The sequence below is a fragment of the Parafrankia elaeagni genome (genome assembly GCF_000374165.1).
GTDB lineage: Bacteria > Actinomycetota > Actinomycetes > Frankiales > Frankiaceae > Parafrankia > Parafrankia elaeagni.
This window is the reverse complement of record NZ_KB893783.1, coordinates 1-56,427: the sequence shown is the minus strand read 5'-3', so window position 1 is coordinate 56,427 and position 56,427 is coordinate 1. Positions and strand designations below refer to the sequence as shown.

The 56,427-nt window shown below is 72.8% G+C and carries 50 protein-coding genes, 1 tRNA gene and 1 pseudogene (1 of these 52 only partly in view); 27 read left to right on the top strand and 25 right to left on the bottom strand.

Going from position 1 to position 56,427, the window contains the following annotated elements:
• The 3 genes from B207_RS0129680 to B207_RS0129670 form a co-directional block, all read right to left on the bottom strand.
• Positions 1–914, bottom strand: the 5' portion of a protein-coding gene (locus tag B207_RS0129680) for a branched-chain amino acid ABC transporter substrate-binding protein (protein WP_018640331.1). It extends 226 nt beyond the left edge of the window; 914 of the gene's 1,140 nt are visible here — the first part of the coding sequence; the start codon lies at positions 912–914; its stop codon lies off the left edge, out of view.
• Between the two features lie 219 nt (positions 915–1,133).
• Positions 1,134–2,804 (bottom strand): branched-chain amino acid ABC transporter substrate-binding protein, encoded by a 1,671-nt coding sequence (locus tag B207_RS0129675; RefSeq protein WP_018640330.1) that lies wholly within the window; start codon positions 2,802–2,804, stop codon positions 1,134–1,136.
• A complete protein-coding gene (locus tag B207_RS0129670) occupies positions 2,801–3,400 on the bottom strand; it encodes an ANTAR domain-containing response regulator (RefSeq protein ID WP_026311575.1) in 600 nt (199 codons plus the stop codon). The genes B207_RS0129675 and B207_RS0129670 overlap by 4 nt, the downstream gene beginning before the upstream one ends.
• Before the next feature lie 166 nt (positions 3,401–3,566).
• Here B207_RS0129670 and B207_RS0129665 point away from each other — a divergent pair.
• Positions 3,567–3,639 (top strand) — tRNA-Leu (locus tag B207_RS0129665).
• A gap of 147 nt (positions 3,640–3,786) precedes the next feature.
• Here B207_RS0129665 and B207_RS0129660 read toward each other — a convergent pair.
• The 6 genes and pseudogenes from B207_RS0129660 to B207_RS0129635 all read right to left on the bottom strand — a co-directional run bounded on the left by B207_RS0129660 (position 3,787) and on the right by B207_RS0129635 (position 9,205).
• On the bottom strand, positions 3,787–4,671 hold the full coding sequence (locus B207_RS0129660) for a universal stress protein (protein WP_018640328.1): 885 nt from the start codon (positions 4,669–4,671) through the stop codon (positions 3,787–3,789).
• A gap of 180 nt (positions 4,672–4,851) precedes the next feature.
• Complete coding sequence (locus B207_RS0129655) at positions 4,852–5,763, bottom strand: L,D-transpeptidase (protein ID WP_018640327.1); 912 nt, start codon at positions 5,761–5,763, stop codon at positions 4,852–4,854.
• A 341-nt stretch (positions 5,764–6,104) separates the two neighbouring features.
• Positions 6,105–7,154 carry a CobW family GTP-binding protein gene (locus B207_RS0129650; protein WP_018640326.1) on the bottom strand — a complete coding sequence of 350 codons (1,050 nt, stop codon included), beginning with the start codon at positions 7,152–7,154 and terminating at the stop codon, positions 6,105–6,107.
• A gap of 199 nt (positions 7,155–7,353) precedes the next feature.
• A pseudogene (locus B207_RS0129645) lies at positions 7,354–7,614 on the bottom strand (protein kinase domain-containing protein); the annotation flags it as partial.
• Positions 7,614–8,780 carry an SDR family NAD(P)-dependent oxidoreductase gene (locus B207_RS0129640; protein ID WP_018640324.1) on the bottom strand — a complete coding sequence of 389 codons (1,167 nt, stop codon included), beginning with the start codon at positions 8,778–8,780 and terminating at the stop codon, positions 7,614–7,616. The gene B207_RS0129640 and the pseudogene B207_RS0129645, both read right to left, overlap by 1 nt.
• On the bottom strand, positions 8,780–9,205 hold the full coding sequence (locus B207_RS0129635) for a nitroreductase/quinone reductase family protein (protein ID WP_018640323.1): 426 nt from the start codon (positions 9,203–9,205) through the stop codon (positions 8,780–8,782). Before B207_RS0129635 ends, B207_RS0129640 begins: the two co-directional genes overlap by 1 nt.
• A 203-nt stretch (positions 9,206–9,408) precedes the next feature.
• On the opposite strand from B207_RS0129635, the gene B207_RS0129630 reads away from it, so the two are divergent.
• The 3 genes from B207_RS0129630 (at position 9,409) to B207_RS0129620 (ending at position 14,287) form a co-directional block, all read left to right on the top strand.
• Positions 9,409–10,938 (top strand): Kelch repeat-containing protein, encoded by a 1,530-nt coding sequence (locus B207_RS0129630; protein WP_026311573.1) that lies wholly within the window; start codon positions 9,409–9,411, stop codon positions 10,936–10,938.
• Between the two features lie 155 nt (positions 10,939–11,093).
• Positions 11,094–11,771, top strand: a complete 678-nt coding sequence (locus B207_RS36315; protein ID WP_018640321.1) for a DUF6629 family protein — start codon at positions 11,094–11,096, stop codon at positions 11,769–11,771.
• 14 nt (positions 11,772–11,785) lie between these two features.
• Positions 11,786–14,287, top strand: coding sequence for an alpha-amylase family glycosyl hydrolase (locus B207_RS0129620; RefSeq protein WP_018640320.1), 2,502 nt, complete (start codon positions 11,786–11,788; stop codon positions 14,285–14,287).
• A gap of 124 nt (positions 14,288–14,411) precedes the next feature.
• Here B207_RS0129620 and B207_RS0129615 read toward each other — a convergent pair whose 3' ends face one another.
• Positions 14,412–15,668 (bottom strand): ABC transporter substrate-binding protein, encoded by a 1,257-nt coding sequence (locus B207_RS0129615; protein ID WP_018640319.1) that lies wholly within the window; start codon positions 15,666–15,668, stop codon positions 14,412–14,414.
• 527 nt (positions 15,669–16,195) lie between these two features.
• On the opposite strand from B207_RS0129615, the gene B207_RS0129610 reads away from it, so the two are divergent.
• Positions 16,196–16,639 carry a nitroreductase family deazaflavin-dependent oxidoreductase gene (locus B207_RS0129610; RefSeq protein ID WP_026311572.1) on the top strand — a complete coding sequence of 148 codons (444 nt, stop codon included), beginning with the start codon at positions 16,196–16,198 and terminating at the stop codon, positions 16,637–16,639.
• Positions 16,640–16,655: 16 nt separating this feature from the next.
• Here the strand turns inward: B207_RS0129610 and B207_RS0129605 are convergent, their stop codons facing one another.
• Positions 16,656–17,537 carry a LysR family transcriptional regulator gene (locus tag B207_RS0129605; protein WP_018640317.1) on the bottom strand — a complete coding sequence of 294 codons (882 nt, stop codon included), beginning with the start codon at positions 17,535–17,537 and terminating at the stop codon, positions 16,656–16,658.
• A 355-nt stretch (positions 17,538–17,892) separates the two neighbouring features.
• Here B207_RS0129605 and B207_RS0129600 point away from each other — a divergent pair, with 355 nt between their 5' ends.
• Genes B207_RS0129600 through B207_RS0129590 form a run of 3 tightly spaced genes read left to right on the top strand, consistent with a single transcriptional unit; the run spans position 17,893 to position 21,958 of the window.
• On the top strand, positions 17,893–18,723 hold the full coding sequence (locus tag B207_RS0129600) for an alpha/beta hydrolase (RefSeq protein WP_018640316.1): 831 nt from the start codon (positions 17,893–17,895) through the stop codon (positions 18,721–18,723).
• The gene (locus B207_RS0129595) at positions 18,720–20,585 is read left to right on the top strand and encodes a rhodanese-like domain-containing protein (protein WP_018640315.1); all 1,866 of its coding nucleotides are present in this window, start codon (positions 18,720–18,722) and stop codon (positions 20,583–20,585) included. Before B207_RS0129600 ends, B207_RS0129595 begins: the two co-directional genes overlap by 4 nt.
• Positions 20,582–21,958, top strand: coding sequence for an FAD-binding oxidoreductase (locus B207_RS0129590; protein ID WP_051102720.1), 1,377 nt, complete (start codon positions 20,582–20,584; stop codon positions 21,956–21,958). The genes B207_RS0129595 and B207_RS0129590 overlap by 4 nt, the downstream gene beginning before the upstream one ends.
• 102 nt (positions 21,959–22,060) lie before the next feature.
• On the opposite strand, the gene B207_RS0129585 is transcribed toward B207_RS0129590, so the two are convergent.
• The 3 genes from B207_RS0129585 to B207_RS40350 all read right to left on the bottom strand — a co-directional run bounded on the left by B207_RS0129585 (position 22,061) and on the right by B207_RS40350 (position 23,297).
• Positions 22,061–22,366 (bottom strand): hypothetical protein, encoded by a 306-nt coding sequence (locus tag B207_RS0129585; protein ID WP_018640313.1) that lies wholly within the window; start codon positions 22,364–22,366, stop codon positions 22,061–22,063.
• Positions 22,367–22,684: 318 nt separating this feature from the next.
• The gene (locus B207_RS40895; RefSeq protein WP_018640312.1) at positions 22,685–22,846 is read right to left on the bottom strand and encodes a hypothetical protein; all 162 of its coding nucleotides are present in this window, start codon (positions 22,844–22,846) and stop codon (positions 22,685–22,687) included.
• A gap of 271 nt (positions 22,847–23,117) precedes the next feature.
• Positions 23,118–23,297, bottom strand: coding sequence for a hypothetical protein (locus B207_RS40350; protein ID WP_018640311.1), 180 nt, complete (start codon positions 23,295–23,297; stop codon positions 23,118–23,120).
• A 514-nt stretch (positions 23,298–23,811) separates the two neighbouring features.
• Here B207_RS40350 and B207_RS0129570 point away from each other — a divergent pair.
• Positions 23,812–24,681: an alpha/beta fold hydrolase gene (locus B207_RS0129570; RefSeq protein ID WP_018640310.1), complete on the top strand. Its 870-nt coding sequence runs from the start codon at positions 23,812–23,814 to the stop codon at positions 24,679–24,681.
• Positions 24,682–24,691: 10 nt separating this feature from the next.
• The gene (locus tag B207_RS36310; protein ID WP_018640309.1) at positions 24,692–26,008 is read left to right on the top strand and encodes a DUF427 domain-containing protein; all 1,317 of its coding nucleotides are present in this window, start codon (positions 24,692–24,694) and stop codon (positions 26,006–26,008) included.
• Positions 26,009–26,435: 427 nt separating this feature from the next.
• Here B207_RS36310 and B207_RS0129560 read toward each other — a convergent pair whose 3' ends face one another.
• From B207_RS0129560 to B207_RS0129550, 3 genes are read right to left on the bottom strand one after another with little or no spacing between them, the layout of a single operon-like run.
• Entirely contained in the window at positions 26,436–27,269 is an 834-nt protein-coding gene (locus tag B207_RS0129560; RefSeq protein WP_018640308.1) for a crotonase/enoyl-CoA hydratase family protein, read from the bottom strand.
• 50 nt (positions 27,270–27,319) lie between these two features.
• The gene (locus B207_RS0129555) at positions 27,320–28,378 is read right to left on the bottom strand and encodes a DUF2889 domain-containing protein (RefSeq protein WP_018640307.1); all 1,059 of its coding nucleotides are present in this window, start codon (positions 28,376–28,378) and stop codon (positions 27,320–27,322) included.
• A 2-nt stretch (positions 28,379–28,380) separates the two neighbouring features.
• Positions 28,381–29,388: an LLM class F420-dependent oxidoreductase gene (locus B207_RS0129550; RefSeq protein ID WP_018640306.1), complete on the bottom strand. Its 1,008-nt coding sequence runs from the start codon at positions 29,386–29,388 to the stop codon at positions 28,381–28,383.
• Positions 29,389–29,584: 196 nt separating this feature from the next.
• Here B207_RS0129550 and B207_RS0129545 point away from each other — a divergent pair, with 196 nt between their 5' ends.
• The 3 genes from B207_RS0129545 (at position 29,585) to B207_RS0129535 (ending at position 31,771) form a co-directional block, all read left to right on the top strand.
• A complete protein-coding gene (locus B207_RS0129545; protein ID WP_018640305.1) occupies positions 29,585–30,262 on the top strand; it encodes a DUF308 domain-containing protein in 678 nt (225 codons plus the stop codon).
• A 119-nt stretch (positions 30,263–30,381) separates the two neighbouring features.
• Positions 30,382–31,212, top strand: a complete 831-nt coding sequence (locus tag B207_RS0129540) for an enoyl-CoA hydratase-related protein (RefSeq protein ID WP_018640304.1) — start codon at positions 30,382–30,384, stop codon at positions 31,210–31,212.
• Positions 31,213–31,312: 100 nt separating this feature from the next.
• Positions 31,313–31,771, top strand: coding sequence for a hypothetical protein (locus tag B207_RS0129535; RefSeq protein ID WP_018640303.1), 459 nt, complete (start codon positions 31,313–31,315; stop codon positions 31,769–31,771).
• A gap of 10 nt (positions 31,772–31,781) precedes the next feature.
• On the opposite strand, the gene B207_RS0129530 is transcribed toward B207_RS0129535, so the two are convergent.
• Positions 31,782–32,297 (bottom strand): MarR family winged helix-turn-helix transcriptional regulator, encoded by a 516-nt coding sequence (locus B207_RS0129530; protein WP_018640302.1) that lies wholly within the window; start codon positions 32,295–32,297, stop codon positions 31,782–31,784.
• 94 nt (positions 32,298–32,391) lie between these two features.
• On the opposite strand from B207_RS0129530, the gene B207_RS0129525 reads away from it, so the two are divergent.
• The 10 genes from B207_RS0129525 (at position 32,392) to B207_RS40345 (ending at position 45,623) form a co-directional block, all read left to right on the top strand.
• Entirely contained in the window at positions 32,392–33,978 is a 1,587-nt protein-coding gene (locus tag B207_RS0129525; protein ID WP_018640301.1) for a serine/threonine-protein kinase, read from the top strand.
• Positions 33,979–34,010: 32 nt separating this feature from the next.
• The gene (locus B207_RS0129520) at positions 34,011–36,650 is read left to right on the top strand and encodes a bifunctional acetate--CoA ligase family protein/GNAT family N-acetyltransferase (RefSeq protein ID WP_018640300.1); all 2,640 of its coding nucleotides are present in this window, start codon (positions 34,011–34,013) and stop codon (positions 36,648–36,650) included.
• Positions 36,651–36,736: 86 nt separating this feature from the next.
• Positions 36,737–37,525, top strand: a complete 789-nt coding sequence (locus B207_RS0129515; RefSeq protein WP_018640299.1) for an SDR family oxidoreductase — start codon at positions 36,737–36,739, stop codon at positions 37,523–37,525.
• Between the two features lie 189 nt (positions 37,526–37,714).
• Complete coding sequence (locus B207_RS0129510) at positions 37,715–37,900, top strand: hypothetical protein (RefSeq protein ID WP_018640298.1); 186 nt, start codon at positions 37,715–37,717, stop codon at positions 37,898–37,900.
• A 257-nt stretch (positions 37,901–38,157) separates the two neighbouring features.
• The gene (locus tag B207_RS0129505) at positions 38,158–39,390 is read left to right on the top strand and encodes a metallophosphoesterase family protein (protein WP_018640297.1); all 1,233 of its coding nucleotides are present in this window, start codon (positions 38,158–38,160) and stop codon (positions 39,388–39,390) included.
• Positions 39,390–43,244 (top strand): AAA family ATPase, encoded by a 3,855-nt coding sequence (locus tag B207_RS42465; protein WP_018640296.1) that lies wholly within the window; start codon positions 39,390–39,392, stop codon positions 43,242–43,244. Before B207_RS0129505 ends, B207_RS42465 begins: the two co-directional genes overlap by 1 nt.
• A gap of 132 nt (positions 43,245–43,376) precedes the next feature.
• Entirely contained in the window at positions 43,377–44,240 is an 864-nt protein-coding gene (locus B207_RS0129495) for a prephenate dehydratase (protein WP_018640295.1), read from the top strand.
• A gap of 6 nt (positions 44,241–44,246) precedes the next feature.
• On the top strand, positions 44,247–45,077 hold the full coding sequence (locus tag B207_RS0129490) for a PhzF family phenazine biosynthesis protein (protein WP_018640294.1): 831 nt from the start codon (positions 44,247–44,249) through the stop codon (positions 45,075–45,077).
• Between the two features lie 85 nt (positions 45,078–45,162).
• On the top strand, positions 45,163–45,444 hold the full coding sequence (locus B207_RS0129485) for a DUF2277 domain-containing protein (protein WP_018640293.1): 282 nt from the start codon (positions 45,163–45,165) through the stop codon (positions 45,442–45,444).
• Entirely contained in the window at positions 45,441–45,623 is a 183-nt protein-coding gene (locus tag B207_RS40345) for a hypothetical protein (protein ID WP_154675713.1), read from the top strand. Before B207_RS0129485 ends, B207_RS40345 begins: the two co-directional genes overlap by 4 nt.
• A 98-nt stretch (positions 45,624–45,721) precedes the next feature.
• Here B207_RS40345 and B207_RS0129480 read toward each other — a convergent pair whose 3' ends face one another.
• Positions 45,722–46,933 carry a metal-dependent hydrolase family protein gene (locus B207_RS0129480; RefSeq protein WP_018640292.1) on the bottom strand — a complete coding sequence of 404 codons (1,212 nt, stop codon included), beginning with the start codon at positions 46,931–46,933 and terminating at the stop codon, positions 45,722–45,724.
• A gap of 281 nt (positions 46,934–47,214) precedes the next feature.
• On the opposite strand from B207_RS0129480, the gene B207_RS0129475 reads away from it, so the two are divergent.
• Together B207_RS0129475 and B207_RS36305 are read left to right on the top strand one after the other, a co-directional pair.
• Positions 47,215–48,627: an aldehyde dehydrogenase family protein gene (locus tag B207_RS0129475; protein ID WP_018640291.1), complete on the top strand. Its 1,413-nt coding sequence runs from the start codon at positions 47,215–47,217 to the stop codon at positions 48,625–48,627.
• A 64-nt stretch (positions 48,628–48,691) separates the two neighbouring features.
• A complete protein-coding gene (locus B207_RS36305; RefSeq protein ID WP_018640290.1) occupies positions 48,692–49,999 on the top strand; it encodes an FAD-dependent oxidoreductase in 1,308 nt (435 codons plus the stop codon).
• A 1,177-nt stretch (positions 50,000–51,176) separates the two neighbouring features.
• Here the strand turns inward: B207_RS36305 and map are convergent.
• Positions 51,177–51,959 carry a type I methionyl aminopeptidase gene (gene map, locus B207_RS0129460; protein WP_018640288.1) on the bottom strand — a complete coding sequence of 261 codons (783 nt, stop codon included), beginning with the start codon at positions 51,957–51,959 and terminating at the stop codon, positions 51,177–51,179.
• 66 nt (positions 51,960–52,025) lie between these two features.
• On the opposite strand from map, the gene B207_RS0129455 reads away from it, so the two are divergent.
• A complete protein-coding gene (locus B207_RS0129455; RefSeq protein ID WP_018640287.1) occupies positions 52,026–52,328 on the top strand; it encodes a helix-turn-helix domain-containing protein in 303 nt (100 codons plus the stop codon).
• Positions 52,329–52,331: 3 nt separating this feature from the next.
• On the opposite strand, the gene B207_RS0129450 is transcribed toward B207_RS0129455, so the two are convergent.
• Positions 52,332–52,871 (bottom strand): MarR family winged helix-turn-helix transcriptional regulator, encoded by a 540-nt coding sequence (locus B207_RS0129450; protein WP_018640286.1) that lies wholly within the window; start codon positions 52,869–52,871, stop codon positions 52,332–52,334.
• Between the two features lie 37 nt (positions 52,872–52,908).
• Here B207_RS0129450 and B207_RS0129445 point away from each other — a divergent pair, with 37 nt between their 5' ends.
• Entirely contained in the window at positions 52,909–53,688 is a 780-nt protein-coding gene (locus B207_RS0129445; protein ID WP_018640285.1) for a pirin family protein, read from the top strand.
• A gap of 137 nt (positions 53,689–53,825) precedes the next feature.
• Here B207_RS0129445 and B207_RS0129440 read toward each other — a convergent pair whose 3' ends face one another.
• The 4 genes from B207_RS0129440 to B207_RS39280 form a co-directional block, all read right to left on the bottom strand.
• A complete protein-coding gene (locus B207_RS0129440) occupies positions 53,826–54,122 on the bottom strand; it encodes a hypothetical protein (protein ID WP_018640284.1) in 297 nt (98 codons plus the stop codon).
• Between the two features lie 614 nt (positions 54,123–54,736).
• A complete protein-coding gene (locus B207_RS0129435) occupies positions 54,737–55,021 on the bottom strand; it encodes a GNAT family N-acetyltransferase (protein WP_018640283.1) in 285 nt (94 codons plus the stop codon).
• A gap of 28 nt (positions 55,022–55,049) precedes the next feature.
• Positions 55,050–56,108 (bottom strand): Acg family FMN-binding oxidoreductase, encoded by a 1,059-nt coding sequence (locus B207_RS0129430; RefSeq protein ID WP_018640282.1) that lies wholly within the window; start codon positions 56,106–56,108, stop codon positions 55,050–55,052.
• Positions 56,109–56,202: 94 nt separating this feature from the next.
• On the bottom strand, positions 56,203–56,427 hold a 225-nt coding region (locus B207_RS39280; RefSeq protein ID WP_154675712.1), incomplete at its 5' end, for a zinc ribbon domain-containing protein.

Sequence of the window (56,427 nt, the reverse complement as noted above, 5' to 3'; positions counted from 1 at the left end):
GCCTCGCCGGAGTAGGTGCCGGGCTTCAGGCCGCTGTTGACCTTCTTGTAGTCCGCGACGAAGCCGGCGGCGGCCGGGTCGGAGTTGGCGTCCGAGCAGGGGCAGGTGATGAGCGCGCCCTCGGCGTTCGCCGCGCCGGCCTGGCGGATGAACTGGTCGTCGTTCGAGCCGTCGCCGCTGAGGATCACCCCGTCGTAGCCCTTGCCGCGCAGCGCCTTGGTGAGCAGCGCGAACTCGGGGTAGTAGCCCGAGTAGTAGACGGCGTCGGCACCGTCCGCCATGATCTTGGTGGCCTGCGAGGTGTAGTCCTTGGTCGGGTTGATCCCGTCGTGCGTGAACGGCACCCCGGCTCGCTCCAGGCCGCGCTCGATCGCGCCGGACAGGCCCGTCCCGTACTCGCTGCGGTCGTCGAGCGAGTAGACCCGCTTGGCCCTGACCGCCTTCGCCAGGTACTCGGCCGCGCCGGCGCCCTGCACCGTGTCCGGGGCGATCACCCGGTAGAAGCTGGTGAAGTTGAGATCGGTCAGGGTCGGGTTCGTCGCGGACGGGCTCACCGACAGCAGCCCGGCCTGGCTGTAGAGCGGTTCGCTGGCCTTCGTCGCCCCGGAGAAGACCGGGCCGACGACCGCCATCAGGTCGGAGTTGTCGATCAGCTTCTGCGCGGCGGTCGGCCCCTGCTCGGGCTGTCCCTGGTCGTCGGAGGCAACGATGCGAAGGGTGAACGGCAGGCTGCTGTCCTGGTTGGCGAGCTCGACGGCGGTCAGCACGCCGTTGTAGGCGTTGATGCCGAGCTGCTGGCTCTCGCCGGAGAGCGGCCCCTGGAAGCCGATCAGGTACTCCTTCTTGCCGCCGTCGTCCGAGTCGCCTCCGCAGGCGGCGAGCAGCCCGCCGACCATCGCGAGACCGGCGACCATCGCGGCGACGGGACGCCACGCAGACGTCCGCGTCGATCGGGGCCGAAGGGTCCGTGGGGTGGCCGTCATGCAACGTCCTTCCGCTGCCTCACCGGCGCGCGGGCGCGCTCCGCGGAGCGGAAACTAGTCGCTCCTCCCCAGCTATGAAAGCTCAAAGTGAGCGTGTCACGACTTCCCGTGGCACTTGAGTGCTTTGGGAATCCATCTGGGGGCGGAGCGTTAGCGCGTCGACTCGACCCGCAACGGGACGAACCGGCCACTCAGGACCGAGTACAACGTGACCCGAGGGTCACGGAGATCGCCCTTCGGATCGAAGGCGATCTGACCGGTGACACCGACGAACTCCCCGGCCCCGACGGCGCGGACCATCGCCGCGCGCAGGTCCGCGTCCACCGCCGAACGCCCCGGCAGGGTGGCCGACGCCGCCCGGATCAGGGCCCGCGCCGCGTCGTGGGCCGACGCCGCCACCGGCGGGATCGCGTCCGCCCACAGGGCGGCCAGCTCCGTGGACTGGGCCAGCTCCAGCTCCCGCTTCCGGGCGTCCTCCTCGTCGACGCCTGCCCCTGTGACGCCCGAGGTGCCGGCGGCGTTGTCACCGCCGGCACCGCCGTCACCGCCATCACCGGGGTCGCCGAGGCGCGCGGCGGCTCCCCCGTCGGGCCGCGTCGTGTCCGGTGAACCCGACCGGGCCGCGGATGTGTCCGCGATGGCGGACTCGGCGGCGGACTCGGCGGCGGGCACGTCCCCGCGCCCCTCCGGGAGCAGGCTGGCGACGGTCTCGAGCTCACCGAACCGCTTGGCGTAGGCGGTGACGAACGCGCCGGCCGACGGCAGCCGGGACAGCGGAACCGACAGATCCGTGACCAGATCACCCTCGGTGAGAGCACCCGCGCGGTCGAGGTAGTCACGGTCGAGGAGCCCGTCCGCGCCGAGCACCTGCACCGTGACACCCTCGTCGACGAGCGCCTGGCGCAGCTTCCCCGCGACGTCGGCGCCGGTCGCCAGGTAGACCAGGTCCGGAGCCTCGTCCCGGACGGCCCTCGCCGTCTCCTCGATCTGCTCGTCGTCGATCGCGCCGCCGTCCACCCGGTGCACCGTCGGCACGGTGGCGCCGGCGTCGCGGACATCCCGGGCGAAGCGCTCGGCGAGCGTGATCGTGCCGTAGTCCGGACCGCCGTCGATCACGCTGATGCGCGACCGGCCGAGAGTGTCGAGCGCGTAGTCGGCCGCGACCCCGGCGAGCTGTGCGTCCGTCCCGGAGAGCCGGAAGTAGGTGGGGAAGGGGCGGACGTCCGGCGAGGCCGGCGCCGAGGTCAGCGTCGGCTCGGCGTTGGACGGCGAGACCACGGGAAGCCCGGCCTCGCTCAGCCGGCCCAGCGACACCATCGCCACGCTGGAGCTGAGGGGGCCGACGACCCCGATCATCCGGTCGTCGTCGGCGAACAGGTCCGCGCCGGCCGCGCCGCCGTCCGGCCGGGACAGGTCGTCGTGTGCCACGACCTGCAGCTTCCAGCCAGGGATCATCCCCTGCCGGTTCGCCTCCTCGACGGCGAGCGTGACCGCGTTGCGCACGCTCACACCCGCGTCCGCGGACGCCCCGGAGAGGGGCGCCAGCACCCCGATCGTCGCGATCCTGTCCTCGCCCGGGCCACCGCCGTCACCGCCGAGCTCGGAGGCGAGGAGCAGGCCCAGCCCACCGGGCAGAGCCAGCGCCACCACGAGGACCGCCGCGAGCAGCACCCGGCCGCGGGTCGTCAGGACGGACCGGCCGACCCAGCCCCGCACCGCGCGGGCCGCGCGCGCGGCACCGCCGACGAGGCGCGACACCGCCCGCGCACGAACCGGGCCGGTGGCCGGGCCGGAGGCCGCGCCAGGGTCCTGCCCGGTCACGAGCCTGGCAGCGCCTCGCCCGACAGCACAGCCTCGGCGACAGCCCGCATGGTCCGGCGCTGGTTCATCGACGTCCGCTGGATCCAGCGGAAGGCATCAGGCTCGGTCATCGCGTGCTCGGTCTGCAGCACACCCTTCGCCCGCTCGATGATCTTACGGGCCTCCAGGCGACCCTGCAGGTCCTCGACCTCGGCCTCAAGACTCACGATCTCGGTGAACCGGCTCATCGCCATCTCGATGGTCGGCAGCAGGTCCTTCTTCTGGAACGGCTTGACCACGTAGGCCATCGCCCCCGCCTCGCGGGCCCGCTCGACGAGCTCCCGCTGGCTGAAGGCGGTGAGGATCACGACCGGCGCGATCCGCTCCTTGGCAATCTTGGCTCCGGCGTCGATACCGTCCATCTTCGGCATCTTGACGTCCAGGATCACCAGGTCGGGGCGCAGCTTCCCGGCGAGTGCGACCGCCGTCTCGCCGTCGCCGGCCTCGCCGACGACCTCGTAGCCCTCCTCCTGGAGCATCTCCCTGAGATCCAGCCGGATCAACGCTTCGTCCTCAGCGATCAACACCCGACGCGGCGTCGAAGAAGGCTGGCTCATCGAGGTGAACTCCTGGTTGTGCGGTCGTCACGATCGGGCGGCGGGCGTGGGGTGCGGCCCGCTCGCCCGTAATCTGTCCGGGTCGAGCGGTCGAATCGCACCCTACCCGGCTAGAGTCGTGCACGAGACGTTCCGCGACGTTCAGCGCCGCGGACCTCGCCGACCCGCCCCGGTACTCCAACGGCAGAGAGACGGTGCTCAAACCACCGACAGTGTGGGTTCGAATCCCACCCGGGGTACGTTGTGACGTCTCGGGGCCTCGACCTGGCCCCGAATTCTCGATCCTGGGTGCGCGAGCTCCGTGGGTTCTCGACTCGAGGGCCGCGCGACCCGAGGACGGCGCGACCCGAGGACCGTGCGGCCCGGGTCGAGGCCGTCGGCGCATGTCACGCTCGGCCGTGGATGACGGCGACGGGGCAGGCCGCGTGCAGCACGCACTGGTGCGCCGTCGAGCCGAGCAGCAGTTCCGCGAAACCACCGCGCCCCCGCGTGCCCACCACCAGAAGCTGCGCGTCCTGCGAAGCGTGCAGCAACGCGCGGCTCGCCGAGTCGTCAACGGCGGCCTGGCGGACGTCGATGTCGGCCTCGTCGTCGATCTCGGCGGTCACGACGTCGGCCAGCAGCCGTTCCGCGTCTCTGCGCAGCGTCGGGTAGAAGTAGTCGTCGAGAGGGACGCCGGACGGAGCGAGGTTGATCCGATAGGCGTGGACCAGGTGCAGCGGGGCGCTGCGTGCCGCGGCCTGTGCCGCCGCCCAGCGCACGGCCGCCTGCGAGGGCCCGGAGCCGTCGACACCGACGACTATGGGCCGTCGGTCGGGCCGGACGGAGCTCGCGGCGCCGCGGATCACGACAACCGGGCCTGTGCAGTGGTGCAGGAGCCGTTGCGCGACGGATCCGGCCAGGACACGGTGTGCCAGGCCCGGCCCGCGGGCGCCGACCACCGTCACGGCGGCGTTCTTGGCCTCGGCGAGGAGGGCCTCGACCGGGTCGTGGTCGACGACGACCCGGTGAAGCTCGACCGGAGGATCCGGCATCGGGACCCGGGCGATGGTCTGGTCCAGCAGCTGCGCGGCGGCGGTCGCCAGCCCGTGTCGGTCGGCGGCGAGCGCGGCCTCGTAGACCGGCCGGGGCAACCCGTCCGCCGTCCAGCCCAGCAACGCGGTGACGGGGCGGTCCTCCACCTGAGCCGCTGCATAGGCCCAGCTCAGGGCGGCCTCGGATCCCACCGAACCGTCGATACCGACAAGAATCGCCCGTCTGTCCTCGGTCATCACCTTCGGGACCTCCAGTCCGCGTCACTCGCCTGCTCGCCCACCCGCCCATCGGAAGAACCCGATGTGGCCAGTCTCATCGTCCGTCGTGACCAGCGGTTTCTCGAACGGCGAAGGGCACCGCCGAGGCGGGACGTTCGACCTGGGTCCACCCGTCACTCGTCGGTAGCAGCGTGCCGGTCAGATGGTTGACCCGGAGCGGATCTTGATGGGGGATCCGGCCGGGACGACGCGCAGGCGGGCGAGGTCGGCGCGCTGCAGGCGGACGCAGCCGTGGGAGACCTGGGCACCGTCCCGGCCGATCGCCACCTCGCTGCCGAGCGGGCCGTGAATGCCGACGATGGCGTCGCCGGACGAGTCCCAGTCGGTGATCGTGGTCGAGTGGGCCGAGGTGACCAGGACGAAGTCGCCGTAGCCGGGGTCGGGCGGCGGGGCGAAGAGCGCGACGAAGTACTCGCCGGCCGGGGTCGGATGGTCGTCGACCCCGATCCCGGCCGGTGCGTCGAGCACCTGTACCTCGCGGTCGTAGAGCCGCAGACGACGCTCGGTGAGGTCGATCTCGATGCGGTGGGAGCTGGTGACGAGCGCGGCGTCGGTGGAGCGGATCCAGGCCGCCGACTCGTTGGGCCGCTGTGCCAGCCGCACCCGCAGCCAGCCGGGCTGGCTCTCCAGCACCGGCAGCGCGGACGGTGCGCCGCGCCAGCGTCCGGGCACCGTCCCGCGGCGCGGCCCGCCGGGGACATCGAACGCGGCGCTGTCCCCACGCAGCTGCGCGATGGGGGTCAGCCCGGCCGCCAGCCCGACACCGCCGGTCGCCTGGCCAGGCCCGCCGGTGGGGACGGCTGCGCCGCCGCGCGGTGACGCGGGGCCGTCCGCCCCGCCCCTGGTCACGGCGAGGACGAGCGCGGCCACGCCGGATCCCAGTGTCACCGCGGCCGCGCCGCCGAGCACGACCACCCGACGGGTCACCGCCGGGCCCCGCGGCCGCGCCGGGTTGGACGGTCCCGCCGGGCCGAGGGACTCCGCGGAGCCGGACTCGGGACCGGAGCCGGACTCGGGACCGGAGCCGGACTCGGCACCTGCGTCATGCACGGCTGGTCCGCCGGTTTCAGTCGAACTGCACGTTGGGGAGGCCGGCGGGGCCTGCCGCCACCACGGTGACGGTGAGTACCGAGGACCGCGGTCGACGGCGCCGCGCCGATGTCCCGCTCATCCAGTGCTCCTTAGGATCCGCTGGTGGCGCACCTGCGCCGGGACGTCCTTCGGAGAAGTCCCGGGACGGGCATTATCAGGCCACAGGCATTACTTAGGGTGACGACTCGCCGAGCGGTCGGCCACACCGACCAGTTCGCTGCCGACCGGGCTGGTCCGACCGGGCCGGACGGTCTGTGTTCACGAACCGCCGGCAATACCCGGCCCGACGCTCTGGGCGCTCAGACGCTCAGACGCCGGTGCCGGGCGAGCCGGCGGACGCCCTCCGTCGCGGGGCGGTCGGCGCAGGGATGCAGGGCCGTCTCGAGGCGGGCACGGACAGCGGTCTGGTCGAGATGCATGCCGATCGCGACCAGGCCCTCGGAACCGGTCGCCGCGGCGCCGGACCGCATGGTCGCGGCCATGACGTGGACCTGCCGCCCGACGATGTTGACCACATGGCCGCGCAGGCTCCGCCCGGTGTTCACGATCACGGTGCCCTTGAGCCGGTAGACGCCCGCGGGCGGGTCCTCGATCAGATCGGCGAGCCGACCGGGATCGACCGGCCCCGTGGCCGGCACTGTCACGGCGTCGACACGCGGATGCGGCCCGTGGTCGTGGTCGTCGTTGTGATCGTGGTCCTCGCGGGCCAGCGCGGCGAGCGGCAGCTCGTCGACCGGGTCGTGCGGGGTGGCGGCGTCGAAGACGAGCTGCGGGTCGACGCGGCCGTGCGCGGTGTCGACCACGTGCACGTGCGGGTTGCTCTCGCGCACCCGGGCGGTGATCCGCGCGACCATGGTGGTGCGATCCGCCGCCGGGAGCCGGTCGGTCTTGTTGATCACAACGAGCGAGGCGGAGGCGAACCGGGCGGGCGGCAGGCCGCCGGTGTCGACCGTCTCGAAGTAGTGGGCGGCGTCGACCACGTCGACGAGACCACCGGGACGCACCCGGCTCACACCGCTGTAGCCGATGAGTCTGGCCAGCGCCGGCGGGTCGGCCACGCCGCTGGCCTCCACGATCACCGCGTCCAGCCGCAGCCGCGGGTGGGTCAGTTTCTCCAGCGCCGCGTCCAGGCCGTCCGTGTCCGTCAGACAGCACAGGCAGCCACCCGCGATCGAGGCCGGCTCGTCCACCTGGCCGCTGACCAGCAGGGCGTCGACGTTGATCGCCCCGAAATCGTTGATGACCACCCCGAGGCGTGCTCCGGGTGCCTGGAGCAGCCGGTTGAGCACCGTCGTCTTGCCCGCGCCCAGGTACCCGGTAAGCGCGATCACCGGAACCCGCACCGCCATCCCCGCCCTCCCGGCCTTCCTCGTCGTCACGGACCGGCGGCCCAGTGGACGGGCCCGCTGGCAGGTCCCTGGTCGAGTTCGCGTTCGCCCGTGCGGTCCGGGTTCATCACCCAGACCGGGCCGGACGCCGCGTAGAAGTCGGCGTGCCCGGTGTCCCGGACGAGGACAGCAGGATGTTGCCCGGTTTGAGATCCCGGTCGACGTCGAGCACCTCGGCGGTGCAGAACCGGGTGACCCGCCGCGCCGCCTGCGCCTCGCGCAGGAACCGGGCACGGAACTCCGGATCCCGGGCGAACTCCGGCCGGATGGTCTTCACCGCGACCTGGCGCCCGTCGCCGCCGCGGCCGAGGTAGACCGTGCCCATCCCGCCGGTGCCGAGGCGGCCCACGAGCTCGTATCCGCCGATCCGGGCCGGGTCGGCGGCCTCCAGCGGCGCCGTCTGGGCAGGGACATCCGCCATCAACGCTCCCCACCTTGTCCGCCGGAGTCAGATCCGCCGTGGTCAGCCATTTCCCAGTATGCCGGCCGGGCGTCGGGCTCGGCGGGCCGGTTTCTCGCCGGAGGCCGGATGCCGGGTGCCGTGACCGGCGCCGGAGCCTGGGCTCCCTCCGCGGCCGGGCCGACGCCGAAGTCGTAGGTCACGCCGCTGAGGCGCTCGGACTCCCGCCACAGCCGGCGCTGCTGCTCGGCGTCGCGGGCCCGGGGGCTGGTCCGCGCGGCGGCGGGCAGGCCGGTGCTCCCGAACCAGCCGGACGGGCCGTAGTAGTCCCCGCCGCGGGCCGCGGTGTCGGTGGCGGCGCGAAGCGTGGCCAGCGCCCCCATCTGGGGACTCTGGATCAGCCACGACATCACGGGCGCGGCGCGGACACCGAGGAACACGCGGGCCGGCGGGGTGAGGTTGCGGGTGAGATCCGTCCGGGCGATGCCGGGATGGGCTGCCACCGCGAGGGTCGGGGCACCGGCGGCGGCCAGCCGGCGGTGCAGCTCGAAGGTGAACATGAGATTCGCCAGCTTCGACCACGGATAGTGCAGCCGCGGCCGCGACGGGAGCCGGCCACCCGGCGCCGCGGGCCGGAGCGCCTCCGGGGAGACCCGCGGAGCCGGCAGGCGGGCCAGCCCCTCCACATCGGCCCGGCCGACGAGGTGGACCAGGCTGCTCACCGTGATGATCCGGGACCCCGGACTGGCCAGCAGCCGGTCGAGCAGGAGACCGGTCAGCGCGAAATGCCCCAGGTGGTTGACGTAGAACGTCGGCTCGATGCCGGCGGCGACAGCGGCAGCCGCTGAGAGATCCCGCGGCGGCCGCATCAGTCCGGCGTTGTTGATCAGCAGGTCGAGGCGGGGGTGGGCCGCGCGGAGCCGCCCGGCGGCGGCCCGCACCGACGCCGGCGAGAGGAGGTCCAGCTCCTCGAGCCGGACGTCGGCATCCGGCGCGCCCTTCCTGATCCGTGCGGCTGCCTGCTCGGCCTTCGCCAGGTCACGGCAGGCCAACACGACCGTCGCGCCGCGCTCGGCGAGGACCGCCGCCGTCTCGTAGCCGAGGCCGGAGTTCCCGCCGGTGATGACGGCCGTGCGCCCCCGCTGGTCCGGCACGTCGGCGAGTCCCCAGCCGGCCTGGGCACGCATCAACGCGGCTCGACCAGAACCAGCGGGATCACCCGCTTGGACCTGGCCTGATAGTTCTCGTACCAGCGGGTGTCGGCCACCCGCGGCCAGAGCCGCTCCCGCTCCGCCGGCGTGGCGACCCGGGCGTGCATCGGCTGCCACGCACCACCCCGGAGCCGGACGTCGACGTCCGGATGGGCGCAGACGTTGTGGTACCAGTCAGGGTGCCGGTCATCACCGGCACGCGACGCGACGAGAACGATCGCTCCGCCATCCCGCAACGGCGAGGTGAGCATGATCGTGTGCCGGTTGCCGCTGCGGCGCCCGGTCGTCGTGAGCTCCAGGACGGGCATGCCGCCGGCGCGCCAGCCGAGCCGGCCCCGGGTCGCCTTCGTCAGGAGTCTGTGCGTCGCGTTGAGGGCCTTGAACCCGCGCTCGCTCACCATGCCTGGAGCCTACGGCGCAGGTGGGAGCACCGATTGTCGCCTGGCCGTCGCTGGCACCCGCCTCGGGTGACCCACCGAAGTCACGCACAGATATGACTACTCTCCGGAGTACCGGGAAGACCGTGCGTGCCCGTCACGAGTGCCATCGCGACAACGTCCACCCAACGGTCCGGTCCCGCTCGGGGCCTCGGAGGGGGAAACCCATGAGCTGGTCACGAACGTCCCAGCGCTGTGCCTCACGCGCGTTCGTGCTGACCGCCACACTGACAGCAGCCCTGGCGACGCCGGCGCTGCTCGCCCCGGGCGCGGGCGCCGCCCCAGACGCCACACCCACCCGGTCGGCGACCCCGACGGCATCGCCGACCACCAGCCCGACCGGCAGCCCGACACAGTCGGGAACTCCCGCCCCCGGCGGCGCCGCCGGCAGCACTCCTGGCGGCGCGGCCGGCAAGTGCCCCACGCTGCCGGACGTCTCCGGGCCGCTACGCAGCTGGGAGGCTGTCGCAGACCTCCCGGAGGCGCGCACGCACCTGGCAACGACCACCGCCTGCGACGGCCGCATCTTCGCCCTCGGCGGCGAGACCGCCGCCGGTGCCGGCGGCGCGGGTGGCGGTGCCGGCACGACGGCGACACCATCGGCCACTCCGTCGGGGAGCCCGACCGCGACCTCCTCCACCGCGACCCCCACGGCCACCTATACCCCGACGGCCACCCCCATGACGCCCACCGGCTCCGCCAGCCCGGACGAAACCCCCGGCGTGCGTCTGACGCCGGCCGCGTACAACGGCGGCCTGCCGACCGAGACGCCCGACGACCTCTCCCCCGGCCTGCCGGGCGGGACCTCCCCCACCAGCACCGCCAGCCCCACCAGCACCGCCAGTCCCACCAGCTCAGCCAGCCCGACCAGCTCCGCGTCGGCGAGTCCGAACGGCGGCGCGGGCGCACCGGTGAGCACCGTCCAGGTCTTCGACCCGAAGGCCGGCACCTGGTCGGACGCACCGGACCTGCCGACGGCACGCAGCCACCTGGCCGCCGCGACCGACCCGGACGGCCGGATCTACGCCATCGGTGGCCGTACCGCCGGTAACGGCGGAAACAGTGGCGGCGCGACGGACACCGTCGAGGTCTACACGCCGTCGACCGGCGACTGGACGACCGCTCCGTCGCTGCCGAAGCCGATGGCCGACCCCAGCGCCACCCGCGGCACCGACGGGAAGATCTACGTGCTGGACGCCACGACGCTGGCGATCTACGACCCCGACAGCAGGGACTGGTCGACGGCCGCCGCCCCGCCGTCGGCGAACGCCGCTCCCGTCCTGGCCGGCCTGCCGGACGGGCGGATCCTCGCCGCGGGCGGCCTGGAGGCCGGTAACGGCTCCGGCAAGGAGGCCTCCTCCGACGCCTACGCCTACACGCCGGGCTCCGGTGGGTCGGGCGGCGGCTCCTGGGCGGAGGTCGCCAGCCTGCCGACCGCTGTCGCCGACGCCGCCGGCGCGACCGGTCCTGACGGTCGTGTCTACATCGTCGGCGGTCAGGACGGTGACGGGGACGCTGTCGGCAACACCCAGGTGTTCACCCCGGACGACGACAGGTGGTCCGCCGGCCCGAGCAGCGCGCTGGCGACCCGGACCGGTCATGGTGCCGCCACCGGTGGCGACGGCCACGTCTACGTGGCCGGAGGCTCCTCCGGTTCCGGCGCACCGCTGGACACCACCGCGTCGCTGAGCGAGTGACCGAACGACCGACCAGCGAGTGACCGACCAGAAATGAACATCGCATGAAATAAGATCGTCTGTCGGCGTCGTTCCCTGTGGATGTCCACGGGGGACGGCGCCGACACGCATGCCGCCCGCCGCCCCGCCGCCGCCTGCTGCTGCCCGGAGGGACGATGTGCTTCGCACCCGAGGTGGATGTCGTCGCGGCCGTCGCGATCGGCGCGGTGGGGGTGGACGCGCTGCGCCACGTCCACGACCGCGCCTCCCTGCCGCTCGCGGCGCTCCCGGTCCTGTTCGCGGCGCACTCACTGACCGAGGCGTTCGTCTGGTGGGGCGTGCGCGGGGACTTCGTTGATCCCGGGGCCAGCGCGGCGGCGAGATCCGCTGCCACCGCGGTCTACCTGACCTTCGCCCTCGTGATCCTCCCGGTGTACGTACCGGTGGTAATGCTGGCGCTGGAGCGCTCCCCGTCCAGGCGGCGGGCCGGGGCGGCGCTGCTGGCCGCGGGCGCGGTGTGCGCCGCCTGGCTCGCGGCCGCGCTGGTGACCGGGCCGGTGCGGGCCCGTGCCGACGAGCACCACATCACCTACACGGTGGATCTGTGGGCGGGCGCCGTCCCGATCGCGCTGTACCTGGTGAGCACCTGCGGGGTGCTCCTGCTCTCCAGCCAGCTGTTCCTGCGCCGGTTCGGCGCGGTGAACCTGGTCGCGGTCGCCGCCCTCGCCTGGGTGTCGACGGCCGCCGTGACCTCGCTGTGGTGCCTGTGGGCCGCGGCGACCAGCGTGTCGATCGCCTGGCACCTGCGTGCCCGGGCTGGCGCTCCCGCGCGTCCCAACCTCGCGGAGAGGTGACATCCTGGACAAAGATGACGACAGAGCACAGTACCGACCCGCACGCGTCGGCCTCCCACACACCGGGCACCGTCCGCGTCGACTTCGTCTACCTGACGGGAACCGGGCGGCCGATCGCGGCCGAGGCGGAGCTGGTCGGCAGCTGGGACCAGGCCGGCCGCCCCGCCGCCGACTGGTCGTCCACCCCGATGGAGCGCTTCACCGCCGAGGACGGCTGCGCCGCCTTCCGTGCCTCGGTCACCCTCGACGCCACCACCGCGTGGACGGCCGACTGGGGTGTGTCGCTGCACCGTCCCGACGGCTCGCGGGTGTGGGGTGTCCCCGCCGAGGTCGCGGACCCGCAGGCCACCGCCCAGGTCCGCCAGATCATGATCGCGCCGGACGGCGGGCCGGTGGCGCGGGCCGAGTTCCGGCTGGCGAGCCACCGGCACAACGGGGCGCGCCGCGTCGTTCAGGGGCCCGGCGCCGAGGAACGGATCCGCTTCCGGATGTGGGCGCCGCATGCCCGCTCCGTGGAGGTGGCCTTCGCCGGGCCGGGCGGCTACATCGCCGACGACGGCCACGGCGAGGACGAGCTCCTCACCCGGCTGCCGATGCGCCGGCTGCCGGACGGCTGGTGGGAGGCCGCCGCCCCCGGCTTCGCCGACTGGGTCGGGCGCTGCTACGCCTACCGGGTCGTACGTGACGACGGGTCGGTGGCCTGGCGGTCCGACATGTACTCGCTGCGCCAGCGCGGCACCGGCGACGTCGACCCGTGCGGTGCCCGCTACGGCGGACTGGCAGCGGACCTCGACGGGGCCGTGAGCTGCTCGGTCGTCGTCGACAACCGTGAGGACGCGCGGTTCTGGGCGGACGAGTTCGACCCGGCCCGGCCTGTCCCACGCCGGGTCGAGGACCTGGTCGTCTACGAGCTGCACGTGGGCGCGCTCGGCTTCGGGCACACCGGTGCCGGCACCTTCGCCGATGCGCTGGCGTTCCTGGACCACCTCACCGAGCTGGGTGTCAACGCCGTCGAACTGCTCCCGATGGCCGAGTTCAGCGGGACGCGGTCCTGGGGCTACGGCAGCTCGCACCTGCTGGCCGTCAAGCAGAGCGCCGGGGGGCGCGAGGCCCTGCGCGGATTCGTCCGGGCCTGCCACCAGCGCGGCATCGCCGTCCTGATGGACGTCGTCTACAACCACTACAGCCCGAACGCGCAGCGCAGCGCCTGGCAGGTCGACAGCGTGGCGCCGAGCCGCAACATCTACTACTGGTACGAGGGCACCGAGGCCGACCATCCACACCCGGACGGCGGCTATCTGGACAACATCTCCTCCGGCTGGGCGCCGCGTTACCACGACGAGAACGTCCGGGCGCTGTTCATCGCGAGCGCGGCGGCGCTGCTCGACGAGTTCCACATCGACGGGCTGCGGGTGGACCAGACCACCTCGATCCACGCCTACAACAGTCTGCATGCGGACGGCACCACCGTTCCGGCGGCGAACATCGCCGGCCGCAAGTTCCTGCGCGAGCTGTGCCAGACGCTGCGCATCATCGACCCGCGGGTGATCCTCGTCGCCGAGGACCACTCCGGCTGGGCGGAGGTGACCAGGCCCGCCGAGGCTGGCGGGCTCGGCTTCGACGCCCGCTGGTACGCCGGCTTCTACCATCACCTGATCGGCGACGGCAGGAACGGGCACGGCCACGCCCGGCTGTTGCACACCGCCGGCCGCGGCCAGGGCGGCCCGCTGGCGATGGGCCAGTTCGCCACCGCACTCACCGCAGCGGCAGACCACACGGTGGTCTACACGGAGAGCCACGACGAGGCCGGGAACGCCGAGCAGTCGGCCCGCAACATCCTCGTCGCCGTCGACCACGCTCCCCTGCACGGCGAGACCGCCTGGTACGCGTACGCCCGCCTGCGCTGCGTCGCCGCACTGGCCCTGCTCTCCCCCGGGACCCCGATGTTCCTGATGGGCGACGAGCTGGGCGCGGCCAAGCCCTACCTGCATGACCGGTTCACCGAGGCCAAGGAGGATCTCGCCGGGCTGCGGGCCGGCCCCGGCGCCGGGCTGTTCGCCTGCTACCAGGCCCTGGTCACGCTGCGACTGTGTCAGCCGGCGCTGCGCTCCCGGGCCGTGCAGATCGTCGGCACCGACGACGCGGCCCGGGTCGTGGCGTTCCGGCGCTGGGCCGGGGACGAGGAGTTCCTCGTGGTGGCGAGCCTGCGGGACGAGCCGACCCCTGGGTTCGTCCTGTCCCACCCGGCACTGTCCGGCCCGCGCTGGCGCCCGGTGCTGACCACCGACGCCGCGCCGTTCGGCGGGCGGGCCGCCGTCACAGGCAGGCGGGCACTGTCACCCCGCGGGGACACCGTCCGACTCGACCTGCCCACCCTCGCCGTCCAGGTGTTCCACCGGCGCGAGCGGCGCGGCCTTCTCGGCCGGTTCGGCCGGCGCGGCCGGTTCGGCCGGCGCGGCCGGTTCGGCCGGCGCGGCCGGTTCGGCCGGCGCGGCCGGCGCGGCCTCCACCGATGACGGCCACCTGTGCGCGTCGGCCGGCGGAAGCTGGGCAGGAGGAGGAGCTCGGCCGCTGCTGCCGGCACTGCGCGCGGCCTGGCCGGCCCTCACCGTCTCCCGCTGACGCTGGCCGCGCCGGGGCTCAGCCCGCCGCGCGCAGCGGCTGCCCGCAGACCGGCCCGGTACCGACCGGCTCGAAGGCGTCACCGCCGGCTGAGAGCCGGACGAAGTCGGTGCACGGGTCCATCGCCCGCTCGGGTGCCGAGAAGTCGATCTTCTGGTTGAGCAGGCCGGCACCGTCGTAGGAGGTGATCCCACGCATGCCCTGGATGAACGACGCCCGCGTCGGGCACCCGTCCTGTGTCTCCAGGCCGCGTACGAACATGTCCGCGGCGATGTAGCCGTAGATCGAGCTGAGCTGGGTGGCCGGCTGCATCTCCGGCGCGTAGGTGCTCATCGCCGACAGGTAGTCGGTCTGGGCGGGCAGCTTCCGCTCGATCGCGGTGAACCCCACCGGGGCGTAGGTGCCGGCCAGCGCGCGGGCGGTCTCCGTGCCGAGCAGGCTCGCGTTGTAGGCCATGGGCGAGACTGCCACGGTGAACGGGCGCCCCGCCTCCGACGCCTCGGCCAGCGCGGCCGTGTAGATGTCGAAGGGGGTGAGCGAGATGATCGAGTCCGCGCCGCTGCGGACGATCCGGTCCACCAGCTGGGGGCTGTAGGTCGTGGCGTCAGTGTCCATGTACGCCACCCGGACGCCGGCCGCCTCCAGGCTCCTGCGTGCCGCCTCGGCGTACAGCCGGGCCGACGTCGTGATCGACGTGGCGACGACCGCCGCGCTGGTGCCGCCCTGGGCGCTGACGAAGGCACCCAGCGTCGTCGTCGCGTCGGAGTCGTCCAGCAGGTAGGCGAGCGGGAACATGTTGCTGTTGTCCGCCCAGATCGGCTCGTCCGCGACCCCCAGGACGGGAACGCCCTCCTCGTGGAGCAGCCCGGCGGACTCCTGGGAGTACGCCGTGTACTCCAGGACGGCGAACACGTTGTCGCGGAGCAGGTCACGAGCGGCCTGCACGTTGCCGGCCGGGGTGAACTTGTCGTCGCGCCAGACCGCCGTGATCTCCCGGCCGTCGACGCCACCAGCGGCGTTCGCCGCCTTCAGGCGGGCCTCGACGCCGAACCGGTAGCCGGTGAACTCCGACGAGAGCAGGCCGGTGTCCGGGTACAGGATCCCCACCGTGACCTGGTCGTCCGTGACCCCCGGCGAGCAGGTGTCCGCCGTCGCCTCGACGCTGGTGGACCCCCCGGAGCCGCAGGCGGTGGCCATGACGGTCGTCATCACGGCCGTCACCACCGCCGCGCCGGCCGACTGCCGCCGGCCGAACCTCTTCCCCAACACCAGCACAGATCCACCTTCCAGATTCCGCGTCACCCAGGAAAACGGACAGCGTTGCCCTCACCCGCGCGCCAGCCCGCGCCAGATACGGGTGACAGAGCGGGAAGGTGCGCGTCCGGGCAGGCCCCGAGGCCTTGTCGACCGAGGCCGCCAACAGCTGGCAGAACGAACATACCGACCACCCGACCGCCCTCGACCGGATGGCCTCACCTAGCCGACCGGCAGGCCGGCAGAACCACGACACCCACCCGGGCGACCCCCTCGACCCCACCCAGAACTCACTAAAAGATCACAAGAAACACCATTACTCATAAACCTCATCGCCGCGTTGGCATCTCAACGCCAACCAGCGGAACTCCCGCAACGGCCCCACCGCCCGATCAGCACCCGACGCAGGCCGGGCGTAATGCGACGCGCATCACCCGAGAGTTTCCCGACGGCAACACGGCGATCACAGCAGCGCACGAAGCCGACACTCCACGGGTTTTCCGCTCCGGACGGGAAGGGAGTTTCTACCAGCGGTGTTGACTCACTGCATGCCGTTGACTGGTGAATACGAACCGAGCCCGAGCGAGTGGGTGCGCAAGCAGGTCGAGGAGTACGAGAGCTCCGGTGGGACCCGTGGGACGGAGCTGCGCGGCGTCCCCGTGATCATCCTGACCACGGTCGGCGCGAAGTCGGGCAAGATCCGCAAAAGCCCGTTGATGCGGGTGGAGCACGACGGCCGCTACGCGATCGTGGCGTCCCTGGGCGGCGCTCCGCAACACCCGGTCTGGTACCACAACGTCCTCGCCCAGCCCCTGGTCGAGCTGCAGGACGGCCCGACCCGGCAGGACATGACCGCGCGCGAGGTGACCGGGGAGGAGAAGGCTCTCTGGTGGGAGCGCGCCGTCGCGGCCTGGCCCGACTACGCCGAGTACCAGAAGAAGACCGACCGGGTCATTCCCGTCTTCGTGCTGGAGCCCGCCAGCGGCGGCTGACACCCGGCGGAGACGGTCAGGCCGGCACCCGACTCGCCGCGAGCGTGCCGGCGACCGCCGCGGCGACCAGGCGCGCCAGCCGCGGCGAGGCCCCGCGGCGAAGGCGGACCTGCATCGGCTCCGGGGCGACCGCCGGCAGGTCCGCCCGCCGCTCCAGGCCCTGCGGCGGCGGGCCGACGTCCGCGAGCAGGGCCACCCCCACCCCGGCCCGGGCCGCGTGCAGCACCCCGGCGAGATACCCCGCCTCTCCCACCACCGACGCGGCGCGGCCGGCCCGGGCGAGGGAGGTCAGGGCCTGCGTGCGGATGGTGCACGGCTCGTCCACCGCGACCAGGGGCAACGGGCGTTCCGGGGGCGGCACGTCCCAGCCAGGCGCCGAGTACCACGCCAGCGGCAGCTCGCCCGCCACCTGGCCCGCCGGGCCGCTGGCCGTGCCGACCAGGACGGCGACGTCGAGCGTGCCCCGCTCGAGTGCCTGGACGAGCCGCGCGCCGCGGTCGATGCGGAACCTGACCTCCGCCCCCGGGAAGCCCTCCGCGAGGGTCTCCATCACCCGGGGGATCAGGTGGTCGGCGGCGTGCTCGGTGGAACCGACGGCGAGGGCGGCCTGCGGGACGGGGGCGCCGACCCCCAGCAGGTCGAGGGCGTCGTCGTGCACGGCGAGGATCCGCCGCCCGGCGGAGAGCAGCAGCTCGCCCTCCGGCGTGAGGCGGGCGCCCCGGCCGGCCGGCTCGACCAGGGGCCTGCCCACGACCTTCTCCAACCGGCGCACATGCTGGCTGACGGCGGACTGCGACACGCTGAGCGCCTCCGCGGCGCGGCGGAATCCGCCGCAGTCGGCGATCGCCACCAGGCTGCGCAGCGCAACCAGGTCGAGCACAGGGGACACGGCAGCCATGATAGATGATCTATCACGATTACTGATCGTTTTGATCGCGAAGCCGCGCTTTACAGCCGCAATATTTCCAACCATTCTGGTAGACATGCCGGGAAGAGCCCACCGGAGCAGGAGCGGGCTGCTGGCGGGGAACCCCGTCACCCACCTGACCCGCCGCCGGACCGTCGACTTCGGTCGTGTCAGCTCGACCTCCTGTCGCGTTTCCTGAGTGCTCCGCTCCTGAAGAGCTCCGCGCACCCGACTGCGACAGCCCTCGACGCCGCTGCCGCTCTCCCTGTTCCCGGGCCCGGCCGGTCCGGGATGCTGCCGCCTGCCCGGCGACGCCCGATCTCTCCCCACGACAGGACAGGCACCGATGACCTCCTCTCCGTTTGTCCAGGAAGCTCCCTCCGCCGCGGTCAGCGCGTGGGACAATCCGCCCGCGGTCGCCCCGCGCGGAACGGTGATCCTCGTCGCCGGCCGCGGGGAGCACCCCGGTGTGTACGAGCGGTTCGGTACCCGCATCGCCTCCGACGGTTACAAGGTCCGCGTGGTCGGCGACCCCACCGCGGACGAGGCCGGTGTCCGGGCCCGGGTCCGCGAGCTGCTCGACGACCCCGACCTGCCGGGCCCACGGGTGCTGGCCGGCTCCGACGCGGGTGCGACCTTCGTCGCCGCGCTGGCCACCGCCGGCACCGGCACGCAGAACCCCGTCGACGGCCTCGTCCTGGCCGGCCTCCCGGCCGGGGAGCACGCCGCCTCCGCCAGCGGCTGGGACAGCGAGCTCGCCGAGCGCACTGCCTGCCCCACCCACCAGTCCCGGCTCAGCAACGACCCGCAGGTCCGGCGCGGCTCGCTGCTCACCCCCGTCCCGGCCGGCTGGTTCGCGGCCGCCGACCTCGGGCGGGTCCAGGTGCCGGTGCTCGCAGTCCACGGCGCGGCCGACCTGGTCAGCCCGGTCCGCGTGGCGAGGGAGAGCGTCGCGAAAGCCCCGTCCGCCGAGTTCGTGACCATCGCCGGCGGCCGGCACGACGCGCTCAACGACGCCACCCACCGCACCGCCGCCGCGGTCGTCGTCCTCTTCCTGGAACGGCTGCGCGACCTCGCCCTCGCCACCCGCGAGCAGGGCGTGCCGGCCGGGGTGACCGGGGTGACCGGGGTGACTGACCGGAAGCTTCCGGCGATCGCCGCCTGGGCGACCGCATGACCAGCAGGTACGTCATCATCGGCGCGGGCGCCGTCGGTGCCACGGTCGCCGCCCAGCTGTACGAGGCCGGCACGGACGTCGTCCTGGTCGCCCGCGGCGCCCACCTGGAGGCACTGCGGGCCAGCGGGCTCCGTTACGTCCGTCCCGACTCCGACCGGAAGATCCCCGTCCCCGTCGCCGGCGGCCCGGAGGACATCGACCTGCGGGCGGGCGACGTCCTGGTTCTGGCGACGAAGTCACAGGATTCGGAGGCGCTGCTGGCGGCATGGGCCTGGCGCCCCGTCGCCCCGGCGGGAACCGCCGCCGAGGCCCTTCCCGTCGTCCTCCTGCAGAACGGCCTGGAGAACGCCCGCACCGCGCTGCGCCGCTTCCACACCGTCGTCGACGCCGTGGTGATCATTCCCTCCTCCTACTCGACGCCCGGCGAGGTGGTCAGCCCGTCCGCGCCGCTCGTCGGAGCCTTCTACCTCGGGCTCGCCCCCCGCGGCACAAGCCCGGTGGTCGACCGCATCGCCGCCGACCTGCGCCTCGCCGCCTTCGCGGTGCAGGTCGTCCCGGACGTCGACCGCTGGAAGGCCGGCAAGCTGCTCGGGAACCTCGGCTACAACCTGGACGCCGTCTACCGGCCCGGCCCGGCCCGGGACGCCCTCGCCGAGGCGCTCGTGGCAGAGGCCCGCCAGGTGCTCGCCGAGGCGGGCGTCGAGGTCACGGAGGTGATCGGCAACAGAGGCGCGCTCGACCTGTCCGGCCTCGTCCATCACGAGATCGCCGGCCACGACCGGCAGGGCAGCTCGACCTGGCAGAGCCTGGCGCGCGGCGCCTCCGTCGAGTCGGACTTCCTGAACGGGGAGATCGCGCTGCTCGCCCGCCTGCACGGCACCTCGGCCCCACTCAACGCCGGTGTGCAGCGCGACATCGCCCGGGCCGCCCAGGAGGCGGCCGGCCCGGGTCTGCTCGGCGAGGACGCCGTCCACCGCCTGCTCGCCTCGGCGCGGCCGGCCGTCGGCGTCGGCTCCGGCTCCGGCTCCGACGTCGTCCTCGTCGACGCGGCCACGCTGCACGCCGAACTCGCCGCGGAACAGCCGCCGGTCCTGCTGGACGTCCGATGGGCTCTCGGCGACCCGCACGGGCAGGACCACTACCTGGCCGGGCACCTGCCCGGCGCCGTCTACGTCGACTTGGACACCGAGCTGGCCTCCCCGCCGACCCCGCAGGCCGGGCGCCACCCCCTGCCGACCGTCGCGGACCTGCAGGGCGCGGCACGGCGGTGGGGCCTGCGCAACGGCCGGCCGGTCGTCGTCTACGACGACAACGGCGGGCTGTCCGCGGCCCGTGCCTGGTGGCTGCTGCGCTGGGCCGGACTCACCGACGTCCGCATCCTCGACGGTGCGCTCACCGCATGGCGCGAGGCCGGGTACGCCCTGGAACCCGGTGCTGTCACACCCGCGCCGGGTGACGTGGTGCTCGGCTCCGGTCACCTGCCCACCCTCGACGCTGACACCGCGGCCCGGGTCGCCGACGACGGCGTGCTGCTCGACGCCCGCGCCCCCGAGCGCTTCCGCGGCGAGGTGGAACCGGTCGACCCCCGCGCTGGCCACATCCCCGGCGCGGTGAGCGCGTCGACCGGTGACAACCTGGACACCCGCGGTCGGTTCCGCACCCCGGACGAGCTGCGGGAACGCTTCGCTGCGCTGGGGACGGCCACGGGCGACCGGCCGGTCGGGGTCTACTGCGGCTCGGGCGTCACCGCGGCGCACGAGGTCGCCGCCCTCGCCATCGCCGGGATCTCGGCCGCCCTCTACCCGGGTTCGTGGTCAGCCTGGTCGTCCGACCCGGGCCGTCCCGTGGCCACCGGGCCGTGACGGACGTCCGGCCGCCACCGCTGCCGGACGGGCAGTGGAGCCGGCAGGACGCGGTCGTCGACGCACACCGGCTCGACCGCTCCGGCTGGCAGCCGGAAGGGCGCCCGCTCGGCGTCGCCTTCGCCCACAGCGCCGACGACGTGCGCGCCGTGCTGCGCCACGCCTCCAGGTACGGCATCCCGGTGACGGTCCGCGGGGCCGGTACCGGTCTCGCCGGCGGCGCGGCCGCGCCGGACGGCGCGCTGATCCTCGACCTGCACCGGATGAACCACATCCGCGAGCTCTCCAGGACCGACCAGGTCGCCGTGGTCGAGCCCGGGGTGATCACCGACGACCTCGACCGCGCCGCCCGCGCGGTGGGGCTGACCTACGCCCCCGACCCCGCGAGTTCCGCGATCTCCACGATCGGCGGCAACATCGCGACCAATGCCGGTGGGCTGCGGTGCGCCAAGTACGGCGTGACCCGTGAGTCGGTGCTGGGCCTGGAGGTGGTGCTCGCCGACGGCGAGATCATCCGTACCGGCCAACGCTCCGTCAAGGGGGTCGCCGGCTACGACCTGACCAGCCTGTTCGTCGGGTCGGAGGGAACCCTCGGGGTGGTGGTCGGCGCCACTCTGCGGCTGCGGCCGGCGCCGGTCGGGACGGTCACCCTGGCCGCGTTCTTCGACTCCTTCGGCACGGCGGTCGACGCCGTCACCGGCATCGCGGCGGCGGGAATCGTCGTGGCCATGGCGGAGCTGCTCGACGGCCCGACCGTCCGCGCCGTCGACGCCGCGACCGGCGGAAACCTCGCCCTTCGCGGGGAGACCCTCCTGCTGGTCCAGACCGACGGTCCCGGGGCGGGCCGTGAGGGCGACGCCGCCGAGGAGATCCTGCGCGGCAGCGCCCGGGACGTGCAGCGCTCGGCCGATGAGAGGACCACCCGGCAGCTGCTGGCCGCGCGGCGGGCCGCTCTGCCGTCCCTCGAGCGCCTCGGCCGGGTCCTGATCGAGGACATCGCGGTCCCCCGCTCCCAGCTGGCGCGGGCCGCGGCCCGCGTCGCGGAGATCGGCGCGGACACCGGCGTGCAGATCTTCACCATCGCGCACGCGGCCGACGGCAACCTGCACCCGATCATCGTGGTGGGCCGACCGGACGTCGATGGGCCCGGATCCGGGTCGGCAGCGATTCCCGCGGCGGCCTGGTACGCCGCCGAGCGGATCTTCAGGACCGCGCTGGAGCTCGGCGGCACCGTGACCGGCGAGCACGGGATCGGCGTGCTCAAGCGCCAGTGGCTCGGAACCGAGCTCGGCGAGACGAACCTGCATCTGCAGCGCCGACTGCGCCGCGTGTTCGATCCGGCCGGGATCCTCGCACCCGGACACGGCCCGTAGGTCCCGGCCGGACCAGGTGGCCACCCGCAGCACGACTCGCTCGCCGCGGGTGGCCACCGGCCCTGTCACACGCTCAGTACAAGCGGTGTGGCTGGAGAGAGGCTATGCGCCGAAGCGCTGCCCCTGGATCCCCTGGAGGTTCTGGATGCCCTGCCCGGCGCCGACGCCAGCCAGCTCCTGAAGGCGGTTCTGGACGTAGCGCTCGCTGTGGTGGGTCTTGTCCGCGATGCGCGCGACCAGGTCGTTCACGTTGGTGGCGGCGTCGAGGTCAGCGGTGCTGACCTGCCCGAACTGGTCCAGGATGCTGTAACGGATCTGGCGCCAGTTCTGGCGCAGCTGACGCTCGATCTGCTGCTCGCGACGCTGCCGCTCCTGCTGCTGCTCCTGCCGGTCCTGCACCTGCGTCATGTTCCTGCCTTCCTGTCAGCGATTCATTTCCAAGATTGCTTCCGAACGCGCCGGACAGCGCGGCGAACGTTACCGCAGCACTTGGCTGATCGCTTTGTAAGGCAAGGCCCCTGGAATGTTCTCCAGTTTCTACCGAAGAGGCACCAGGAAGTCGGACAAAAGAGCGAAGAAGTTTCTCCAGCTGGTCGTCGGGAGCTGCGGGCAGATCTGAAGTAGCGTTCCCCCCGCCGGCACGTCGAACGAAACCGTCTCCAGGAGCTGGCCGGCGCCGCTGCGGACGCCGGCCCACTCGCCCCTACGGAACCCGGTAGCCGCAGGTCACGTCGCGCCGAGCAGCACCCGGATCTCGAGAAGCCCGTCAATCAGCTCGCTCGTGGTCGCATCCCGTGGAAGCTGACGCAGCTCCTCAAGCATCGCGTCCGTCTCCTCAAGGGTCGGGATGCCATCGATCGACGCCGCCAACTCGACAATCGCGGCCATGTTCCTCCAACCGCCGGATCCGCAGCACGCCGCGGACCGTCCCCTCACGACAACAACAGGATGTCCGAATATACCTGCCGTGAGGTGACATTCCCGTTAACTGGCCATCGAGGTGATCGCCCTCCCGCATCCCTTTGCCGGCTCCTGCCACTCAGCGTCAGATCCCGGGTCGGTCAGGTGCACGGAAAAACGGTACGCGCACACACGACGTGTGCACCGTGATAGATACCCCGCCGACCCGCAGCCAATCTTCGGAACTGGCGGACGGCAGCTACGCCGGCCGGGAGGCCCTCCGGTAGGCCTCGACCGTGTCAAGCACGGTCGAGGGCACCACGTGGTAGTTGACTCCCAGCGGCAGCCCGAGCTGACCAGCGGTACGTGCGCTCTCCCCCGCACTGGCGACGAGGACCCAGACCTGAAGATCGGCACCGGCCGCAGCCGGCGCGGACACCCTCGTTCCGTCCGCCTCCTGATAGGTACCCGCCAGAAAGGCCTGGATATCCCGGACGAGATCGTCATGACCGTCGTCGGAGCGTCTCGGACGCCGACCAGCTGGAGTTGCCGGCCCAGCCGCTCGATGTCGTAGGCAACCGCTGGCGGCGCGGGGATCAGCAGGCCGTCGACCACCCGCGGTGTCAGGTGATGCTCGGCCAGCCAGTACCGGCTGTAGCCGAAGCTCTCCGCGCGGCGCGCCAGATCAATCGTGTTACACAGGGCCTCGGGCGCCGATGCACCGGAGGCAAGCGGCGCCAGATCCAACGCGGAAAGCGGAACAGGGCCAGGTGAGGACAACGGGCCACCGCCCTTCAACCACCCTTGACAATTACACTTTGTTCATCTAAATAGTGACCTTATGATCAGGAGCGTTCGACGTCCAGTCCCGCAGCCCTGCGGCACTGGGAACACCGGACGGATACGGATCGTCGTTCAGTGAGCAAACGTCGTCCACGAAGCGGGGATCATCGATGCCGTACTTCGACCTTGGGGTCGAGACCAGGCTGTTCTTCACCGATGACCCCGCGGGGGACAGCGCCGGTGAGCAACCGCCGCTGGTTCTGATCCACGGTTGGTGCTGCGACTCGCACGACTGGAACTACCAGATCCCGGACTTCGTCACTCGGCATCGCGTGATCGCGGTGGACCTGCGCGGCCACGGACGATCGTCCGGTTCGAAGGGCCTGCGACCGCGCGTGCTCGCCGCCGACCTCGCCGCCCTGCTCAGGCAGCTGGGCATCACTCAGAGCACCGGCGGTGTCGTCGCGGTCGGACACTCGCTGGGCGCCATGGTCGCCAGCGCGCTCGCCGTCGAGGATCCCGGGCTTGTGCGCGCCGTCGTCGCGGTCGAACCCGCGTACGGCATCACCGACACCGAAGCTGCCCGATCCGAGCAGTCCTTCGGCGATCTCGGCGCTCCAGGCACTCAGGAACGCCTCCTGCGGTACCTGCACGCACTTGCCGGCCCCGACTCACCCGCCCATCTCACCACCTGGCATCGCCGGCGTGCCCTGGCCGTTCCGGCCGCTGTGGCACGGGCCGCGCTCTTCGGGATGTGGCTCGATGCGGACCAGTTCGGTCGAAGGGAGCAGAGCACCGACTATCTGGGCAGGCGCACCTGTCCGGTCCTGTCCGTCTACTCCGAGCGGCAGGCCGAACGTGCCGCGTGGGAGCGAGGTGTCGTCACGGGCCCGTTCGACGAGATCCGTCAGCTATCCGGAGGTCACTGGCTGCATCAGGAGCGACCAGAGGCCTTCAACGCCCTCGTTCTCGACTGGATCGCCCGACTGTCACCCGCCGACCTCTCGTCTCGGCCACGACCAGGTGTTAGCTTCCTGTGACGTGCAGCCTGTGACCTCCGACGTCGCGTCGGATAACGAACCGGCCTTAACACACGAGTCCTGCCGCTACCTGGCACGGGCGTGGTGGGGCGAAACCCTGGTAGCCGAATCGGCGTCCGCCGTCCGGGTTCAGGAGGCGGCCGATGTGCCGGTCCTCTACTTTCCTCGCGCCGACGTACGGACCGACCTCCTCCTGGAGGAGGGCCACACGACCGTCTGCCCGGTCAAGGGCGAGGCCCGGCTGTGGACACTCGAGGGAAAGACCACTGCCGGATCCACCGACTGGCATGATCCCGCGGGGGCATCAGCCGTAGACGGCCAGGACGCTGTATGGGAGTTCACCCAGCCTCGTTCTGGCCTCGACTGGCTGGGCGGGCTGATCGCCTTCGACCACGACCGCGTCCGGGTTGAGCTGATGGATACCGTTCCCGGCGGGGCCGACGGCGACATCACGATCAAGCGGTTCCCCACGTGGGGTGACGCCGCGGATCTCATCGACATCATGAACGTGCGGCCGGCCGGCGACCGCAGATACGTGAGTACTGCCCTCGCGGATCCTCGACGCCCCGTCGTCGAGGGCAGTCAGATGCTCGGACAGGCCGTGGTCGCAGCGGGTCGGCACGCACCCGACCGACGTGTCGTGTCCGCCCACATGGTGTTCTACCGAGCTGCGGACGCTCGGGAGCCCCTGGAGTTCGAGATCGACGAACTCAGCGCAGGGCGGAGTTTCTCCACCCTCGCAGTGCATGTGTCGCAGGGTGGAAAACGGCGCGCCAGCGGCACCCTGCTCCTCGATGTCACGGCACCGGACGTTGTGCGCCACTCGGCCCCGCCGGAAGCATGCGCGGGGCCCTACGACAGTGAGCCGTGCGACATGTCGGTGACCGGTCGGGACATCCGCATGGTCGACGCGGCGTACACAGATGACCCGGCCGCGCCGGTGGGGCCACCGGTCATTGACGCCTGGGTCAGGTTCCGCGACGTTCCCGACGACCCGCACCTTCACGCAGGTCTGCTCGCTCAGTTCACGGGCCACGTTTCCATCGCCGCTGCGCTTCGTCCGCATGACGGCGTCGGCCAGCGCCAGGCTCACCGCACTCTGTCGATGGGCATAAACGCGATCGGCATCTCCTTCCACTCCGTGGTCCACGCCGACCACTGGCTGCGTTATCACCACCTTTCCACCTTCGCCGGCGACGGAATGACCCACTCCGAATGCCGGGTATACGACGAGACGAAAACGCTGATCGCCTCGTTCACTGTGGATGCCATGCTTCGTGGGTTCACCCAGAATTCCCACGCGGTGGACGGCAGAATCTCACTGTGAGTCCGGCCACTGACAGGGACCCGTTGTCAGCGGCGCCGGCCGGGTGGTTCAGCACGCGAGTTCCGAGAGCAGGCCGATCGCCGGCCTGCCGAATTTTGACGTGGGCACCGACGTCGACGCCCAGCGCCCGCTTCAACTTTTCGGGAGGACGCGGGCCCTGTCGACAGATCGTGCACGCGCTGGACCCCGAGGGGGCGGCCACCCGCTCCCAGGTACGTAGAGCTGAGAGGCGCGTACGGGTTTCGACGGGTGAGGATGGCATCGGCAGGCTGACCACCGTCATGCCAGCCGACGAGGCCGAGCTGAGGTTGCTGACCGCCGGCACCCGTCCCCGGCTCAGGTTCGCCATGTACGGGCACGCGACCAGACCTGCCGTCACCCCGGTTGCCACCGGCCCGCAGTCTCCTGCGACCTCGACGGAGACGCTCTATCCCGGTGTTGTCGTCGAAGGAAGGTCCGGATAGACCGGTGACCGCTTCTCCACCCGAGCCGTGATCGACTCGTTGACCTCGCCGGACTGGAGTGCGCCGGCCTGCCACGTGGCCATGTGGGTCAGCGCGTCCGACACTGCATGGTCACGCGCGTACAACAGCATCTCCTTGCTGCCCCACACAGCGAGGGGGCTGTTGGCCGCGATCTCTGCCGCGATCTCCCCCACGCCGCGAAGCATGGATTCCTGATCCGGGAAGACCTCGTTCACAAGGCCCACGGCCAGAGCCCGGGCGGCGGGGAACCGACGCCCCGTGTAGGCAAGCTCCCGGGCGACCCCGGCCGGAATCAGCTTGGGAAGACGCTGCAGCGTCCCAAGATCAGCGGTAATTCCGATCTTTGTCTCCTGAACAGTGAAGAAGGCGTCCTCGGTCGCGTATCTCATGTCGCAGGCGGTCACCAGGTCGAGTCCGCCTCCGATGCATCCGCCCTGCACGGCGGCGAGCACAGGAAATCGAGTCCGTTCGAGTACCGTGAGGGCGTCCTGCATCCTGAGGACCAGAGAGCGGCGGGCAAGGTTGACGCGGGCCGGTTCCCCGGCCGCGAAGAGCTCGGTGTCGCCGAACGCGGAAAGGTCGAGACCGGCGGTGAAGTGCCGTCCGGTTGATGCTATGACGAGTGCGCGGACACCGCCGTCCGTGCTGAGGTCAGCGACAGCGGCAGGAAACTCGTCCCAGAAGTCGCGCCGGAGGGTGTTGAGCTCGTCGGGACGAGACAGCACGAGCCAGGCGACGTTGTCGACTACGTCTATCTCGAAGTTTCGGCTTGCCACAAGGTACTCCCGAGGACAGTGGGCACGAGCGGAGCGTGTCCCACTCTCCCCTATCGGGGCGCGTCCCGCTGGGCGGGAGGTAGTAGGGACACAAGTTCGGGAACACCGACGAGCGACCGGAGCGTGTCGTTGAGATGGGTGCAGGTGCTGGTCCCCCGCAGATCCGTCCGGACCATCTTTCGGGCGTCGGCCACAGGTGTGCCAGTAAGCCGGGATGCGCTGGCAGCCGCCAACGGGCATTCCACCCAGGGCAGCGCACGAGGTAGTGAGGAAACCTCGGTGAGAGTCATGGTGGTGAGGTCCAGTCGGCCGGCGACGGTGTACTCGTGGATGACGGTCTCGGGTCCACCGGCGGCCTGGTAACTGTCCCGGAAGAGGAGATCCAGGTCGCAGCTGCCCCTTTCCGTGCCGCGCGTGACGTCGAGGCGCCGGTGCCGGCGCATGCCGTGCGGGGGCAGCTGGGAGGTCTCGTGCCATGCCAGGGGATCGTCTGGTCGAGTGAGAGGAGGTGCGATCGGGCCGGTGACCGTGGGCACCATGCCGTCCTGTTCTATGGCCGAGACGAGCGTCGCGCCCCGTGCCCACCCGGCGCACTGGTCCGTCTGAGCCAGGAGCATGCCTGTGGCACGGGGAACGAGCCCCATCCGGCCAAGGGCATAACCGGAGACGAGGGCGCTCACCGGCGCGTCGTCCAGCATGGCTTCGAGGAGCGGCTGGGCCGCGCGGAGATCGGGCGCGGCCTGTGCGATGCGGCGCCGTAGCCCCGAGATGGTGCCCGTACCGACCAGACTCCGGAGCTCGGGGACGGCAGGATCGGTCTCGATACGCAGAAGGTTTCGCTGCCCGTCGGGCGCGATCTCCAGGGTGAAACGTGCTTCGGCGGCCACCTCGGATGTCCCGTCGACGCCCGTGACCAGATCGCGGCCCTTTCCGACCAGCCTCAGGTTCCCCTGCGCACCGTCCGGACGCAGCGCATCGATCGTGATCGTGCGCCGGACCGAGCCTCGAGGGCGGGCAGGACTGCCGGCGGTCGGCTCGTGGATACCGTGCCGCGGGTGCAATGGCGGCTCAGCCGGCGGTGGATCGACGAACTGCCAGCCGGACGTCATTGTCAGCTCGCGGCGTCGAGGACAGCGGGCCAGTGCGCCTGGTCCGAGCCACCCGAGTCGTAGAGCGTCGTGCGAGCGTAGATGTTTCCGATCTTGGCGCGAAGTCCCCGACCGACCTCTTCGGGTGTGCCGACGACGGAGAACTCTTCCAGAATGTCATCCGTGATCAGGTTGGCCATGTCGTCCCACCGGCCCTGCTTGGACAGCGTGGTGAGCTCCGGCTGGACCTCACCCCAGCCGTGCATCTCGAAGACGGGGCGGTAGGCCGGGGTGGATCCGTAGAAGGCGATCTGCTTCCTGGTCGCCGCGACCGAGCGTTCCATCTCGGCCTCCGTCCGGCCGAGCGTCACGAAGGAGGGACCACAGATCGTGAAGCCCTCGAGATCAGCTTTTCCGGCTCGGGCCCGACCACGCAGCAGCGCCGGAATCGTCACTTCCTCGATGTAACGGACGGTGGTGAAAGGATGCACGATAAATCCGTCGGCGGCTTCGCCGGCGACTTCGGTCATGCCCGGGCCGACCCCGGCGAGGTAGATCGGCGGGGGGCCGAAGGCCTGGGGCTTCGGGGTGAAGAAGGGCGTCATGAGGGTGTGCGTGTAGAAGTCGCCCCGAAAGTCTAGCTTGGTGCCGTTCTGCCAGGAGTCCCAGATCGCCCGGATACCGAGAAGGAGTTCGCGCATCCGCGGTGCGGGGTGAGACCAGGGCATGGAGAAGCGCTTCTCGATGTGCGGCTTGATCTGGGAGCCGAGACCCAGGACAAAACGTCCCTCGCTGTACTGCGCCAGGTCGTAGCCGAGGTTGGCGAGGGTCATCGGGGTCCGCGCGAAGGCGATGGCGATCGAGGTTCCGACAGTGATCGACGCAGTGGCGGTCGCGGCCTGCAGGCACTGCATGAAGGGGTCGTGCCGGGTCTCTCCGACCCAGGCGCCGCCGTAGCCCTCCTTCTCGACCCGGGCAGCGTCGGTCGGCGTCACGGCGATGTCGTCCGACAGGGTGTAATCGATTTTCAACGCATCTCCTCGCCGCGGCCTCCAGCAGACCTACGGTCCCCAGGTTGGCGCCAGCCGGCCGATGGGGGCAACCGTTCGCAGCCCCGCCGGAACCAGGACGACAGAATGGGTTGATCTAGTGACGCAGGGTATGAGATTCCCGCTACCAGGGCAGTCCTGAGGAGGACAGTCAACCACCCGCTGAAGGGATGAGTTCATGACTGCATCAAGCGACGCAGGCGGGATCGCCGCGGTCGAGGCGAAGGCCGGCCCGGCGCTGCTCGTCCTGGGTGCTGCCTGGGTCCTGCTGGCACTGGCCATCCCGATGTTCGGGCTGACGACAGGCACCTCGATCGCCATCCTTCTCGGGATCACACTCCTCCTGGGAGGTCTGAGCGAGCTGGTGGCGGCAATGGCCTCCGGCACCGGCTGGCGCCCCACACATGCGCTCCTCGCCGTGATGCTCGTCGCGGGCGGAATCGTGGCGCTCGCGTGGCCCGGGCCCACAGTGACGGTCGTCTCCCGCATCGCCGCGTGGGCGCTGCTGGCGCTGGGGATCCACGCGCTGGCCACGGCCTTCTCCCAGCGCGACGCGGCACGGACCGGGACGTGGTGGGTTCCGCTGGCGATCGGCACGTTCTCGCTCGGCATCGCCTTCTGGGCGTCGGCGCAGCACCGTCCGAGCTACCCGCTGGCGGTTCTGTGGGTTGCGCTGACCGCGCTGGTCATCGGCCTGACCAAGTTCGCCACCAAGCTGCGGTCCGCTGGCGGCGAGGAGCCGCGGATGGACGCCCTCACCCGCACCGGTTTCAGCGGCCGGGCCGCCACAGAGGCCGCACGGGGGCAGGCACGAGGACAGCAGCGTGAGGAGGCCTCGACACGTGGCCGCATGTGACCTGGTGACGGGGAGCAGGGCGCCCCGTCCAGGTTGCCCCGCTCCGCGTCACATGTCTGCGCGCCGGCTCGAGACGGTCGCCTAGGCTGCTGGACGACGCAGGGCATGAGGGCGACTCGATGACGGAGGCGGGCAGCGTGACGACGGACACGGATGACAGCGAGATCCTGACCGAGGTCCGTGACGGGATCGCTGTCATCACCTTCAACCGTCCGAAGGCACGCAACGCGATCACCGCGACGATGGCCCTTGCCTACGCCAGGGCGCTTCGCGCCGCGGATGACGACCCGCAGGTCCGGGCGATCGTGGTCACCGGAGCAGGCCCCGGCTTCTGCTCCGGTGCCGACCTGGAGGTGCTGCGCGGCGGCGCCGAGACGATCAAGAAGTTCGTCCCGGCCCGGGATGACCTGCCCTCGCTGACGCTGCGCCTGCGCAAGCCAGTGATTGCTGCCATCAACGGGGCGGCGGTGGGTATCGGATTCGCCTACATGCTCGGCAGTGACATCCGGATCGCCGCCGAGTCGGCGAAGCTCGCGACCGCGTTCTCCAGGCTCGGCCTCGCGGCCGAGTACGGGGTGTCCTGGCTGCTGCCCCGTCTCATCGGCCTGCCGGCGGCGATGGATCTTCTCCTGACCGGGCGCACCGTCAGCGCCGAGGAGGCCGCGCAGATCGGTCTCGTGCACAGGGTGGTCCCGGATGGCGCGGTTCTGGACGCCGCACTCGCCTACGCCGCGGACCTGGTGACGAACTGCTCGCCGTTCTCCCTGGCGACGATCAAGAAGCAGGTCTACGACGACCTCGATCGTTCCCGCGATGACGCGCTGACGGACACACTGCGTCAGATGGACATCGCGTTCGAGGGTCCCGGACTCGCGGAGGCGCTGACCGCGCGGGCGGAGAAGCGACCAGCGGTGTTCGACGCGCTCGGTCAAGGGTCCGAGGTCCGGTAGCAGCGGAGCCGGAGGGCGCGGGCCGGCGGCACTCCCGTCACAGCCGGCCGGGATGTCCCGGGGCCTACCGTGAGGTATCCCCGCATCCCAGGACGGACACGTGACCACCTTTCTGCTGAGTGCCCACGTCGTCGTCGCGATCATCGCGGTCGGCCCGGTGACCGTCGCCGCGAGCATGTTCGCCCCCGCGGTCCGGGCTGCCCTGCGCGACCCTGACGACGCCCGGGCGGTGGGCGTGGTGAGCACGCTGCATCGCATCTGCAACGTGTACGCGGCCATCGGCATCACTGTGCCGATCCTGGGCTTCGCCACCGCGGCGAGCATGGGGGTGCTCGGGGACCCCTGGCTGCTCACCTCGATCGTGCTGACGGGCGTGGCGGCAGGTGTTCTCGCCCTCGCGGTGCTGCCGGGTCAGCAGCAGCTCCTCAACGTGATCGGCACCCGGGCCGCCGCGGTGAGCGCCCGCAACGTGGCTGTCGCCAGTGGGCTGTTCAGCCTGTTGTGGACCGTGGTCACGGTTCTGATGATCGTCCGCCCGGGCTCGACCACCGGCGTCTGAGCGCGAGGGCTCAGCGGGGCCGGGGCGGAGCGGTGTCGAGCCGGTTGAGGATCTGGCCGCAGATGGCGCCGAGCTGATCGAGCTGGTCGCGGGACAGCGCCTCGATCACCAGGTCCCGCACGGTCTCGACGTGGCCGGGGGCGGATGCCGCGAGTTTCTCGAAACCCAGGTCGGTGAGGGTGGCGTTGGTGACCCGGCCGTCGGCCGGGCATGGGGTGCGGCGCACCCAGCCCTTGCCCTCCAGGCGTTTGACGGCGTGCGACAGTCGGGAAAGCGATCCGCAGGTGAAGTCGGCGAGCCGGGCCATGGCCAGCGTCCGGTGCGGCGCTTCGGACAGGCCGACGAGGACCGAGTACTCGAAATGACTCAGGCCCGCGTCCTGGCGTAGCTGGGCGTCCAGCGCGGCCGGCAGCCGGGTCATCACTCCGATGAGCCCACGCCACGCGGTACGTTCACTGGCCTGCAGCCATCGCGGCTCCGCCGTGACCGGCCGGCCGTCGCGCCCCGGGTCTCTGCCGCCATCCATACGGGCAGCCTATGATTCCCGTCGGCATTCCCGCGATTTGCCAGTACCTTTCGGCTGAACCCGACCGCCGGAGATCCGAGAGGAGCAGGCACGTATGAAATCCCTCGGCTCCGACGACCCGCGGGCCGCCGGCGCCTATCGACTGCTCGGCATCCTCGGGTCCGGCGGGATGGGCCGGGTGTATCTCGCCCGCAGCCCGGGTGGGCGCACGGTCGCCGTGAAAGTGATCCGGCCGGAGTTCGCGAGCGACCCGGCGTTCCGCGCCCGGTTCCGCCGCGAGGTCGAGGCGGCCCGGCGGGTCAGTGGCCGGTGGACGGCGCGGGTGCTCGACGCGGATGCCGACGCTGACCCTCCGTACCTGGTCACGGCCTACATTCCGGGGCCGTCGCTGCTGGACGCGGTGCGTCGGCACGGGCCGTTGCCCCCGCGGACGGTACGGGCGCTCGGCGCGGGCCTGGCCGAGGCTCTGGAGGCCGTGCACGCCGCGGGTGTGGTCCACCGGGATCTGAAGCCGTCCAACGTGCTGATCACCGTGGACGGCCCCACCGTGATCGACTTCGGGATAGCGCGGGCGGTCGACGCGACCGTGCTCACCCAGGCGGGAGCCCTGATCGGCTCGCCGGCGTTCGTGTCGCCCGAGCAGATCACCGGTGGGGAGGTCGGGCCGGCCAGTGACGTGTTCGCGCTCGGCTCGGTCCTCGCGTTCGCCGCCACCGGGGCCGGCCCGTTCGCCGGAGCCGGAACACCGGCGGTGATGTACGGGATTCTCACCGCCGAGCCCCAGCTAACCGCCGTCCCACCCGACCTGCGCGGAACGGTCGAGGCCTGCCTGCACAAGGCACCGCAGGGACGTCCCCGGCCCGCCGAGATCCGCCGGGCACTTGCCCCGGACGGCACCGGGGCGGCGGCGTTGTGGGCGGACTGGCTGCCGCCGGACCTGGTCAGTGGGCTGGTCCGGCAGGCAGTGGACGTCCTCGACCTCGACACCGGTGACACCGGCGTCACCGGTGTCACCGGTGTCACCGCCTACAGCCCGCCGCCCGTCCCGACGAGGGCCGGCGGTGACCGGCGGGCGCTGGCCGTCGTCGCCGCGGTGGGCGCACTGTGCCTGACGATCATCGTCGCGGCCGTCGTTCTTCTCGGTTCGCGGGGTTCGCGGGGTTCCGGGGACGGCGCCGCGGAAGGAACCGGGCTGGCGAGCTCCGCCCCTCGTGCTCCCATCGACGACTCAGGCGCCACCACGACCCGACCCGGGGAGCTGCCCGACGGCTACGCCGGGTCGTGGGAGGGGCGCATCGTCTCCCGCCTGGGCGTCGCCCAGAACATGGTGATCACGCTGCAGCCCGGTGGCACCGGCCAGACCATCGGGCACTCGGAGACCACGCTCCTCGGCCTCGAGGCCCTGGGCGGCGCGGGCGGTGCGGGCAGCACCGGGATCCGGTGTGTCGGCGACCAGGAACTTGTCGGTCTGAGTGAGCCCCCGTCGGCCGGCGCCCCACCGGCGGTCGTGCTGCGGGACATCCCCGGCACGGGCGACAATCCGACTCTGCTGCCCGGTGTCTCGCTGTGCACGAGCGGGGGGACGAGCCGGCTGTCGTTGTCCGCTGCCGGAGAGCTGGTTTTCCAGTCGGAGGAGGACGACGCGGGCCGGCCGACCGGCACGCTGCGCCGGCGGGGCTGATCACGGGAGAACGCCGTTCGGCAGGAGGAGCGATGAACGACTGGGAGGCCGACGCCGTCCTCGCCGACGGTGCGACCGTGCAGCTCCGGCCGGTGTCGGATGCTGATCTCGCCAGCCTCGCCGCGCTGCGCGCCGGCCTGTCCGCGGCGGAGGCCGCGGGCCTGCCCTGGGCCGACAACCCGGCCCAGGCCCAGGACCAGGACCAGGCCCGTCCGGGCCGGTTTGCCGTGATGGCCCTGCTCCGGGGATGCCTGGTCGGCGTGGCCGAGTACGAACGCCTCGCCGGGACGGACCAGGCCCGGGTCGGCCTGCTCGTGGAGCGGGCGCACCGGCGGCGCGGCCTCGGGCCGCTGCTGCTCGAGCACCTGACCGCCGCGGCCCACGACCAGGGTGTCCGCCAGCTGGTCGCCGACCTGCCGGTGGACAACACGCAGGCGCTGGAGGCCTTCCGTGCGGCCGGTTTCGTCCACGCCGCCGGTACCACCGGACCCGTCCGGATGATGTTCTCGACGGCACAGGCGCCGCGGGCCCGTGGGATGTCACGGGCGCTGGAGCAGCGGGCCGAGGCGCGGAGCATCGCCCGGCTGCTGGCGCCGCGGACGGTCGCGGTGCTCGGCGCGAGCCGCGAGCCCGGCGCCGCCGGTCACGAGGTGTTCCGCCGGTTGCTGTCCAGCGACTTCCATGGTCCGGCCTATCCGGTCAACCCCGCGGCCCGGCAGGTGGCCTCCGTGTATGCCTATCCCGATGTGCGGGAGATCCCGGACGCGGTCGACCTCGCGGTGATCGCGGTGCCCGCCCCGCAGGTCGTCGACGCGGTCCGCGCCTGCGCGGAGAAGGACGTCCGGAGTCTGATCGTCGTGTCTGCCGGTTTCGCCGAGGCGGGCCCGGAGGGCCGTGCCCGACTCGCGGAGGTGACCCGGCTGGCCAGGGTGTCCGGGATGCGCCTGATCGGCCCGAACGCGATGGGCGTCATCAACACCGATCCGGCGGTCCGGCTGCACGCCACCTTCGCCGTCGGTGAGCCGGCGGCGGGCCGGGTCGGTGCGTTCACCCAGTCGGGCGCGCTGGCCGGCACGTTCCTCACCGAGTCGGCGCGACGGGCGATCGGGCTGTCGACCTTCGTCTCGACCGGGGACCGTTCGGATGTCTCCGCCAACGACGTCCTGCAGTTCTGGCAGTCGGATCCGCGCACCGACGTCGCCCTGCTGCACCTGCAGAGTTTCGGCAACCCGCGCAAGTTCGCCCGGATCGCCCGGCGGCTGGGGCGGAGAAAGCCGGTGGTGGCGCTCAAGAGCGGCGGCCGCTCGGCCGACCCGGCGCTGGACGCCCTGTTCACCAGCGCCGGCGTCATCCGCGTCGGCACGCTGGGGCAGCTGTTCGACCTGGCGGCGCTGCTGGTCACCCAGCCGCTGCCCGCCGGGCGGCGCGTCGGCGTCGTCGGGACGTCCAGCGCGCTGGCGGCGCTCGCCGTGGACGCCTGCCACACGGCCGGGCTGGAGGTCCCCGCCTTCGGCCCGGCGACAGCCGCCGCACTGCGGGAGGTCCTCGGCAGCGATCCGGAGCCGGCCAACCCGGTGGACCTCGGTGCCATGGCCGCCCCGGAGCGGTTCGCGGGGGCGCTGCGGGCCGTCGCCGGGTCCGATGATGTCGATGCCGTCCTGGTGCTGGTCACACCGCATCCCGCCGTGGACGAGCTGGCCCGCGCCGTGCGCGGGGTGGCCGCCGCCGGCCGGGTTCCGGTGGCTGCCTCGTTCCTCGGCCAGGACGGGATTCCGGCCGCGCTGGCCGCCGGGGACACAGCGGCGCCCGGCCGCGGCTCGGTGCCCTCGTTCACCTCCCCCGAGTCGGCGGCCTGGGCGATCGCCCGCGCCGCCGACCACGCGGCGTGGCGCGACCGGGAGCAGGGCACCGTCCCCGCCCTCGATCGGCTCGACCTGGATCGCAGCCGCGCGGCGCTGGCGGGCGCGGCGATGGACGGCAGCTGGCTGCCGTCGGAGCGGGTGGACGAGGTCCTCGCCGGCGCCGGCCTGGCGGTCTGGCGGAGCGAGCGGGTGACGTCCGAGCAGGAGGCGCTGGCCGCCGCCGAGCGGATCGGCTGGCCGGTGGCTCTCAAGATCGCCGACGAACGGTTCCGCGGTCGGCTGGACGTCGGCGCGGTGCGTCTCGGGCTCGCGGGGCCGGGGGCGCTCGGCCAGGCGTGGCGCACGATCCGGCTGGCGGTCGGGCCGGGTGACATGCTGGTGCAGCCGATGGCCCCGGCCGGTGTCTCGACTGTGGTCCGCATGACGCAGGACCCGGCGATCGGGCCGTTGCTGTCGCTCCGGCTCGGCGGGGCGGTAGCCGGCCTGCTGGTCGACCCGCTGGCGCGGGCGCTGCCGCTGACCGACCGGGACGCCGCCGAACTCGTGCGGGGCATCCGCGGTTCGGTCCTGCTCGTCGGCGGGGGCGGGAGCGCTCCGGCCGACATCGCCGCGCTGGAGGATCTGCTGCACCGGCTGGCCAGGCTCGCCGAGGAGGTGCCAGCGGTCGCGGAAGTGCTCCTCGACCCGGTTCTCGTCGGGCGCTCCGGGGTGGTGGTGCTCCATGCCGGCGTCCGCCTGCTGCCGCCGGAGACCGACCCGGACTCCCTGCCCCGCCGGATGACGGGAGCCGGTGTCGACTATTTCCGCTGACACCCGCTGCCGCCACCCGGCTCCGTCACCCGCCATGCTGGTGGCCGGATCAGCCGGCGACCGGCCGTGTGGCAACGGAGGAAAACATGGATCTCGAACTTGCGGGCCGGGTCGTGCTGGTCACCGGCGGGTCCGAGGGCCTCGGCGCGGCACTCGTCCGCCTGCTGGCGGCCGAGGGCGCGCGGGTGGCGTTCTGCGCCCGCCGAGCCGACGGGCTCGACCAGCTGGCCGCCGAGCTCACGAAGGCCGGCGCCGACGAGGCGAACCTCCTCCCGGTCGCCGCGGACGTGACCCGCCCGGATGACCTGGAACGCTTCACCGGGCTCGCGGTCGGCCGCTGGGGCCGCGTCGACGGCCTGGTGAACAACGCCGGGCGCAGTGCCGCCGGCCCGTTCGCGGCGCAGAGCGACGAGGTCTGGGAGGCGGACATCGAGCTCAAGGTGCACAGCGCCGTCCGGCTGACCCGCCTGGTGCTGCCGCACCTGGTGGCCGCGGGCGGCGGCAGCGTCGTCAACACGCTCGCGATCGCGGGGAAGGCCCCCGGCGCGGGGTCGACACCGACCTCGGTGTCCCGGGCGGCCGGGCTGGCCCTGACGAAGGCGCTCTCCAGGGAGCTGGGCCCGGACGGCATCCGGGTGAACGCGGTGCTCGTCGGCCTGGTGGAGAGCCACCAGTGGGAGCGGCGGGCGGCCGACCTCGGCGTCGGCGTCGGCGACCTCTACGCCGATCTCGGCCGGAGCTCCGGCATCCCGCTCGGCCGGGTCGGCCGCGCGCAGGAGTTCGCCGATCTGGTCGCCTTCCTGCTGTCGCCGCGGTCCGCCTACATCTCCGGCACCGGCATCAACCTGGACGGCGGGCTGTCCCCCGTCCACTGACCCGGGCGCGTCCCGCGCAGCTGCCGCGCGGCTGCCGCGCGGCGCCGGCGGATTGGCCCGGATGCGTGGGTATGGGGCTCTGACCTGCATAAACGACGTCGTCACGAAATTCGCATGCTTAACACGAACCCACCCGGGAAGCAGGAGGAAGCGAGCTACGCGATCACACGACTCCCCCGGAGGATGACAGTGAGCCTGATCAACAGCCTGCTCGAAGGACTCGACGCCAACGACCGCGAGCGGACCGTCGGGCTGATCAAGACCAACATCGCCGCGGATCTGGAGAACGTGGCCGCCGGCGCGGGCCCGGCCCGGCAGGTCGACGTGGGCACCCGTTCCCGCGCCCGCCGCTCGGGTTCCACCGCCGGACGCTGACGGCACGGCGTCCGGCCGGCACGGGCCGCATCTCCCGTGCCGCTCCGGTCAGCCAACGACACGGAAATTCCCCGATGTCCGACGTTCGTCCGGCGTGGACAGTTCTAGATGTCCGATTGCAGTACTAGGTTCTGGACGTTCGGCCGTGCTGACGGAGCTGGCGGCCGACCGCGGCTCGCGCCCGACGGCGATCCGCGCCACTCGACCGGAACCGCGCATCACCCGCTGCGCGGGGGCCTCCCGACGCCCGAGGGAAGATGCGCCTCGTTCACGCCGCTGACATCCATCTCGACAGCCCGCTGCGCGGGCTGACCCGGCTCGGCGACAGCGACCTCGCCCACCTGCTCCGGCAGGCGACCCGGCGCGCGCTGGCCAACCTGGTGGATCTGACGCTCGCCCGGCGGGCGGACGCGCTGCTGCTCGCCGGCGACATCTACGACGGCACCTGGCGTGACTACGCGACCGGTCGGTTCTTCGTCGAGCAGATGGGCCGGCTGCGGGACGCGGAGGTCCCGGTGTTCATGATCTCCGGCAACCACGACGCCGAGAGCGAGATCACCCGCACTCTGACGCTCCCACCGAACGTCACCGTGTTCCCCTCCGACGAGCCGGGCACCCATGAGATGGCCGACCTCGGCCTGGCCGTGCACGGCCAGAGCTACCCGACCGTCGCCGTGCACGACAACCTGGTCCGCCGCTATCCGGACGCCCGGCCGGGCCTGGTCAACGTCGGCCTGCTGCACACGGCGGCCGACGGGGCCGAGGGCCACGACAACTACGCTCCGTGCTCGACAGACGACCTCACCGGTACCGGCTACGACTATTTCGCGCTCGGGCACGTCCACACGCACCGCGTGGTCGCGGCCGGCGAGCACGTCGCCGCGTTCAGCGGGAACCTGCAGGGCCGCACGCCGCGGGAGACCGGCCCGAAGGGCGCACTCGTCGTCGAGATCACCGGGGGCGGGCCGGCCCAGGTCGAGCATGTTCCCTGCGACGTCGCGCGCTGGGAGCGGATCGCCGTGGACGTCACTGGGTCGGACAGCCTCGACGACGTGCTGGCGCTGCTGGGGCGGGAGCTGCGGGCGGCGCGGGCGTCCGCCGGTGACCGCCCCGTGGTCGCGCGGGTGGTGCTCACCGGGGCGTCGCGGGCCGCCGCCGAGCTCGCCGACGCCGAGCGGCTTCGCGAGGAGCTGCGGACCATCGCCGACGGCATGCAGGTCTGCCTGGAGAAGATCGCCGCCCGGGTGACCGACCCGGCGTCCGGCGGCGGCGTCGACCCGGAGCTGGTCGCCGCGGTGCGGGCTGCCACCGAGGCACTCGGCGCCCGGCCCGACCAGCTCACGCCGTGGATCACCCCGCTCGACCGTGAGGTCGGACGGCTGCTGCGCGGCGCCGGCCTGCTTGACCTCGGTGATCCCGGTACGCGCGCCGACCTCGTCCAGCGGGCCGGCGCCGGCCTGCTCGCCAGGCTCGCCGGAGGTGACGCCTGATGCGCATCCGTGCCCTGGGCCTGGAACGGTACGGCGCGTTCGAGGACCGGCGGATCGAGTTCGGCCCCGGGCTGACGCTGGTCGTCGGCGCGAACGAGGCCGGCAAGTCCACCACCCTCGAGGCTCTGTCCGACCTGCTGTGGACCTTCCGCGGCACCCGCCAGAGCTTCCACTACGGCCTGGGCGCGCTGAGCCTGACCGCCGATCTCGAACTGCCCGAGGCTCCCCCGGCAGGGCTGACGAAGCCGGCGGGGTCAGCGGGGGCGGCGGCCGGAACGGCAGCCGGGACGGCACGGCTTGAGATCAGGCGGCGCAACGCCGGCCTGCAGACGGTCGCGGACGGCGCGGCGTTCACCTCCCCCTGGGGCACCGGCGGCGCGGAGGAGCGCCGCCGGTGGCGCCGGGCGTTCGGGCTCTCCCACGCCGAGCTGCGTGACGGCGGCGCCCGTGTCTTCGAGGGCAGCGGCGATCTCGCCGAGCTCGTCTTCACCGCGCGCAGCGGCCGGGCCGTCCGCGGTCTGCTCGACGCACTCGGTGCCGAGATGGACGCCCTGTACAAGGCGCACCGCAACAGCCGGACGGTGAAGGTACGCACCGCGCTGGCGGACTACGAGCAGCGCGCCGAGCAGGCCGCGTCGTCGATGACCCGCGCGGCGCATGTGGAGGATGCCCGCCGCGAGCTGGCGCTGCGCCACCGCGACGCCGAGGCGGCCGCCAGAGCGGCCCGGACCGCCGCCGCGCACCGCGACCGCCTGGAACAGCGGGTCCGTGCCGCCGCGCACGTGCGGACTCTCAGGGCACTGCGCGAGCGGCAGGCCACGCTGCTGGCCGCCGGCCCCGCGCTCACCGCCGACCAGGCGGCGGCCTTCGACACGGTCACCGGGGAGATGACAGCGGCGACGGCGGAACTGGACCGGCTGACCGCCGAGCTGCACGACCGCGAGGCCACCCGCGCCACGTTGACGGTCGACGGGCGGGTCCTCGCCGACGGCGACGCCATCACCCGGCTCGACCGTGTCTGCCTCACCCGGCTGGACGACGACCGCCGGGCCCGCGAGCTGGCCGACGGGGCGGGCCGCCAGTCGGACCAGGCCCGCTCGCTCCTGCTGGGGCTGGTCGGGCCGAACGACGAACGGGACACCGCCGGGCTTCTCGATCATCTGCATGTCCCGCGGGACGTCGCCGCCCAGATCGACGCGCTCGCCGCCACGATCACCGATGTCTCCGACGAGCTGCGCCGCGCCGAGGAGGCGCTGACCGCCGCTCGCCGCAGCCACGGCGCGGCCACCGACCTCGCTCCCGGGCCGGATCCGGCCGCCGTCGGGCAGCTCAAGGCCGTCCTGGCCGCGGTCGGCAGCGAAGGGTCTGCATCCGTGCTGACCAGGGAGGCCGTCGGCGCGGCGGCCGAGGCGGTCCGAAGCCGGCGGGAGGCGCTGCGCCGGGCGGGCGCCCGCGACCTGGACGGCGCGCCGCCGGTGCTGCCGAGCCGGACCGAGGTGCGCGCGGCGGGCAGGCGGCTCGACGCGGCCGAGGCGGAACTGGCCCGGCGCGAGGAGGAGCTGGCCGAGGCGACCCGCGGCCTCGACCTCGCCGAGAGCCGGCTGGCCGAGGCCGACCAGCAGGACCTGCCGGACCAGGCCACGCTGGAGCAGGCTCGCACCGTCCGCGCCCAGCTCTGGGAGCTTCTCGTCGCCGCGGCCGACGCGGGGGCGGACGCGGCCGACGCAGGGGGCACGGGGGGCGCAGGGGGCGCAGTGCCGGCACCGCAACGGGCCCGGGAGCTCCTCCCGGTGCTCGCCGCGGGGATCGCCCGGGCTGACGAGGTCGCCGACCAGCTCATCCGGCACGCGGACCTCGCCGCCCGGCGGGGGCAGCTGCGGCGGGAGGCCGCCGTCGCCCGCGACCGGGTGGCGGCCGCGCTGACCGCGACCGCCACGGCGGCCGACCGGGCCGAGGAGACGCGTGCCGGCTGGGCAAGTCTCTGGGCCGGCGCCGCCCTCGCCGTTCCCGACCGGGAGGACGTCGACGACGTCCAGCAGGCGGCGGAGGAGGCCCACCGTGCGCACGCCGACCTGCTCGCCGCGCAGGAGCGCCTCGCCGGGCTGGGTGACCAGGCACGGGCCCAGGCGGTCGCGCTCGCCGAGGCGCTCGCCCAGGTCGGCGCGCCGGCGCCCGCCGCCGACCTGGACAGCCTGCTCGGGGCGGCGGCCGCCGCGCTCGCGGAGGACGACCGGGCCCGGGAACAGCGGGCCGCCGCGCTGCACCTCGGGCGGGTCGTCGAGGAGAAGGAGCGGGACCGGGAGAAACGCCGGGAGGAGCTGCGCGGTGCCGAGGAGGAGTGGCATGTCCTCGTCCGGCGGGCCGGGCTGGCCGATGTCACCGACCCGCGGGGCTGGACGGAGCGGCGCGCTGTGCTCGCCGAGGCCTCCGCCCTGCACGACCAGGCGCAGCGGGCGCTGCGTGACTCCGCGCAGGCCGCCGGGCGCTACGACGAGTTCGCCGCCGAGGTCCTCGGCCTCGCCGCCCGCCAGGGCCTGCATCCGGACCGCGGGGCCGAAGCACTGGCCGATCTGGTCGACCAGCTCAGCTCCCGGTTCCGGGCCAGCGCGCAGGACCAGGCCCGGGCCGCCGAGATCGACCAGGCCGTCACCGGGCTCGCCACCCGCGCCGACGAGGCCGCCCGGACTCGTGACGACGCCGCGGCCCGGCTCGACGCGCTGGGCGCCCAGGTGGTGCTGGCGCCGGGCCAGACCCTCGCCGACGCGGCGGCCCGCCACCGTGACCTCGCCGCCGTCGCCGTCGAGCTGGCCTCCGTCGATGTCCTCCTGCGCGCCACGGCGCCCGCCGACGAGCCCGACGATCTTGTCTCCGAGCTGGCGGGACGGACGGACGCCGATCTCGAGGCGGACCTCGCCCGCGCCCGCGACGACCACGAGCGGGCGGCCGCCGCCGACAAGGACGCCTGGACGTCGGTCGGCACGGTCGAGAAACACCTGCGCGACCTAGAGGGCGGCGCGAGCGCCGGGGAGCTGCACGCCCGGGCCCAGGAGTCACTGGCCCTGGTCGCCGAGACAGCCGAGCGCTACCTCATCGCCCGGATCCAGCACGAGACCCTCGGCCGCGAGCTGGAGGCGTACGAGCGCCGCCACGCCTCCCCGCTGCTCGCGGACGCCGGGCGTCTGCTCGAACGGCTCACCGGCAGCCGGTATGTGGCGCTGCGGGCCGTCGACCGCGGGGACGGCGCCCGGACGCTGCGGGTCGTCCGCGCGGACGAGCAGGAACTCGGGTCGGGCGAGCTGTCCGAGGGGACGGCCGACCAGGTCTTCCTGGCCCTGCGCCTGGCAGCCATCGACCAGCTCCAGCAGGAGCGGGTGGACCGTGGGGAACCGACGCTGCCGGTCGTCCTGGACGACATCCTGATGACCTTCGACGACGAGCGGGCACAGGCGGCGCTGCGGGTGCTGGCCGGGTTCGCCCCGCGCTGGCAGATCATCCTGCTGACCCATCACGAGCACCTCACCGACCTGGCCCGGACGGTGGTCGACCAGCTCCGCGACGACCCGCCGTCCGGTGAGAGCCTCGTCACGATCACCTGTCTGCCGGGTGCGAACGCACTCACCGCCACGCGCCCGCCGGAGCAGATCCGGGCCGCTACCGGCGGCCCGGTGTCAGCCGGGCCCGCCGCCCTGGCGCCGCCCGTGCCGGCGGAGGGGGGCGGCCCGGGCAGCGGCCCAGCCGGCCGCGACGCGGGCAGAATCCGGGTCTGGGCCCGGCGCAACGGCTATGACGTGGGCGACCGCGGCCGTATCCCCCGGGAGATCGTCGAGGCGTTCGAGGCGGCCCACCCCGCCTGAGCCGGCCCGAGGCTCGGGCCCGCGTCGGCCCGCGTCGGCTTCGGGCCTACTGGGCGCCGGTGCGCGGCCCGGTACCGTCGGGGGCGGCGGGAGGACCGCCCGACGAGAACCGACCGAAGGCAGGAAGCCGCGATGACCGGGCGCCAGAAGATCGCATATCAGGGCGAGCCGGGGGCGAACTCCCACATCGCCTGCCGCGACGTCTACCCGGATTTCGAGGCGGTACCGTTCCGGACCTTCGAGGAGTGCTTCAGCGCGCTGGAGGACGGCACCGTCGGGCTGGCGATGATCCCGGTGGAGAACTCGACCGCCGGGCGGGTGGCCGACATCCACCATCTGCTGCCGAACTCGGCCGTGCACATCATCGGCGAGTACTTCCTGCCGGTGCGCCACCAGCTTCTCGGCCTGCCGCAGGCGACCATGGACGACCTCAAGACGGTGCACAGCCACCCGCAGGCGCTGGCGCAGTGCCGGAACGCGATCCGCGGCCTGGGGCTCACCGCGGTTCCCGCGGCGGACACCGCCGGCAGCGCGCGCGAGGTGGCCGAGTGGGGTGACGTGACGAAGGCCGCGGTCGCCTCCCGGCTGGCCGCCGAGGAGTACGGCCTGCGGGTGCTGCACGCCGACCTCGAGGACGAGGAGCACAACACCACCCGCTTCCTCATCCTCTCCAACGAGCGGCTGCGCGCCGCGTCCGGCGTCGGGCCGATCGTCACCACCCTCGTGTTCAAGGTGCGGAACATGCCCGCGGCGCTCTACAAGGCGCTGGGTGGGTTCGCCACGAACGGTGTCAACATGACGAAACTGGAAAGTTGCATGATCAGCGGCGAGTTCGTCGCGACACAGTTCCTCGCCGACATCGAGGGCAGCCCGGAGGATCCCGCGGTCGAGCGGGCGTTCGCCGAGCTCGCCTTCTTCGCCGACTACCGCATTCTCGGGGTCTACCGGGCCAGCCGGTACCGCGAGCGGTACAGCCAGCTCCCGCAGGGTTCCTGACCCGGCATGCGGCGCGCCTTCCAGCAGGTCGACGTCTTCACCGCCCGGCCCTACCTCGGCAACCCGGTCGCGGTCGTCCTGGACGCCGACGGGTTGTCGACCGCGTCGATGCGGCGGTTCGCGGCCTGGACGAACCTCTCCGAGACGACCTTCGTCCTGCCGCCGACGACTCCGGCCGCCGACTACCGGGTCCGCATCTTCACCCCGACCGCCGAGCTGCCGTTCGCCGGCCATCCGACGCTGGGCACCTGCCACGCCTGGCTCGCCACGGGCGGGCTGCCCCGTGACGGTGGACGGATCGTCCAGGAGTGCGACGCCGGCCTGATCACCGTGCGCCGCGACGAGCCGTCGGGGCTGGCCTTCGCCGCGCCGCCGCTGCTGCGCTACGAACCGGCGGACGCCGAGCTGCTGCTGCACCTCGCCGAGGTGCTCCGACTGGCCCCCACCGACATCGTCGCCGCCCAGTGGGTGGACAACGGGCCCGGCTGGGTGGCGGTCCTGCTGGACTCGGCCGACGCGGTGCTGGCGCTGCGCCCGGGGGCGGTCGACCTCGCTGTCGGGGTGATCGGGCCACACCCGCCCGGAGCGGCGGCCGCCTTCGAGGTACGGGCGTTCACCCCCCAGATCGCGACGGTCGAGGACCCGGTGACCGGCAGCCTGAACGCCTCCCTCGCGACCTGGCTGTTCGACACCGGCGGCGTGCAGGACGCCTACACGGCGCGGCAGGGCACGGTCCTCGGCCGCGAGGGGCGGGTGCGGCTCTCCCGCACCGCGGACGGGACGGTGTGGGTCGGCGGCGACACGGTGACCTGCATCCGCGGCGACGTCGCACTCTGACGACCGGAACCAGCCCCGCGGGGACCCGGGCCAGCCGCCCGCGCCGGGAACCGGTCCTGTCGGACCGGGCGCCTACCGTGGACGCATGTGCCGCAACATCACCGAGCTGCGCGGGCTGCAGCCGCCCGCCACCGACGACGAGGTCGAGGCTGCCGCCCGGCAGTTCGTCCGCAAGGTCAGTGGGCTCCGCCAGCCACCGCCCGCGGCAGCCGGCGCGTTCGAGGCCACGGTGGCGGAGGTCGCCGCCAGCGTGCGCCGCCTGCTGGGCGAGCTGCCCGAGCGCCGTCAGCCACCCGGCACGGTGCCACCGCTGCGCCGGCCGGAGGTGGCGGCCCGTATCCGGGCAAGGGCGCCGGAAACGCCATGAGTGAGAGGACCATAGCCGGGCATAGTGGCGGGGATGCTGCCTGTCCGCAGGCACCGCGAGGCGATCGCCGCGGCCTCGGTGGCCGTTTCGCCCGCACCCCGGGTGGCACCGGGCCGCACGGCGACGGCCCCGACGGCCCCGACGGCGGCATCCCGCCGCAGATCTCGCTGCAGACCTGATCCATCCCCGCGGGATCTGATCCCCGCGCCGCCGCTGCCGCGGCGCGGGCAGATCACCGGTGCGGGCAGATCACCGGTGCGGGTGGATCAGCGGCAGGTCAGTAGACGAACTGCTTGCCGCCCTTCATGACGAACGGCACCCGCTGCAGGACCCGGATGTCCTCGAGCGGGTTGCCGCGCACGCCGATCACGTCGGCGAGCAGGCCCTCGGCCAGCCGGCCCCGGTCGGTCACGTCGATCAGGTCGGCGCCGACGATCGTCGCGGCCTGGATCGCCTGCAGCGGCGTCATCCCCCGGTCGACGAGCGCGACCAGCTCGAGCGCGTTCTTGCCGTGCGGGATGGCCGGCGCGTCACTGCCGACCGCGATCTTCACACCGGCCTCGATCGCGTTGCGGATCGAGGCCTTCGCCTTCGGGAAGATGAGCGCGGCCTTCGCCTGGATCTCCGGCTCGGAGCTGCGCAGGATCGGCATGTCGTCGATCAGTGCCTGGGTGGCGACCACCCAGACATCGTTCTTGACCAGCAGGTTGATCGTGTCATCGTCGATCATGAAGGCGTGCTCGATGCAGTCGACCCCGCACTCGACCATCTGCCGCACCGCGACCGAGCCGTGGGTGTGTGCCGCCACCCGCAGGCCCCGCCGGTGCGCCTCGTCCGTGATCGCCGTCACCTCGGCGTCGGAGTAGTGCCGCGCGCCGGAGGAGCCGGTGTTGGTCATCGCCCCGCCGGAGCCGCACATCTTGATGACCTGCGCCCCGTGCTTGATCTGGTAACGGACCGCCTTGCGGACCTCGTCGACCCCGTTGGCCAGGCCCTCCTCGACGGTCAGCTTCAGCACGTGCGGCGCGAACGCGCCGAACATCGTCGGGTCGAGGTGCCCGCCGGTCGGCGTGATCGCGTGGCCGGCCGGGACGATCCGCGGACCGTCGATCCAGCCCGCGTCGATCGCCTTCATCAGCGCGACGTCCAGCAGGTAGCCGCTGGTCTTGCAGAACAGGCCGAGGTTGCGCACCGTGGTGAAGCCGGCCCGCAGGGTGCGGCGGGCATTCTGGGTCGCACGCATCATCCGCAGCGGCGGATCGTCACGCATCTGCCCGGTCAGGTGGTGCTCGCCGGGCCCGCCCATGAGCAGGTTGAGCTCCATGTCCATCATCCCGGGCATCAGGATCAGGTCGCCGAGGTCCATGACCTCGCCCTCGGGCTGGCCGCCCAGGCCGACGATCCGATCGCCCTCGATCTTCAGCACGCCGGGCCGGGTGATCTCGCCCGTGTCGACGTCGAGCAGGCCCGCGGCCTTGAGCGTCAGCATCCCGCATCCTCCTGGTGGGTGATCGCGTACCCGACCGCGGTGTGCCCCGCGCGCCAGGTGTACCCCTCTATGTCTAACTGAGAATGTCGCTATGTCTAGCGGAGAACGCCGCGCCGCGCATGACCGCATCCATCGGATCAAGACGCTGGCCAGGCTGGGCGGAGGGGCGTTCCGGAGCCCCCTCGCCGCGCCGATCGTGGGAACCTTGACGCTCCGACGCCTCTGGCATTAAACACCCGTTCAGAGACATGTCACGCCCAGCACGGACGCGAAGGGGCACGATGACCGACGTCTCGATGATCATCAATGGGGAGCGCCGCACCGCTCCCGCGACGTTCGCGGTGGTGAATCCGGCGACGGGCGCGGTGCACGCGCAGGCGCCGGACTGCTCCCGCGCCCAGCTGGACGCGGCCTTCGACGCCGCCGCGAAGGCCTACTCCGGCACCACCTGGAGCCGGGACGAGGCCGCCCGGCGCGCCGCCCTGGCCGACGCCTCGGCACGGGTGCGGGCGGCGGCGGACCGCATCGCCCCCGTCCTGGTCGCCGAGCAGGGCAAGCCCCTCGCCGCGGCGACGATGGAGGTGCGCGGCGCGAGCTACTGGCTGAAGTACTTCTCCCGGCTCGAGCTGCCGCGTGAGGTCATCCAGGACGACGACCGCGCGTTCGCCGAGGTGGTCCACCGCCCGATGGGCGTCGTGGCCGCGATCACACCGTGGAACTTCCCCGTCATGCTGGCGAGCTGGAAGATCGGCCCCGCGCTGCTCGCCGGCAACACGATGGTCCTCAAGCCTTCTCCCTACACGCCGCGCAGCACGCTGCTGCTGGCCGAGGTCCTCGCCGAGGCCCTCCCGCCCGGTGTGCTCAACGTGGTCTCCGGCGGCGACGAACTGGGCCGGTGGATGACGTCCCACCCGGTCCCGCGCAAGATCAGCTTTACCGGATCGGTGCCGACGGGCAAGCACATCGCCGCGGCCGCCGCCCCGGACCTCAAGCGGGTCACCCTGGAGCTCGGCGGCAACGACGCCGCGATCCTGCTCGACGACGTCGACCCGGCCGCGGTGACCGAGAAGATCTTCCTGGGTGCCTTCGACAACAGCGGCCAGGTCTGCTCGGCGATCAAGCGCCTCTATGTTCCCGAGGCGCTGCACGACGACGTCGTCGAGGCACTCGCGGCCCGCGCCGCGGCGGCGAAGCTCGGTGACGGCATGGAGCCCGGCACCGAGCTCGGCCCCATCCAGAACCGGCCCCAGTTCGAACGGGTCGGCGGGCTCGTCGCCGACGCGATCGCCGGCGGGGCGAAGGCCGCCACCGGCGGCGCCCCCGTCGAGGGTCCCGGGTTCTTCTACCAGCCGACCGTGCTCGTCGGGGCCACCGAGGGCAGCCGGATCGTCGACGAGGAGCAGTTCGGCCCGGCGCTGCCGGTCCTGCCCTACCGGGATGTCGACGAGGCGGTCAGCCGGGCGAACGCGACCAGTTTCGGGCTGTCCGGCTCGGTCTGGTCCGCCGACCCCGACCGTGCCGGCGCGGTCGCCGACCGCCTCGAGTGCGGCACCGCCTGGGTGAACGCCCATGTCGCCCTCGGGCCGCACCAGCCCTTCGGCGGGTCCAAGTGGAGCGGCATCGGCGTCGAGAACGGCCCCTGGGGCCTCGCGAGCTACACCGAGACCCAGGTCCGCTACCGCGCCCGGTCCTGACACCCGGCGGCACCCGGCGGCGCCGGCAACGACTCGGGCGGGGCTGGGCGGGTAGGCAGTCCGCATGACGGGGGACGAAGCCAGCGGCGGCGGGAACCACCACACCGCGGAGGTGTGCGTCGTCGGCGGCGGGCCGGCCGGGATCATGGCCGGCCTGCTGCTCGCCCGCAGCGGCCTGCGCACCTGCGTGCTGGAGAAGCACGACGACTTCCTGCGTGACTTCCGCGGCGACACGGTGCATCCGTCCACGCTGACGCTGCTCGACCGGATCGGCCTGGGCGACGCCACCCGGGCGCTGCCGGGGCGGCGGGTGACCAGCCTGCGGTTCACGTTCGCCGACGGGACGTTCCAGGTCGCCGACTTCACCCGGCTGCGCGGCGATCACCCGTACCTGTACTTCGTGCCGCAGTGGGACCTGCTGGAGATGCTGGCCCGCGCCGGCGCCGAGCTGCCCACCTTCACCCTCCTGCGCGGCCGTGAGGTGACCGGCCTGCTCCGGGACGGGGCGCGGGTCGCGGGCGTCGAGGCACGCGGCCCCGACGGCCCGGAGACCGTGCGAGCCCGGCTGACGATCGGCGCCGACGGCCGCGGCTCCGTCGTCCGCGCACGGCTCGGCCTGCGGACCCGGCGGTTCGGCGCCCCCATGGACGTCCTCTGGTTCCGCCTCTCCCGGCGCCCGGCCGACGGGGACGGGCTCGGTGGCCTGGTCGGCGCGGGCGAGCTGCTCATCCGGATCGACCGGGGCGGCTACTGGCAGGTGGCCTTCCTGATCCCGAAGGGGGGCTACGGCACGGTGCGGGCCGACGGCCTCGCCGCGCTGCGCCGCCGGGTCACGGAGATCGCGCCGGTGTTCACCGACCGGGTCGGTGAGATCGAAAGCTGGACGGACGTCCGGCTGCTGACCGTCCAGGTCGACCGGGCCCGGCACTGGCACGCGCCCGGCGCCCTGCTCATCGGCGACGCCGCCCATGCCATGAGCCCCATCGGAGGTGTGGGCATCAATCTCGCGATCCAGGACGCCGTCGCGGCGGCGCGCCTGCTCGCCGGGCCGCTGTTGGCCGGCCGCGCGGACGGGTCGGCACCGACGCCCGGCCAGCTCGCCGCGGTGCAGCGCCGACGGACGGTGCCCACGGTCCTCACCCAGCTGATGCAACGCGCAGCCCAGCGCGCCTTCCTCGGCCCGGTGCTGCGGGCCGCCACCCCGCCGCCGGCACCGGCGCTGATCCGGCGTGTCGCCGCGAGCCCGGCCGCGCAGGGAGCCCTCGCCCGCATCGTCGGGATCGGTATCCGGCCCGAAACGCCGGGACGCCCCACCGGCGGCGACCTGCCCGCCCTGCGCGACCCCACGGCGGGAAGCCCGCGCAGGTTCTGACCCGCGCTCCGGGCTGACCGCGGACATCTCGCTTTTCCTGCGCTCGGATGTCAACCGAACTCCCACCTCTGGGCTCTTTACAGGTGACCGTTCCTCCGGCGACCTCATCTCGGGAAATCGTCGGCGGCGGCTGGGGGTGATGTGGATGGCGGAACAGTCCGCCTCGAAGACGGTGACGCTCAAGCGCTTCGGCCGCGTGCCGCCGGACGCCACCCTCGTCCCCGGCACCTGCCGGCACGGGGGACTCCCAACGGTCGGGGCCGTCACCGCGGCACTGGCCGTCACCGCGGCACTGGCCGTCGTTCTGGCGTCCAGCACGGTCATGGTGACGCAGCACCGCTCCGCCCGCGAAGCGGGAAGCCACCCCGGGACTGCCCGCGAGGCCCTGGACCAGATCTGGGGTGTGGACGTCGGGTGGATGCCCGCGGGCTTTCACCGGCGGACCCGCGAGGGCGAGTACTTCCGGAACAGCCGAGACCCACGGCGGGACCATTTCGAGGTCCGGGTGGTCTATACCGCCGAGCAGGCCGCCGTTCCCGTCATCGACCGCTCCGGCAACGCCGCACCGGCCACGTACGGGATCGCTGTTCGGCGCGGCCCGTCCGTCGACCTGGCCGCGGAGGCCGCGATGGCACCGGCCGCCGGTTGGGAGACCGTACGGCCGGCGGCTGTCGGAGCTCACGACGCCGTCCTCCTGCGCGCCGAGATCGACGGCCACCCGTCCTACTCACTGCGGTGGAGCCCCGGTCCCGGTCTTGTGCTCAGCGTCGGCGGCGGCCGGGCGGACGACGTTGCCCGGATCGCGGCCAGCCTCCTGCTCAACCCGGTGCCACCGGGACCGGCCGACGTGGCCGCGGCGGGGACGTCGGCCGAAGTCGCGGTGCGGGCCTGCCTCGGCGCGGGGGGAGGAATCCGCGACATCGGTGGGGCCGATGGTCTCGTCGTCGCGCAGGTCAGACCCGTCGTCTTCCTGAACGCGACCGAGGCCATGGCTGGTTACGAGCTGCGGGCACCCACGGCACCCACCACACCCACCACACCCACCGCAGCCACCGCAGCCACCGCAGCCACCGGGAACGCCCGGGTCAGCACGACCGTGAGTGGCGTGATGGAGCTCGTGGCGACGCGTTCGGGATGGAGACCTCGGGCCTGCCCCGCGTACGGAGCGCCGCCGATCTCAGGTGTGCGCCCCCGTCGGCAGGGTCAGGATGTCGACTCCGTCCTCGGTGATGGCGATCGTGTGCTCACTGTGTGCTGTCCGGCAGCCTGTCGCACTGCGCAGGGTCCAGCCGTCGGCGTCGGTGACGAGTTCCGCGGTGTCCGCCATGACCCACGGCTCCAGTGCGAGCAGCAGCCCGGGGCGCAGTCTGTAGCCACGGCCGGGCCGCCCGGTGTTGGCGACATGCGGGTCCTGGTGCATCGTCGATCCGATGCCATGGCCGCCGAAGTCGGTGTTGATCGGGTACCCCGCCGCGCGCAGGACGGAGCCGATGGCATGGGAGATGTCGCCGATGCGAGCCCCGGGCCCGGCGGCGGCTATCCCCGCGCCCAGCGCGCGTTCGGTCGCGTCGATCATCGCGATGCTCTCCGGGGGCCTTGACTCGCCCACGACGAAGCTGATGGCGGAGTCCGCGGCGACTCCGCCCCTGGACACGGCGAGATCGAGTGTCAGCAGGTCGCCGTCGGCAAGCGCGTAGTCGTGGGGCAGCCCGTGGAGCACGGCGTCGTTGACGGCCGTGCAGATGTAGTGGCCGAACGGCCCGCGGCCGAAGGACGGCGCGTAGTCGACGTAGCAGGACTCCGCTCCGGCCTGCGCGATCATGACCTTGGTCCACCGATCGATGTCCAGGAGGCTCGTGCCGACCGCGCTACGGCTTCTCAGCGTCTGCAGAATGTCGGCGACGAGGGCACCCGTGTCCTTCGCTCGGGCCACTTTGGCGGGGCTCAGGATCTCGATCATGCGGCACCCCTCTCGCGCTACCAATAATTATCCCGGCCATATTATACCGGTACTATAATTGGAACCATGGTCAGGTTGCCGCTCACCCCCGCAGAGGTCGAGCGTGGGAAGCGCCTCGGCGCCCTCCTACGCCGGACCAGGGGCGAGCGCTCGATACTCGACACCGCGCTGGACGCAGGTGTCTCACCAGAGACTCTTCGAAAGATCGAGTCCGGTCGCGTGGCCACCCCCGCCTTCCCGACCATCGCGGCGATCGCCGATGTCCTCGGGCTCTCCCTCGACGACGTGTGGGCCGAGATCAAGCAGCCCGGCAGCGAGGTCGAACCCACGGACTCAGGCCGCGGCGCACGCGAGCGGTTGGCCTCGTAGGGCTCAGTCGGCGGCGGGCGGGTACCCGTCGGCGGCGAGGCTGTCCAGGACGGCGGTCGCGATCGCCTCGAGGGCGTCTACCTGCGCGTCGGTGAGGGCGTCGAACACCCGCTCGCGGACGAAGGCGACGTGGGCGGGGGCGGCCCGCTCGATCACGGCGCGGCCCTGCGCGGTCAGCACGACGAGGGCCCCGCGGCCGTCCTCGGCGCACTCCTCGCGGGCGACCAGCCCGCGCCGCGTCATCCGCGCCACCTGATGGGACAGGCGACTCTGCTCCCAGGACAGCTCCCGGGCGAGCCGGGTCACCCGCAGGCGGCTGCCCGGCGCCTCGCTCAGGTGGACCAGGATGTCGTAGTCGGCCAGCGAGATCCCGGCGTCCGCGGTGAGCTCGCGGCCCATCCGCGCGGACAGCCGGCTCGCCATCAGCAGGTAACGGCGCCAGGCCTGCTGCTCACGCGGGTCGAGCCAGCGCGGATCGCCCTGCCCACGCCCACCCGCCGGACCCTGGAATGCCCCGTCCCCGCCTCTGGTTGACACGCACATATCTTAATGACACGTCATGAAATGGGAAGGGGCAGCCATGACCGGCGCGACAACGAGGCCGCGGGTCGACATCCGCCGGGCGGACGACCGGGCGAAGACGAGGCTGCACTGGCTCGACTCCAAGCACTCGTTCTCGTTCGGCCATCACTACGACCCGTCGAACACCCATCACGGGCTGCTGCTGGTCAACAACGACGACAACGTCCGCGCCGGAACGGGCTTCGAGACCCACCCGCACACCGACATGGAGATCGTCACCTGGGTTCTGCAGGGCTCGCTGGTCCACCAGGACTCGACCGGGACCTCCGGGGTGATCTACCCGGGTCTCGCGCAGCGGATGAGCGCCGGGCGGGGCATCCTGCACTCCGAGAAGAACGACGCCTGGCGGCTCACGGGAGGCGGCGACCCGCACGACGACCCGGTGCACTTCGTCCAGATGTGGGTCCTCCCCGACGAGCACGGCATCGACCCGGGGTACGAGCAGCTCGAGATCGACGACGAACTGCTCCGCGGCGGACTCGTCACCGTCGCCTCCGGGATGGACCGGCACGACGGCGCCACCGCCATCCGGATCAGGAACCGGCACGCGGCGCTGCACGTCGCCCGGCTCACGCCGGGGCAGAGCGTGGAGCTCCCCGACGCGCCTTACCTGCACCTGTTCGTCGCCCGCGGCGAGGTCGTGCTGGAAGGGGCCGGCCCCCTGAGGGAGGGGGACGCGGTGCGGTTCACCGCGGTCGGCGGCCAGCGGGTCACCGCCGTCGAGCCGGCCGAGGTGCTGGTCTGGGAGATGCACGCCGGCCTGGCCGTTTCCGCCTGAGGCGGCCGTCCGTCACCGCCCGCTGCTCCGCGGAGCCGCCGGTGGTGGCGGCGGTGGCGGTGGCGGCGTGGAGCGTTGCCCGCGGGCACGTGGAGTCGCAGACTGCCGTCCCATTGACATCCTCTCCGGTTTCACGGTCACCCGGCTCCGCGCTCCCGCGGAGCCGTCCGGTCACCGCCTCTGACCCGCGGCAGTCCGCCCGCCGGTGCGGCGGAGCCGAAAGGATCACAGGTGCGGGTAACACTCGCCTCGGCCATGTTGACGTCGGCGATGACGTCTGTCCTTGTCGCCCCGGCGGTGTCCGCCGCGGCGGCCGGGACGTCCGAGCCCAGGTCCTCCGGCAGCACGGCAGCCTCGGCCGGTGCGGCGGACGCGCTGGTCGTCGGGCTCGGCACCGAGGATCTGGTCGGGGACATCGACATCGAGGTGGACATCGATCCGTTTCACATCGACCTGGAACCCGACCGTGAACCGCCGGATCTGGCCGGCCTCCCCGGCCGTGTGGACGGCCAGCCGACCGGCACGCGCCCAGGGCCGGCCGGCCGGCCGACGCCCAGCGGCTCCACGCCCGCGCCCGCACCCGCACCCGCACCCGCGCCCGCGCCCGCGCCCGGACAGGCTGCCGGGCCGCTGCCAAGCCCCCGCGACAGGCCTCTGGACCCGGGCAGCCGTGAAGTTGTCGGCGCCGCAGGCGCGACCAGCGTGGGTGGCTCCGCCCCTTCCACGAGCATCGCCGGTTCCGCTACCCGTGGTCCGGTTGGTCCGGTTGGTCCGGTGGGCCGGGTCGAAGCGGCTTTTCAGGACGGCGACCGCACGGCCCCGGCCGCGGGCCGGGGAGGCGCGGGTGGTAAGGCGGAGCGCTCGCCGGCGGAGCGGGTACTGCTCGCCGGGACGAACTCCCTCGGGGTTGCGCTCGCCGCGCTCGGGCTGGCCGGCGCGCCGCTGGCCCGCGGTCTGCGTCGCGGGCCAGCGGGCCGCGGCAGCCGCCCGGCGTCGGGTGGTCACCCGGGCCGGGCCCTGGCCCGCGCCGCGGAGCCCACGGCCCTGGTCAGTGCTGCACGAGGTCCGCGTATTCGGGGTGGCGGTCGATGTAAGCGCGGATGAACGGGCACTGCGGGATGACCGCGAGGCCCTCGGCGCGCACCGCGGCCAGCGCGGCGGCGGCCAGCGCGGAGCCGACCCCGGTCCCCTCGAAGGCCGGTTCGACCACGGTGTGGGTGAAGGTCACCGCCCGGTCCGAGCGGGTGTAGGCGGCGAAGCCCGCCACCTCACCGGTCGGAGTGCGGGCCTCGAATCTGCGGGCGGCGGCGTTGTCGACAACAGTTACGTCCATGGGGCCATCCTGGCCCGCGCGCCTGCGCTCAGGCGACGTCCAGGATCTCGTCGACGGGGCGGCGCGGGGTTGCGGCCAGTGGCGGCAGGTCCGGATCGGGGCGGCCCACCCGCAGCAGCATCTGCACGTGCCCGGCAAGGCCGAAGGACGCACGCAGCTGCTCGCGGAGCGCGGGGAGGTCCAGGACCTGGCCGAGCGGCGAGGCTGCCAGGCCCCGTTCGGTCGCGGTGAGAAGCACCCTGCCGGTGGCGGCCCCGCCGAGCAACCGGTCGACGGGCCGGTCGCTGTCGGTGCCGACGGCCAGCAGCACCGGATGCTCGACCGGCGCCGGCGCCGCTCCCCCGCCGGCTGGCGTGCCACGGGACGGAGCCACCGAGGAGGTGTCGCCGCGGGCCACGTCGAAGTCGCGCAGCACGAACTCCGACTGGCGGGACTCCGCCACACCCCCGACCACCTCGGCGGGCAGGCCGTCCGCCGCGGTGGTCGAGTCCCGGCGCCAGCGCAGCAGCTCCTCGGCGTAGGCGGGGTCGTGGGTCTCCTGCCAGTCGGCGCGGGAGAGCAGGACCGACGCCGTGATCCGCGAGTCCGTGTCCTCGACGAACCAGGCCCAGGCCGCCTCGGTCTCGGCGGCACGGCGCAGCGCGGACACGTCGTCCGGGCCGAGCCGGCCGCGTTCCCCCGCCAGGAACGGGCGCCGGTCGGTGTGCCGCACGGCGATGGCCTGCGCCAGGTCCGTCTCGGCGGCGGTCGCCGGCTGGCGGCCGGTCACCGTGATCGTGGCGAGCGGGTCGCGGGCTGTCGGCGGGCCGGTCTCCTCGAGCGGCCCGTACGTCACCTCGGGCACCAGGCCGCGGGACCGCACCGCGAAGCGGGCGAAGGCCAGCGCCGCGCCGCAGCTGATCAGCAGCTGGCGTCCCTCGTGGTCGGCCACCTGCAGCAGCCGTTCGGGATCGGCGAAAAGGTGCAGGCCGGTGCCGTCCAGCCGCCACCGCCAGGGCTGGGTGTTGTGGATGGACGGCGCGAGCGCGGCCAGTTCGACGATCGCGCGGGCGTCCTGCTCCGTGAGGCGTACGACGGTGTCGACCATGGGCCCTCTCCTGTCCTTGACATCCTCTCCGGCCTGAAGGCCGGAGATTCCTGTACCTCGCGACACAGGTTCCTGCTTCACCAACGGACGCCTCTCACTCCTGGGAGCGAGGTGGTCTCACTCCCTCTCCACAGGCAGCAACCGCGAGCCCCGCGGCCAGAATGTTCGTCGCCGCGTTCACCTCCCGATCGTGGACCGTGCCACAGCGATGGCAGGACCATTCCCGGACGTCGAGCGGCAGCTTCCCCACCCTCGACCCGCACACCGAACAGGTCTTCGATGACGGGTAGAACCGGTCGATCGCGATGACGGTGCGGCC

What these genes read in the sequence shown, in the direction of transcription:
- B207_RS0129585 (WP_018640313.1), bottom strand. Translation starts at nt 22,366, where the DNA reads ATGACGCAGGTGCAGGACCGGCAGGAGCAGCAGCAGGAGCGGCAGCGT.
- B207_RS0129525 (WP_018640301.1), top strand. Translation starts at nt 32,392, where the DNA reads ATGAAATCCCTCGGCTCCGACGACCCGCGGGCCGCCGGCGCCTATCGA.
- B207_RS0129520 (WP_018640300.1), top strand. Translation starts at nt 34,011, where the DNA reads ATGAACGACTGGGAGGCCGACGCCGTCCTCGCCGACGGTGCGACCGTG.
- B207_RS0129475 (WP_018640291.1), top strand. Translation starts at nt 47,215, where the DNA reads ATGACCGACGTCTCGATGATCATCAATGGGGAGCGCCGCACCGCTCCC.
- B207_RS0129605 (WP_018640317.1), bottom strand. Translation starts at nt 17,537, where the DNA reads ATGGCTGCCGTGTCCCCTGTGCTCGACCTGGTTGCGCTGCGCAGCCTG.
- B207_RS0129445 (WP_018640285.1), top strand. Translation starts at nt 52,909, where the DNA reads ATGACCGGCGCGACAACGAGGCCGCGGGTCGACATCCGCCGGGCGGAC.
- B207_RS0129440 (WP_018640284.1), bottom strand. Translation starts at nt 54,122, where the DNA reads ATGTCCACCTCGATGTCGATGTCCCCGACCAGATCCTCGGTGCCGAGC.
- B207_RS0129530 (WP_018640302.1), bottom strand. Translation starts at nt 32,297, where the DNA reads ATGGATGGCGGCAGAGACCCGGGGCGCGACGGCCGGCCGGTCACGGCG.
- B207_RS0129435 (WP_018640283.1), bottom strand. Translation starts at nt 55,021, where the DNA reads ATGGACGTAACTGTTGTCGACAACGCCGCCGCCCGCAGATTCGAGGCC.
- B207_RS0129505 (WP_018640297.1), top strand. Translation starts at nt 38,158, where the DNA reads ATGCGCCTCGTTCACGCCGCTGACATCCATCTCGACAGCCCGCTGCGC.
- B207_RS0129485 (WP_018640293.1), top strand. Translation starts at nt 45,163, where the DNA reads ATGTGCCGCAACATCACCGAGCTGCGCGGGCTGCAGCCGCCCGCCACC.
- B207_RS0129515 (WP_018640299.1), top strand. Translation starts at nt 36,737, where the DNA reads ATGGATCTCGAACTTGCGGGCCGGGTCGTGCTGGTCACCGGCGGGTCC.
- B207_RS0129570 (WP_018640310.1), top strand. Translation starts at nt 23,812, where the DNA reads ATGCCGTACTTCGACCTTGGGGTCGAGACCAGGCTGTTCTTCACCGAT.
- B207_RS0129455 (WP_018640287.1), top strand. Translation starts at nt 52,026, where the DNA reads ATGGTCAGGTTGCCGCTCACCCCCGCAGAGGTCGAGCGTGGGAAGCGC.
- B207_RS0129610 (WP_026311572.1), top strand. Translation starts at nt 16,196, where the DNA reads ATGCCGTTGACTGGTGAATACGAACCGAGCCCGAGCGAGTGGGTGCGC.
- B207_RS0129660 (WP_018640328.1), bottom strand. Translation starts at nt 4,671, where the DNA reads ATGACCGAGGACAGACGGGCGATTCTTGTCGGTATCGACGGTTCGGTG.
- B207_RS36305 (WP_018640290.1), top strand. Translation starts at nt 48,692, where the DNA reads ATGACGGGGGACGAAGCCAGCGGCGGCGGGAACCACCACACCGCGGAG.
- B207_RS0129555 (WP_018640307.1), bottom strand. Translation starts at nt 28,378, where the DNA reads ATGACGTCCGGCTGGCAGTTCGTCGATCCACCGCCGGCTGAGCCGCCA.
- B207_RS40895 (WP_018640312.1), bottom strand. Translation starts at nt 22,846, where the DNA reads ATGGCCGCGATTGTCGAGTTGGCGGCGTCGATCGATGGCATCCCGACC.
- B207_RS0129540 (WP_018640304.1), top strand. Translation starts at nt 30,382, where the DNA reads ATGACGGAGGCGGGCAGCGTGACGACGGACACGGATGACAGCGAGATC.
- B207_RS0129640 (WP_018640324.1), bottom strand. Translation starts at nt 8,780, where the DNA reads ATGCGTGCCCAGGCCGGCTGGGGACTCGCCGACGTGCCGGACCAGCGG.
- B207_RS0129545 (WP_018640305.1), top strand. Translation starts at nt 29,585, where the DNA reads ATGACTGCATCAAGCGACGCAGGCGGGATCGCCGCGGTCGAGGCGAAG.
- B207_RS42465 (WP_018640296.1), top strand. Translation starts at nt 39,390, where the DNA reads ATGCGCATCCGTGCCCTGGGCCTGGAACGGTACGGCGCGTTCGAGGAC.
- B207_RS0129650 (WP_018640326.1), bottom strand. Translation starts at nt 7,154, where the DNA reads ATGGCGGTGCGGGTTCCGGTGATCGCGCTTACCGGGTACCTGGGCGCG.
- B207_RS0129490 (WP_018640294.1), top strand. Translation starts at nt 44,247, where the DNA reads ATGCGGCGCGCCTTCCAGCAGGTCGACGTCTTCACCGCCCGGCCCTAC.
- B207_RS0129480 (WP_018640292.1), bottom strand. Translation starts at nt 46,933, where the DNA reads ATGCTGACGCTCAAGGCCGCGGGCCTGCTCGACGTCGACACGGGCGAG.
- B207_RS0129630 (WP_026311573.1), top strand. Translation starts at nt 9,409, where the DNA reads ATGAGCTGGTCACGAACGTCCCAGCGCTGTGCCTCACGCGCGTTCGTG.
- B207_RS0129595 (WP_018640315.1), top strand. Translation starts at nt 18,720, where the DNA reads ATGACCAGCAGGTACGTCATCATCGGCGCGGGCGCCGTCGGTGCCACG.
- B207_RS0129430 (WP_018640282.1), bottom strand. Translation starts at nt 56,108, where the DNA reads ATGGTCGACACCGTCGTACGCCTCACGGAGCAGGACGCCCGCGCGATC.
- map (WP_018640288.1), bottom strand. Translation starts at nt 51,959, where the DNA reads ATGATCGAGATCCTGAGCCCCGCCAAAGTGGCCCGAGCGAAGGACACG.
- B207_RS36315 (WP_018640321.1), top strand. Translation starts at nt 11,094, where the DNA reads ATGTGCTTCGCACCCGAGGTGGATGTCGTCGCGGCCGTCGCGATCGGC.
- B207_RS0129635 (WP_018640323.1), bottom strand. Translation starts at nt 9,205, where the DNA reads ATGGTGAGCGAGCGCGGGTTCAAGGCCCTCAACGCGACGCACAGACTC.
- B207_RS0129670 (WP_026311575.1), bottom strand. Translation starts at nt 3,400, where the DNA reads ATGAGCCAGCCTTCTTCGACGCCGCGTCGGGTGTTGATCGCTGAGGAC.
- B207_RS0129600 (WP_018640316.1), top strand. Translation starts at nt 17,893, where the DNA reads ATGACCTCCTCTCCGTTTGTCCAGGAAGCTCCCTCCGCCGCGGTCAGC.
- B207_RS0129450 (WP_018640286.1), bottom strand. Translation starts at nt 52,871, where the DNA reads ATGTGCGTGTCAACCAGAGGCGGGGACGGGGCATTCCAGGGTCCGGCG.
- B207_RS40345 (WP_154675713.1), top strand. Translation starts at nt 45,441, where the DNA reads ATGAGTGAGAGGACCATAGCCGGGCATAGTGGCGGGGATGCTGCCTGT.
- B207_RS0129495 (WP_018640295.1), top strand. Translation starts at nt 43,377, where the DNA reads ATGACCGGGCGCCAGAAGATCGCATATCAGGGCGAGCCGGGGGCGAAC.
- B207_RS0129620 (WP_018640320.1), top strand. Translation starts at nt 11,786, where the DNA reads ATGACGACAGAGCACAGTACCGACCCGCACGCGTCGGCCTCCCACACA.